The sequence below is a fragment of the Archangium violaceum genome (genome assembly GCF_016859125.1).
GTDB lineage: Bacteria > Myxococcota > Myxococcia > Myxococcales > Myxococcaceae > Archangium > Archangium violaceum_A.
Genome location: NZ_CP069338.1, coordinates 737,723 through 794,239, shown reverse-complemented (window position 1 = coordinate 794,239; position 56,517 = coordinate 737,723). Strand labels below are relative to the sequence as shown.

47 protein-coding genes (2 of these 47 only partly in view) are annotated in these 56,517 nt (G+C 68.9%); 27 read left to right on the top strand and 20 right to left on the bottom strand.

Going from position 1 to position 56,517, the window contains the following annotated elements; all coding sequences use genetic code 11:
* Both JQX13_RS03390 and JQX13_RS03385 read left to right on the top strand, forming a co-directional pair.
* A protein-coding gene (locus JQX13_RS03390; RefSeq protein WP_203407647.1) for a BamA/TamA family outer membrane protein crosses the window boundary here: on the top strand, positions 1-1,600 show its 3' portion. The gene continues 134 nt to the left of window position 1, outside the view; 1,600 of the gene's 1,734 nt are visible here — the last part of the coding sequence; its start codon lies beyond the left edge, outside the window; its stop codon occupies positions 1,598-1,600.
* Between the two features lie 7 nt (positions 1,601-1,607).
* A complete protein-coding gene (locus JQX13_RS03385) occupies positions 1,608-2,981 on the top strand; it encodes a glycosyltransferase family 39 protein (protein WP_203407646.1) in 1,374 nt (457 codons plus the stop codon).
* Here JQX13_RS03385 and JQX13_RS03380 read toward each other — a convergent pair.
* On the bottom strand, positions 2,965-4,788 hold the full coding sequence (locus JQX13_RS03380; RefSeq protein WP_203407645.1) for a methyl-accepting chemotaxis protein: 1,824 nt from the start codon (positions 4,786-4,788) through the stop codon (positions 2,965-2,967). The genes JQX13_RS03385 and JQX13_RS03380 overlap by 17 nt on opposite strands.
* Before the next feature lie 152 nt (positions 4,789-4,940).
* Positions 4,941-5,711, bottom strand: a complete 771-nt coding sequence (locus tag JQX13_RS03375; RefSeq protein ID WP_430384150.1) for a hypothetical protein — start codon at positions 5,709-5,711, stop codon at positions 4,941-4,943.
* Between the two features lie 115 nt (positions 5,712-5,826).
* Between JQX13_RS03375 and JQX13_RS03370 the strand changes: the two genes are divergently transcribed.
* On the top strand, positions 5,827-8,043 hold the full coding sequence (locus JQX13_RS03370; RefSeq protein ID WP_203407644.1) for a S9 family peptidase: 2,217 nt from the start codon (positions 5,827-5,829) through the stop codon (positions 8,041-8,043).
* A 106-nt stretch (positions 8,044-8,149) separates the two neighbouring features.
* Here JQX13_RS03370 and JQX13_RS03365 read toward each other — a convergent pair whose 3' ends face one another.
* The 3 genes from JQX13_RS03365 to JQX13_RS03355 form a co-directional block, all read right to left on the bottom strand.
* Positions 8,150-8,353 carry a cold-shock protein gene (locus JQX13_RS03365; protein ID WP_108066901.1) on the bottom strand — a complete coding sequence of 68 codons (204 nt, stop codon included), beginning with the start codon at positions 8,351-8,353 and terminating at the stop codon, positions 8,150-8,152.
* A gap of 146 nt (positions 8,354-8,499) precedes the next feature.
* The gene (gene odhB / locus JQX13_RS03360) at positions 8,500-9,726 is read right to left on the bottom strand and encodes a 2-oxoglutarate dehydrogenase complex dihydrolipoyllysine-residue succinyltransferase (RefSeq protein WP_203407643.1); all 1,227 of its coding nucleotides are present in this window, start codon (positions 9,724-9,726) and stop codon (positions 8,500-8,502) included.
* Positions 9,716-12,592 carry a 2-oxoglutarate dehydrogenase E1 component gene (locus tag JQX13_RS03355; protein ID WP_203407642.1) on the bottom strand — a complete coding sequence of 959 codons (2,877 nt, stop codon included), beginning with the start codon at positions 12,590-12,592 and terminating at the stop codon, positions 9,716-9,718. Before JQX13_RS03355 ends, odhB begins: the two co-directional genes overlap by 11 nt.
* A gap of 248 nt (positions 12,593-12,840) precedes the next feature.
* On the opposite strand from JQX13_RS03355, the gene fabI reads away from it, so the two are divergent.
* From fabI to JQX13_RS03315, 8 genes are all read left to right on the top strand, one after another.
* Complete coding sequence (gene fabI, locus JQX13_RS03350) at positions 12,841-13,674, top strand: enoyl-ACP reductase FabI (protein ID WP_203407641.1); 834 nt, start codon at positions 12,841-12,843, stop codon at positions 13,672-13,674.
* 147 nt (positions 13,675-13,821) lie between these two features.
* Positions 13,822-14,199, top strand: coding sequence for a response regulator (locus JQX13_RS03345; RefSeq protein WP_203407640.1), 378 nt, complete (start codon positions 13,822-13,824; stop codon positions 14,197-14,199).
* 10 nt (positions 14,200-14,209) lie between these two features.
* Positions 14,210-15,076 (top strand): response regulator, encoded by an 867-nt coding sequence (locus tag JQX13_RS03340; protein ID WP_203407639.1) that lies wholly within the window; start codon positions 14,210-14,212, stop codon positions 15,074-15,076.
* On the top strand, positions 15,073-16,287 hold the full coding sequence (locus JQX13_RS03335; protein ID WP_203407638.1) for a CheR family methyltransferase: 1,215 nt from the start codon (positions 15,073-15,075) through the stop codon (positions 16,285-16,287). Before JQX13_RS03340 ends, JQX13_RS03335 begins: the two co-directional genes overlap by 4 nt.
* Positions 16,284-16,829, top strand: a complete 546-nt coding sequence (locus JQX13_RS03330; protein ID WP_203407637.1) for a chemotaxis protein CheW — start codon at positions 16,284-16,286, stop codon at positions 16,827-16,829. Before JQX13_RS03335 ends, JQX13_RS03330 begins: the two co-directional genes overlap by 4 nt.
* Positions 16,819-18,990, top strand: coding sequence for a hybrid sensor histidine kinase/response regulator (locus tag JQX13_RS03325; protein ID WP_203407636.1), 2,172 nt, complete (start codon positions 16,819-16,821; stop codon positions 18,988-18,990). Before JQX13_RS03330 ends, JQX13_RS03325 begins: the two co-directional genes overlap by 11 nt.
* Entirely contained in the window at positions 18,987-20,057 is a 1,071-nt protein-coding gene (locus tag JQX13_RS03320) for a chemotaxis protein CheB (RefSeq protein ID WP_203407635.1), read from the top strand. Before JQX13_RS03325 ends, JQX13_RS03320 begins: the two co-directional genes overlap by 4 nt.
* Positions 20,058-20,115: 58 nt before the next feature.
* On the top strand, positions 20,116-21,714 hold the full coding sequence (locus JQX13_RS03315) for a methyl-accepting chemotaxis protein (protein WP_203407634.1): 1,599 nt from the start codon (positions 20,116-20,118) through the stop codon (positions 21,712-21,714).
* Positions 21,715-21,794: 80 nt separating this feature from the next.
* On the opposite strand, the gene clpA is transcribed toward JQX13_RS03315, so the two are convergent.
* The 5 genes from clpA to JQX13_RS03290 all read right to left on the bottom strand — a co-directional run bounded on the left by clpA (position 21,795) and on the right by JQX13_RS03290 (position 26,736).
* Positions 21,795-24,113, bottom strand: a complete 2,319-nt coding sequence (gene clpA, locus JQX13_RS03310; protein WP_203407633.1) for an ATP-dependent Clp protease ATP-binding subunit ClpA — start codon at positions 24,111-24,113, stop codon at positions 21,795-21,797.
* 4 nt (positions 24,114-24,117) lie between these two features.
* Positions 24,118-24,444 (bottom strand): ATP-dependent Clp protease adaptor ClpS, encoded by a 327-nt coding sequence (locus JQX13_RS03305; RefSeq protein WP_108066889.1) that lies wholly within the window; start codon positions 24,442-24,444, stop codon positions 24,118-24,120.
* 9 nt (positions 24,445-24,453) lie between these two features.
* Positions 24,454-25,632 (bottom strand): GNAT family N-acetyltransferase, encoded by a 1,179-nt coding sequence (locus JQX13_RS03300; RefSeq protein ID WP_203407632.1) that lies wholly within the window; start codon positions 25,630-25,632, stop codon positions 24,454-24,456.
* Between the two features lie 74 nt (positions 25,633-25,706).
* The gene (locus JQX13_RS03295; protein ID WP_203407631.1) at positions 25,707-26,147 is read right to left on the bottom strand and encodes a hypothetical protein; all 441 of its coding nucleotides are present in this window, start codon (positions 26,145-26,147) and stop codon (positions 25,707-25,709) included.
* 16 nt (positions 26,148-26,163) lie between these two features.
* Positions 26,164-26,736, bottom strand: coding sequence for a DUF2378 family protein (locus JQX13_RS03290; protein WP_203407630.1), 573 nt, complete (start codon positions 26,734-26,736; stop codon positions 26,164-26,166).
* Between the two features lie 189 nt (positions 26,737-26,925).
* Between JQX13_RS03290 and JQX13_RS03285 the strand changes: the two genes are divergently transcribed.
* Entirely contained in the window at positions 26,926-27,486 is a 561-nt protein-coding gene (locus tag JQX13_RS03285; protein ID WP_203407629.1) for a NifU family protein, read from the top strand.
* A 143-nt stretch (positions 27,487-27,629) separates the two neighbouring features.
* Positions 27,630-28,337, top strand: a complete 708-nt coding sequence (locus JQX13_RS03280; protein ID WP_239014509.1) for a class I SAM-dependent methyltransferase — start codon at positions 27,630-27,632, stop codon at positions 28,335-28,337.
* Here JQX13_RS03280 and JQX13_RS03275 read toward each other — a convergent pair.
* The gene (locus JQX13_RS03275) at positions 28,315-29,199 is read right to left on the bottom strand and encodes an oxidoreductase (protein WP_203407628.1); all 885 of its coding nucleotides are present in this window, start codon (positions 29,197-29,199) and stop codon (positions 28,315-28,317) included. The genes JQX13_RS03280 and JQX13_RS03275 overlap by 23 nt on opposite strands.
* Positions 29,200-29,269: 70 nt before the next feature.
* Between JQX13_RS03275 and JQX13_RS03270 the strand changes: the two genes are divergently transcribed.
* Positions 29,270-30,430 (top strand): THUMP domain-containing class I SAM-dependent RNA methyltransferase, encoded by a 1,161-nt coding sequence (locus JQX13_RS03270; protein WP_203407627.1) that lies wholly within the window; start codon positions 29,270-29,272, stop codon positions 30,428-30,430.
* Here the strand turns inward: JQX13_RS03270 and JQX13_RS03265 are convergent.
* On the bottom strand, positions 30,418-32,034 hold the full coding sequence (locus tag JQX13_RS03265; RefSeq protein ID WP_203407626.1) for a sensor histidine kinase: 1,617 nt from the start codon (positions 32,032-32,034) through the stop codon (positions 30,418-30,420). The two genes, JQX13_RS03270 and JQX13_RS03265, sit on opposite strands and share 13 nt — an antisense overlap.
* A 75-nt stretch (positions 32,035-32,109) precedes the next feature.
* Between JQX13_RS03265 and JQX13_RS55240 the strand changes: the two genes are divergently transcribed.
* Entirely contained in the window at positions 32,110-32,238 is a 129-nt protein-coding gene (locus JQX13_RS55240) for a hypothetical protein (RefSeq protein WP_275424979.1), read from the top strand.
* Here the strand turns inward: JQX13_RS55240 and JQX13_RS03260 are convergent.
* Entirely contained in the window at positions 32,222-33,100 is an 879-nt protein-coding gene (locus JQX13_RS03260) for a TIGR02266 family protein (RefSeq protein WP_239014508.1), read from the bottom strand. The genes JQX13_RS55240 and JQX13_RS03260 overlap by 17 nt on opposite strands.
* Before the next feature lie 19 nt (positions 33,101-33,119).
* Entirely contained in the window at positions 33,120-33,491 is a 372-nt protein-coding gene (locus JQX13_RS03255; protein WP_203407624.1) for a response regulator, read from the bottom strand.
* Between the two features lie 144 nt (positions 33,492-33,635).
* Here JQX13_RS03255 and JQX13_RS03250 point away from each other — a divergent pair, with 144 nt between their 5' ends.
* Complete coding sequence (locus JQX13_RS03250) at positions 33,636-35,021, top strand: M20/M25/M40 family metallo-hydrolase (RefSeq protein ID WP_203407623.1); 1,386 nt, start codon at positions 33,636-33,638, stop codon at positions 35,019-35,021.
* Positions 35,022-35,054: 33 nt separating this feature from the next.
* Here the strand turns inward: JQX13_RS03250 and JQX13_RS03245 are convergent, their stop codons facing one another.
* Positions 35,055-35,933 carry an aldo/keto reductase gene (locus tag JQX13_RS03245; protein ID WP_203407622.1) on the bottom strand — a complete coding sequence of 293 codons (879 nt, stop codon included), beginning with the start codon at positions 35,931-35,933 and terminating at the stop codon, positions 35,055-35,057.
* Entirely contained in the window at positions 35,930-36,085 is a 156-nt protein-coding gene (locus JQX13_RS03240; RefSeq protein ID WP_239014507.1) for an SDR family NAD(P)-dependent oxidoreductase, read from the bottom strand. Before JQX13_RS03240 ends, JQX13_RS03245 begins: the two co-directional genes overlap by 4 nt.
* 217 nt (positions 36,086-36,302) lie before the next feature.
* Here JQX13_RS03240 and JQX13_RS03235 point away from each other — a divergent pair, with 217 nt between their 5' ends.
* The 7 genes from JQX13_RS03235 (at position 36,303) to JQX13_RS03205 (ending at position 44,478) form a co-directional block, all read left to right on the top strand.
* Complete coding sequence (locus tag JQX13_RS03235; protein ID WP_203407621.1) at positions 36,303-37,739, top strand: aminotransferase class V-fold PLP-dependent enzyme; 1,437 nt, start codon at positions 36,303-36,305, stop codon at positions 37,737-37,739.
* 86 nt (positions 37,740-37,825) lie between these two features.
* A complete protein-coding gene (locus tag JQX13_RS03230) occupies positions 37,826-38,773 on the top strand; it encodes a glycoside hydrolase family 43 protein (RefSeq protein WP_203407620.1) in 948 nt (315 codons plus the stop codon).
* Positions 38,774-38,824: 51 nt separating this feature from the next.
* A complete protein-coding gene (locus JQX13_RS03225; RefSeq protein WP_203407619.1) occupies positions 38,825-39,334 on the top strand; it encodes a DUF1801 domain-containing protein in 510 nt (169 codons plus the stop codon).
* A 223-nt stretch (positions 39,335-39,557) separates the two neighbouring features.
* Positions 39,558-40,568 (top strand): ATP-binding cassette domain-containing protein, encoded by a 1,011-nt coding sequence (locus JQX13_RS03220; protein ID WP_203407618.1) that lies wholly within the window; start codon positions 39,558-39,560, stop codon positions 40,566-40,568.
* Positions 40,569-40,604: 36 nt separating this feature from the next.
* Positions 40,605-41,324, top strand: a complete 720-nt coding sequence (locus JQX13_RS03215; protein WP_203407617.1) for an ABC transporter permease subunit — start codon at positions 40,605-40,607, stop codon at positions 41,322-41,324.
* A gap of 8 nt (positions 41,325-41,332) precedes the next feature.
* Positions 41,333-42,967, top strand: a complete 1,635-nt coding sequence (locus JQX13_RS03210; RefSeq protein WP_203407616.1) for a GldG family protein — start codon at positions 41,333-41,335, stop codon at positions 42,965-42,967.
* A gap of 20 nt (positions 42,968-42,987) precedes the next feature.
* Positions 42,988-44,478 carry a DUF4340 domain-containing protein gene (locus tag JQX13_RS03205; RefSeq protein WP_203407615.1) on the top strand — a complete coding sequence of 497 codons (1,491 nt, stop codon included), beginning with the start codon at positions 42,988-42,990 and terminating at the stop codon, positions 44,476-44,478.
* Positions 44,479-44,491: 13 nt separating this feature from the next.
* On the opposite strand, the gene JQX13_RS03200 is transcribed toward JQX13_RS03205, so the two are convergent.
* Positions 44,492-45,433: a hypothetical protein gene (locus tag JQX13_RS03200; RefSeq protein ID WP_203407614.1), complete on the bottom strand. Its 942-nt coding sequence runs from the start codon at positions 45,431-45,433 to the stop codon at positions 44,492-44,494.
* 187 nt (positions 45,434-45,620) lie between these two features.
* On the opposite strand from JQX13_RS03200, the gene JQX13_RS03195 reads away from it, so the two are divergent.
* Positions 45,621-46,391: an alpha/beta fold hydrolase gene (locus JQX13_RS03195; protein WP_203407613.1), complete on the top strand. Its 771-nt coding sequence runs from the start codon at positions 45,621-45,623 to the stop codon at positions 46,389-46,391.
* Positions 46,392-46,400: 9 nt separating this feature from the next.
* Here JQX13_RS03195 and JQX13_RS03190 read toward each other — a convergent pair whose 3' ends face one another.
* Positions 46,401-47,354 carry an SDR family oxidoreductase gene (locus JQX13_RS03190; RefSeq protein WP_203407612.1) on the bottom strand — a complete coding sequence of 318 codons (954 nt, stop codon included), beginning with the start codon at positions 47,352-47,354 and terminating at the stop codon, positions 46,401-46,403.
* A gap of 101 nt (positions 47,355-47,455) precedes the next feature.
* On the opposite strand from JQX13_RS03190, the gene JQX13_RS03185 reads away from it, so the two are divergent.
* Positions 47,456-48,424, top strand: a complete 969-nt coding sequence (locus JQX13_RS03185; RefSeq protein ID WP_203407611.1) for a helix-turn-helix transcriptional regulator — start codon at positions 47,456-47,458, stop codon at positions 48,422-48,424.
* A gap of 106 nt (positions 48,425-48,530) precedes the next feature.
* Here JQX13_RS03185 and JQX13_RS03180 read toward each other — a convergent pair whose 3' ends face one another.
* Entirely contained in the window at positions 48,531-48,893 is a 363-nt protein-coding gene (locus JQX13_RS03180) for a GFA family protein (RefSeq protein ID WP_203407610.1), read from the bottom strand.
* A 465-nt stretch (positions 48,894-49,358) separates the two neighbouring features.
* On the opposite strand from JQX13_RS03180, the gene JQX13_RS03175 reads away from it, so the two are divergent.
* Complete coding sequence (locus JQX13_RS03175) at positions 49,359-54,641, top strand: trifunctional serine/threonine-protein kinase/ATP-binding protein/sensor histidine kinase (protein ID WP_203407609.1); 5,283 nt, start codon at positions 49,359-49,361, stop codon at positions 54,639-54,641.
* Positions 54,642-54,671: 30 nt separating this feature from the next.
* Here JQX13_RS03175 and JQX13_RS03170 read toward each other — a convergent pair whose 3' ends face one another.
* A complete protein-coding gene (locus JQX13_RS03170) occupies positions 54,672-55,835 on the bottom strand; it encodes a small ribosomal subunit Rsm22 family protein (protein ID WP_203407608.1) in 1,164 nt (387 codons plus the stop codon).
* 61 nt (positions 55,836-55,896) lie between these two features.
* Here JQX13_RS03170 and JQX13_RS03165 point away from each other — a divergent pair, with 61 nt between their 5' ends.
* Positions 55,897-56,517, top strand: partial view of an ABC transporter ATP-binding protein gene (locus JQX13_RS03165; protein WP_203407607.1) — the 5' portion only. 375 nt of this gene lie beyond the right edge of the window; only the first 621 of its 996 coding nucleotides appear in the window; its start codon is at positions 55,897-55,899; the stop codon falls past the right edge of the window.

Here is a 56,517-nt window from a genome sequence, read left to right as displayed (position 1 = left end):
CGAGGGCAAGCGTCTGGAGTCGGTGCGGGTGGTCTCCGAGGACGTCGTCGCCCCGACGGATCCCTACCCCCTGTTCCTCAACGTGTTCCATGTACGGACCCGCGAGCAGGTCATCCGGCGCGAGGTGCTGCTGGAGCCCGGGAAACCCTACTCGGTGGCGCTCGCCCAGGAGACGGCGCGCAACCTGCGCAAGCTGGGCATCTTCGCGGTGGTGCGCGTGGTGGCGGTGCGGGGCTCCTCGCCGGACGCGGTGTCGCTGCTGATCATCACCAAGGATTTGTGGTCGCTGCGGCTCAACCAGGACTTCCAGGTGGTGGGCTCGCTGGTGCAGTCGCTGCGCCTGCAGGGCACCGAGCAGAACTTCCTCGGGTTGAACAAGAAGGTGGCGCTGGACTTCCTCCTTCGCCGGGACTCGCTGAGCTTCGGACAGACGTATGTGGATCCACGCCTCGCGGGAAGCCGCTGGTCCCTCAACGAGAACGCCTACCTCATCTACGGGCGCGAGGACGGCCAGCTCGAGGGCTCCAAGGGAAGCGTGCTGCTGTCGCGGCCCTTCTTCTCGCTGGACACGCCGTGGAGCTTCCAGGCGCAGGTGGCGTGGCGCGTGCAGCCCGTCCGCGTCTTCCGCGGCGCGGATATCTGGGAGCTGCCGTACCCCGAAGGCGGGACGGTGCCCTATGTCTACGATGCGCGCGAATTCAGTGGGAGCACGCTGTACCTGCGCTCCTGGGGCTCGCGCTACAAGGTGGACGCGGGCGGGGGGCTCGGTGCGTACCACCGGCGCTATGGGGCTCCCGCGGACTCCGGGCTGGACGAGGCCCGGCGCGCGTGGCTGCGGGACACGCTTCTGCCTCGCAGCGAGGACGCCACCTATGTGCTCGGCTACATCCGCCTCTGGGAGACCCGTTACGAGGTGATGCGCGACGTGGACTCCTACGCGCTCTCCGAGGACTTCCAGGTGGGGCACTACGTCACCGCCACGGCGCGCTATGCGCCCGCGCTGTTCGCCTCCGCCGGGAATTTCGCGGAGGTGGGCCTCACCGCCCGTTACCGGGTGCGCCTGGGCGATGCGCTCTCCTCGGTGGCCGCCGCCGCGTCCGTGCGCCGGTTGCTCGGAGACGAGGGGCGATGGAGCAACCGCCGCTGGGCCGCGGAGGTGCAGCAGGTGTCGCCGAAGGTGCTCGGCGGGCGCTTCGTGGTGCGGGGACTGCTGGACGTGAACATCGACGACCTGAACGAGCGCGTGCTGTTGCTCGGGGGCGGCAACGGGCTGCGGGGCGCGCAGCCGGAGGCCTATTCGGGCAAGCGCATGGCCCTGGTCAACGTGGAGTACCGGACCGCCCCGCTCGTCCTCTACACGGTGCACCTGGGAGGCGTGCTCTTCTATGACGCGGGTTCCGCGTTCGACGAGAGCCCCGGCTTCGTGCACTCGGTGGGCGTGGGCGTGCGGTTGCTCTTCCCCCAGTTCAACACCTTCCCGTTCCGCATCGATTTCGGGTACGTCCTCAACGATGACCGACCTCCCGTCGGCGGCCGCTTCTCCTTCAGCGGTGGCCAGGTGACGGAGTTCCGGCCCGGGTTCCTGGATGCGCCTCTCTAGGTCGTTGTTGGCTTCACCTTCCCGACTCGCCGCGGTGGGAGCGTTCCTCGCGGTGCTGGTGGCGGCGCTCGCTCGCGGACGGGTCCATCCGGACGAGGTCTTCCAGTACCTGGAGCCGGCGCACGGGCTCGTCTTCGGCTACCGCGCGGTCGCCTGGGAGTGGGTGGATGGGCTTCGCAATTGGGCGGTGCCCGGAGTGCTCGCGGGACTGCTCGCGCTGTGCCGGGCGCTCGGGCTCGAGCACCCGTGGGTGATGGTGGGCGTCGTGTGGTGTGCGTGCGCGAGCGTGCAGGCGGTGGGAACGCTGCTGTTGTTCCGGCTGGTGGAGGAGCGGGACGGCCGCGAGGCGGCGCTCCTGGCGGCGGGCGTCCACGCCACCTGGGGCGGATTCCTCATCTACGCCGCGAGGCCGCTCGGGGACGTGCTGAGCGTGGTTCCCCTGCTGGGCGCGCTCCTGTGGGCCTGTCGCGCTCGTGACCGGGACGGGGCTCTCGCGGGGCTCTGGTGCGGCGTGCTGCTGGGCGTGGCGTTCGTCATCCGCTACCCCTCGGCGGTGTTCGGGGTGCCCATCGCCGTGAGCCTCATGGGGGCCCGGCGCTGGCGCTCGTTCGCGGGCTTCGCGGTGGGCTCGGGCGCGGTGCTGTTGGGGCTCGGCGTGCTCGATTGGCTCACCTGGGGCACGCCCTGGGCGTCCGCCTGGAACTACTTCCATTTCAACATCTCCAGCGGTTCCTCGGCGTCGCGATTCGGCCGGCAGCCGGTGTGGTGGTACGCGCCCATCCTGGCCGGCATGGCGCCCCTGCTGCTCGTCTGGCACTTCGCGCGAGGGCTGGCCCGGAGGGAGCTGCTCGTGGGGGCCTTCGTGTTCTACCTCGGGGTGCTGTGCGCGCTGGGGCACAAGGAGGCGCGCTTCCTGGTGCCGCTGCTCCCCCTCTTCGTGGCGCTCGCGGCCGGACCCGCCGCGAGGGACCTCGCCCGACTCGCGAGCAGGCGCGCGGTGATGGGGGTGCTCCTGGGGCTGTACGTGCTCTCCTCGGTGCTCGCGGCCACCGTGACGTTCCCATCCGGGCTGCGCGCGGGAGTCATCGACGGCACCGTGGTCGCGGGCAGGGACGCGGCACTCACCGGGCTCGTCATCGCCGGCCCGCCCGAGTGGAACACGGGAGGACGCTTCTACCTGCACCGCGACGTGCCGGTGTTCGTGGGGGCCGGGCACTCGGAGGACGAGGTACGCGAGCGGCTCTCGGACGCCCGGTTCTCCCACGCGCTCGTGGATGGCAGGGCGGTGGGGGAGGACACCTTGCGTGCCACCGGCTTCTGTCTGGAGCGGCGGGGGAGGGGAGCGGCGCTCTGGAAGCGCTGTCCTACTCCTTCCGGTTGAGCTGGTAGCGGCGGGCGATCTCCGTCACCTCGCGCGTGACGGCCTGGAGCGTCTCGGTGGCCTGCAGCGTGGTGTCCAGGCGCTTCATCGTCTCGTCCATGCCGGCGGAGATGTGGGCGATGGCGTTGAAGATGTGCGAGATGCCCGTGTTCTGCTGGTTCACCGCGACGGCGATCTGCCGCACGGACGCGGCGCTCTCCTGGATGATGAGCGACATCTCGCGCAGGTTGTTTCCCGAGGACTTCACCATCTCCAGGCCGCCCTCGACCTGCCGGGCGCCCTGCTCGCTCATGGAGACCACGTCCCGGATGGCGGTGCCGATGTCCAGCAGGCTCTTGCGGATGAGGGCGTTCTCCCGGATGGTCTGATCGGCCAGCTTGCGAATCTCACTGGCGACCACGGCGAAGCCCGCGCCCTGGTCTCCCGCGCGCGCGGCCTCGATGGAGGCGTTGAGCGCCAGCAGGTGGGACTGGTCGGCCAGATCCTTCACCGTGACGGCGATGCTGGCGATCTTCGTGGCGCTCTCCTGCAACCGCAGCACCTTGCCGCGGATGCCGTCCACGAAGTCGCCGATGGTGTTCAGCCCCGTCAGGGTCCGCTCCAGGGCCTCCTCGCCGTACTGTCCGAGCTGCTCGGCATGGCCCGCCACGCTGAGCACGCTCTCGGCCTTGTGGGACGCCAGGTCGGAGGTGGTGCGGATCTCCTCCGAGGTGAGCTGGGCCTCCTGGAGCATGGCGGCCTGCTCGGTGATGCGCTGGCGCTGCTGGTGGCTGGCGGAGCCGAGCGCCGTGCTCGCGGAGAGCAGCAGGCTGGCCGAGGCCTGGAGGCGGGTGGGAATCTCCTGGAGGTGCTCCAGGGCCGTGAGCATTCCCGACGAGACGTCACCCAGCTCGTCGGTGGAGACCCAGGGCGGTGCGATGGGCGTGCCGTTGGCCAGTCCCGCGATGGCCTCCTGGAGCGCCGCCGTGGCCCGTACCTGCCGGCGTGCCAGCATCCAGGCGGTGAGCGAGGTCACCAGCAGGGTGACGACGCCCAGGGTCAGCAGTGGCGGGCCCAGTGACGAGAACAGGGAGTCGCTGAAGGTCCGCAGCGTCTTCACGGCCAGCTCGGCCTGGGCCCGGGGGAGGGTGGGGTCCTCGAGCAGGGCCCGCGTCTGGGCGTCGCGCAGCTCGAGCGTCTGGAGGACGAACACCAGTCCGCAGATGACCAGGGTGCTCGCCACGGTGGTGATGATCGCATACGGCAGGTACCAGCGCTGCCGCGGCCAGAAGGGGCCCTTGCCGCTGGCGGGGACCCGCAGGCGGTTGCGCTCCTCGAGCACGAAGGGCATCAACATCTGCTCGAGCTTGATGCCCACGGGCAGCGACAGCACCTGGCCCAGGGTGGAGGCGACGAGCAGCCCGAGTCCCACCATCAGGGCGTGCTTGTGGAAGCGCAGGACGAGGGGGACGGTGAAGGCGAGTCCGCCCACCAGACTGGTGACCTGGATGCCCAGGAACGAGAGCTTCCAGGGCAGCATCTGCAGGCGGACGAGGCGCTCCTGTGGAGGCTCCTCGGGGTGTACGCGGAAATGGCTGTGCAGCAGCGCGGAGACACCCACCCCTGGCATCACGACACCGACCACCAGCAGGATGGGCGGAAGCAGGTAGAGCACGCTCCAGACGATGTCCTGGGCCGACACCCCGAGCGACAACCCGATGAGGTACGCGGCGAGGGGCGTGGAGGGGATGAGCCACGCCATCACGACGAGGAGGACTCGTCGGAGGAGCTGTGGAGGAATGACCGTCTGCGGGGGCGAGCCGTTCATGAGGCGTGGCCATTCTCCCAGAGGGAGGGGGGCGGAAGGAGGGACGCCGGGAGAAGTCGCGGTGCCTGCCTGGATGCTTCCCTGTCGGGCCTGATGCTAACGCGGTGCGCCCGGCGCGTCTTCAAATAGAGGAAAACCCGGGAAAAGGAAATCTAGGGGAGCTGTGTCCGCAGCAGCTCCCGGAAGAGGACCTCGGCCACATCCCGGAAGAGCTCCCCCGCGGCCAGGAGTCCGCCACAGTGGTGCGGCTCCCTCGCCAGTGTCAGCGCGACACACCGTTCCAGCACCGCCTCCCAGAAGGACTCCGAGTCCGGTGGCAGCAGGTACTCCCGGATGACACTCCGGGGCCAGGGCAGCACCGTTGTCGGGTCCGCGTCGCTCAGGCTGGTGAAGCAGTCCAGGTCCACGTCCAGCAGCACGCGCTCGGCGGACGCCAGCACTTCACGCACCGCATCACCGGGGGCGGGCGCGTTGTAGGCCTCCGCGGCCCGGTCCACCGTGGGGACCACCACCAGCCGGTGCGAGCGCCCCCGCGTGTCCACATACACGTCCCCGGTGAACGTTCCCCGGGGTCGTCCGCGTGCGATCACCAGCGCGTCGCCCACCAGCCCCGCCTCCATCGCCGCCAGCACGTGGTCGTAGTTGCGCACGTCCAGGGCCCAGCGCGCGTGCTCGTCCAGGGCCCTCAGGCCCGCCGAGCGATCCGGTACCGCGCCCGGCGCCGCTGGCACCACCAGGTCCAGGTGCCGGTCCAGTGTCACCAGCAGTGCCGCCGGACCGTCCCCCAGTGCGCACGCCCACGAGGGCAGCGCCAGCCGGTGCGGATCGAACACGTACGCGTCCGTGGGCCCCCGCCCGCCACCGAGCGCCAGCCGGATGACTCCCGCCAGTCGGAGGTGCCTCTGCGAATCATCGTCCATCATGGGGAATAACCGTCATCCCGCGGCTCTTTGCGGGCCGCGCGCCGCCAGGAGTGTAGGCTGCGCGCGCTTTCTACCTCAAAGGAGGGAGTGCCCGTTCCTCGGGCGCCAGCCTCGCATGCGCATCCTGCTCGCAGCCGCGCTCCTTCTCACGAGCGCCCCCGTCCTCGCCCAGCAGCCTCCCGCCAAGCCCATGTCCTCCACCTCGCAAGATGCCTTCCTGCGGGACTACGCGGAGACGCGCCGCTTCATGAGCGGACGTCCCGTCAACCCCCGCATCACTCCCGACGAGAAGACCGTCCTCTTCCTGCGCGGTCAGCCCCGCGCGCCCATCCAGACCCTCTTCGCCTTCGACGTGGCCACCGGTGAGGCGAAGGAGGTGCTCACGCCCGAGGCCATCCTCAAGGGCGCCGAGGAGACGCTCTCCCCCGAGGAGAAGGCCCGCCGCGAGCGCATGCGCGTGAGCGCCCGGGGCTTCACCTCCTACCAGCTCTCCGAGGACGGTGCGCGCATCCTGGTGCCGCTCTCCGGCAAGCTCTACCTCGTCGAGCGCGCCACCGGGAAGTCGACCGAGCTGAAGACGGGCGAGGGCGTCATCGATCCGCGCTTCTCCCCCGACGGCAAGCAGGTGGGCTACGTCCGGGACAACGACGTCTTCCGCATCGACCTGGCCACCAACAAGGAGCGCCGCGTCACCAGCGGAGGCACTCCGGCGAAGACCCACGGCCTGGCCGAGTTCGTCGCCCAGGAGGAGATGAGCCGCTTCTCCGGCTGGTGGTGGAGCCCGGACGCGAAGTCCATCGCCTACACCGAGTCGGACACCTCGGGCGTGGAGAAGCTCTCCATCATCGACGTGATGCACCCCGAGCGTGGCTCCGAGGACTACGCCTACCCGCGTCCGGGCAAGGCCAACGCGAAGGTGCGCCTGGGCATCACCCCGGTGACGGGTGGCAAGACGGTCTGGGTGCGGTGGGACGCGGAGAAGTACCCGTACCTGGCCACCGTGGTGTGGCCGAAGAAGGGCCCCCTCACCCTCCTGGTGCAGAACCGCACGCAGACGGAGGAGAAGCTGCTCGCGGTGGACGTGGCCAGCGGCAGGACGCGCGAGCTCCTCACCGAGAAGGATGAGGCCTGGCTCGAACTGGAGCAGTCCTTCCCGCTGTGGCTCGAGGATGGCAGCGGCTTCCTCTGGTACACCGAGCGCAACGGTGGCCCCGAGGTGGAGCTGCGCAACCCGGACGGAAGCCTGGCGCGCTCGCTGGTGAAGCCGGAGGCGGGCTTCCGGGGCCTGGCCCGCTACGTCGAGGCGGACCGCACCCTCTACTTCACCGGTGGCCCCAACCCCACGGAGAGCTACCTGTGGCGCGTGAAGGACGGCGGCGCCCCGGAGCAGGTGCGCCCGGGCACCACCGGCGAGGCCGTCGAGATGGGGAGCGTGTCCAAGTCGGGCAACCTGCTCGTCATCAACCACTCGAGCCCCAAGTCCATGCCGCGCACCTACGTGGCGCGCGCGGACGGCTCGCGCGTGGGGGAGCTGCCCTCCGTGGCGGTGGAGCCCGGCTTCACCCCCATCGTCGAGTTCCGCGAGGTGGGTCCGCTGAAGTTCCACTCCTCGCTGGTTCGCCCGCGCAACGCGAAGCCCGGCCAGAAGCTGCCCACCATCGTCGAGGTGTACGCCGGCCCCACCGTCACCGTCGTGCACAAGTCCATGGCGGCGCACCTGTTGTCGCAGTGGATGGCGGACCAGGGCTTCCTCATCGCCCGTTTCGACGGACGCGGCACTCCGCTGCGCGGCGCGAAGTGGCAGCGCGAGGTGCGCGGGGACTTCTCCGGTGTGACGCTGGAGGACCAGGCCACCGCCGTCCAGGCGCTCGCCGCGGTGGTGCCCGAGGTGGACGTGCAGCGCGTGGGCATCGAGGGTTGGAGCTTCGGTGGCTACATGGCCGCGCTCGCCGCTCTCAAGCGTCCGGAGGTCTTCAAGGCGGCCGTGGCGGGTGCTCCGGTGGTGGACTGGCTCGACTACGACACCCACTACACCGAGCGCTACCTGGGCCTGCCCCAGCAGAACCCCGAGGCGTACGAGAAGAGCTCGCTGCTCACCTACGCGCGCGACACCCGCAGGCCCATCTCCCCGCTGCTGCTCATCCACGGCACCGCGGACGACAACGTCTACTTCTTCCACACGCTCAAGCTCTCCGACGCGCTCTTCCGCGCCGGCAAGCGCCATGAGCTGCTGCCCCTGAGCGGCCTCACGCACATGGTGCCGGATCCGCTCGTCACCCAGCGTCAGTACGAGTGGGTGATGGGCCACTTCAAGCGGCACCTCACGAAGTAGCGGCCCGCTGCCCGGGCGCGGTCACCCGCGAATGAAAAGGCCCGGCTCCTCTCGAGGTGCCGGGCCTTTTCTTCAGGCCACTACGGGTACGGAGTGGCTCGGGACATCAGACGGCGCGTACGTTCTGCGCCTGCAGGCCCTTGGGACCACGAGCCAGCTCGAACTCCACCTTCTGCCCCTCGGCGAGGGTCCGGAACCCGTCCATGTTGATGGCGGTGTGGTGGCAGAACACGTCCTCGCCACCGCCGTCCTGCACGATGAATCCGAAGCCCTTCGCGTCGTTGAACCACTTCACGGTACCAGTTGCCATTGTGCTTCCTTGTCAGGAGCCGGCCGTGGGCCGACTCGTTCTCCCGTCCCCCGTCCGTCGGGTGACAAGTGAAGTTGTAGGCGGCCAGCCGACCGCCTGTCTAGTCGGCTGGCCCGTTTTCCCGTTTGCTACTGTCTGTCTGGATTTCAAATTTCCAGCAGCAGCCGAGTCGGATCCTCGATGCAGTCCTTCACGCGCACGAGGAACTGCACGGCCTCGCGGCCGTCGATGAGCCGGTGATCGTAGGAGAGGGCCAGGTACATGATGGGCCGGATGACGACCTGGCCGTTGCGGGCCACCGGGCGCTCCACGATGTTGTGCATCCCCAGGATGCCCGTCTGGGGCGGGTTGATGATGGGGGTGGAGAGCATCGAGCCGAAGATGCCGCCGTTGGTGATGGTGAAGGTGCCGCCCTGCAGCTCGGCGAGCGTGAGCTTGTCGCTGCGCGCCCGGACGCCGTAGTCGCCGACCTTCTTCTCCAGCTCGGCCATGGACAGGGTGTCGGCGTCGCGCACGACGGGGACCACCAGGCCGCGGCTGCCGCTCACCGCCACGCCGATGTCGTAGTAGTGCTTGAAGACGACGTCGTCGCCGTCGATCTCCGCGTTGACCTGGGGGAAGGCCTTGAGGGCCTCGACGGCGGCGCGGATGAAGAAGCTCATGAAGCCGAGCTTCACGCCGTGACGGGCCAGGAACTTCTCCTGGTGCTGCTTGCGCAGGTCCATCACCGCGCCCATGTCCACCTCGTTGAAGGTGGTGAGGATGGCGGCGGTGGACTGGGCCTGGACGAGGCGCTCGGCGACGCGGCGGCGCAGCGGCGTCATCTTCACGCGCTCCTCGCGGTCGGCGCGCGGGCGCGGGCCGGAGGGAGCGGGGGCCGGAGCCGGAGCACGCTGGGCGGGGGCCTCGGCCGGGCGGTTGAGCTGACCGAGCGCGTCCTCCTTGGTGATGCGGCCGCCGGTGCCGGAGCCCTTGAGCTGGGCCACGTCCAGCTTGTTCTCCTCGACGATCTTCCGGGCGGTGGGCGTCATGCGGACGTCGGCCGCGGCGGAAGAGGCCGCGGCGGGAGCGGCGGCCACGGGGGCGGGAGCGGGAGCGGGAGCGGGGGTCTGCGGCGCGGTGGCGGTGGCGCCAGCGCCGGCCTCGATGGTGCCCAGCACGTCACCCACGCGCACCTTGTCGCCCTCGTTGAAGGCGATGGTGGCGATGGCGCCGGCGGCGGGAGCGGGCACGTCGATGGTGACCTTGTCGGTCTCCAGGACGACGAGGGGCTCGTCGGCGGACACCGCGTCACCCTTCTTCTTGTTCCACTTCCCGACGACGGCTTCAGTGATGGACTCGCCCAGGGGCGGGACTTTCAGTTCAACGGCCATTCTTGGTTCCTCGGAGGATGGCTTCCTCGACGATGAGCTGCTGCTCCAGGTTGTGCGTCTGCGGGAAGCCGGTGGCGGGGCTGGCGGCTTCCGCGCGTCCGATGTAGCCCAGCTTCAGCGGACCGCCCTGGTTCCGCGCGGCGGCCAGGTCGTGCAGGCGGGGGAACATGAAGTGCCAGGCGCCCGAGTTCCGGGGCTCCTCTTGCACCCAGAAGAGCTCGGTGAGCTTCGGCATCTTCGCGACGAGGCCTGCCAGCTCGTCGAAGGGGAACGGGTAGAGCTGCTCCACGCGCACGATGGCGATGGAGTCGTCCTTGCGCTCGTCCCGGGCCTTGACCAGGTCGTAGTAGACCTTGCCCGAGCACAGGAGCAGCCGCGTCACGCCGGCCGGGTCCACCTTGTCCAGGATGACCTCCTGGAAGGTGCCGGTGGCCAGCTCGTCCAGCTTGCTCGTCGCCTCGGGGCGGCGCAGCAGGCTCTTGGGCGACATGATCACGAGCGGCTTGCGCAGCGGGCGCAGCACCTGGCGCCGCAGCAGGTGGAAGATCTGCGCGGGCGTGGTGGGGTAGACGACCTGGATGTTGTCCTCGGCGGACAGGTTGAGGAAGCGCTCCAGACGCGCGCTGGAGTGCTCCGGGCCCTGGCCCTCGTAGCCGTGCGGCAGGAGCAGGGTGATGCCGCTGAGCCGCCGCCACTTGGTCTCCGCCGCGGCGATGAACTGGTCGATGATGATCTGCGCGCCGTTGGCGAAGTCACCGAACTGGGCCTCCCAGAGGATGAGGCCGTCCGGCACGTCGAGGCTGTAGCCGTACTCGAAGCCCAGCACGCCCATCTCCGACAGCGGGCTGTTGAAGACGTCGAAGCGGGCCCTGCCGGTGGGGAACTGCCGCAGGGGGACGAACTCGTCGCCCGTCTTCACGTCGTGCAGCACGGCGTGGCGGTGGCTGAAGGTGCCGCGCTCGCAGTCCTGGCCGCTCAGGCGGATGGTGTAGCCCTCGGAGAGCAGCGTGGCGTAGGCCAGCGACTCGCCCTCGCTCCACTGCAGCTCCTCCGACTGGAGCATGCCCTGGCGCTTCTTGAGCACCGTGCGCTCCACGTCGCGGTGGACGTTGAAGCCCTCGGGCACCTCGGCCAGCTTCTTCAGGGCCGCGCGCAGCGTCTCCTTGTCCACCGCCGTGGTCACCTGCGGGGCGCTCTTGTGGAGCCCGCCCTTGTAGGGCTTCCACAGGCCCTCGAGCGCGCTCGGCTCCTTGAACTCGCTGTGCGCGCGGGCGCGGGTGAGCGCCGCGTCGAACTCCTGCATGCAGCGCTGCTTGATCGCCTCGGACTCCTCCGCGGGGAGGCGGCCCTTCTCCGCCAGCTGCTGCGCGTAGATCGTCCGCACGGTCGGGTGCTTGCGGATGATCTCGTACATCTCCGGCTGCGTGAACGAGGGGTCATCGCCCTCGTTGTGGCCGTAGCGGCGGTAGCACACCAGGTCGATGACGACGTCGCTCTTGAAGGTCTGCCGGTACTCGGCGACCAGGCGCGCCACGTGGACGCACGCCTCGGGGTCATCCCCGTTCACGTGGAAGACGGGCACGTCCAGCATCTGGGCGAGCGCCGTGGAGTAGATGGAGCTGCGCGACTCCTGCGGGTCGGTGGTGAAGCCCACCTGGTTGTTGATGACGACGTGCAGGGTGCCGCCCGTCTTGTAGCCCTCGAGCCCGGCGAGGTTGAGCGTCTCGGCCACCACGCCCTGGCCGATGAAGGCCGCGTCACCGTGGATGAGCAGCGGCATCACCTTGGTGCGCTCGGTGTCCCCGCTGCGATCCTGCTTGGCGCGCACGCGCCCCTCCACCACCGGGTCCACCGCCTCGAGGTGGCTGGGGTTGAAGGCCAGCGACAGGTGGATGCTCTGCCCGGTGCGCGTGGCATGGTCCGAGCTGAAACCCATGTGGTACTTCACGTCGCCGCGGCCCATGTGCTGCTTGGGATCCTGCGGGCCCTCGAACTCGCTGAAGATCTGCGCGGGCTGCTTGCCCAGGATGTTCGTCAGCACGTTGAGGCGGCCGCGGTGGGCCATGCCGATGACGACCTCCTTGAGCCCCATGCCGCCGCCCACCTCGAGCACGGCATCCAACATGGGCACCAGCGCCTCGCCGCCGTCGAGCGCGAAGCGCTTGGCGCCGATGAACTTGGTGTGCAGGAAGTTCTCGAAGCCCTCGGCGTAGGACAGCCGGGTGAGGATGTGGCGCTGGTCCTCCACGGAGAACTCCGTGCGGTTCTCCGCGTGCTCCATGCGCCGCATCAGCCAGCGCCGCCGCTCGCTGTCGAGCATCTGCATGTACTCGACGCCGATGGAGGCGGTGTACGTGCGGCGCAGCCGGCCGAGCAGGTCCTTGAGCTTGACGCGCGCCTCGGGGAAGACGTTGGAGCTCTCCACCAGCTGCTCCAGCTCGGCGGCGGAGAAGTGCTTCTCGTCCACCATGCCCACGTCGGCCACGTGGTCCAGCGTCGGGCGGGGACGTCCGAGCGGATCCAGGCGGGCGCGCAGGTGTCCGCGCAGCCGGAAGGCCGAGATGGTCTGGTCCACCCGGGCCTGCAGCTTCATGTCCTGCTCGAAGGCGACCGTGGCGGCCGTCTGCGGGGCCAGTGCGACCGCGGCGGCGGGCTTGTTGCCCCTGCCGTCCTTGCCCGGAACCACGGGCGCGGGTGGCTCGAGCAGGGTGGAGTTGAAGATGGGTCGGCCGGCGCCGTCGTTGCGCTGGAACAGCTCGCGCCAGCTCGGGTCCACGCTGGACGGATCCTCGAGGTAGCGCGCGTAGAGCCCCTCGATGAAGTCGATGTTTCCGCCGGAGAGGTACGAGTCCTGGAAATTCGCCATGGCGTGTCGTCTTTTACTGGAAGGCCGCCCCGTTGGGGGGTTTTCGGCACGATTTGTTGATAAGGCGCGCCCCCCTTCCAGCCTTTCCTGGCTAGGGGGAGCAGCAGGATTCATGCGCTGCGTGAGCGCAACTTCATCCGTTGGGCTCCCCGGGCGGGGCGCGGGACCCGGGTGACTTCCTGGCCTACCCGGGCTTCCGGGTGATAAACCCCCCGGACTTCTCTCTCTTTAGCCAGAAAGGCCTATGCATGCTGCTGCAGGGCAAGAAGCTCCTCATCACCGGAGTGCTCACCCCCCAGTCGCTCGCCTACGGTGTGGCCGAGCACGCGCTGGAGCAGGGGGCTGACATCCTCCTCACCGGATTCGGCCGGGCGCGCTCGCTCACGGAGCGGAGCGCGAAGCGTCTCAAGGCGGGCACCGAGGTGCTGGAGCTGGACGTCACCAACCCCGCCCATTTCTCCGCCCTCACCGAGTCGCTGCGCCAGCGCTGGGGCCGGGTGGATGGCGTGCTGCACTCCATCGCCTACGCCCCCGAGGACGCGCTCGGCGGCAACTTCCTCAACACTCCCTGGGAGAGCGTCCAGACCGCGTTCCGCATCTCGGCCTTCTCCCTCAAGGAGCTGTCCGTGGCGGTGATGCCGCTGATGCCGCAGGGCGGCTCCATCGTCACGCTGGACTTCGACAACCGCGTGGCCTGGCCCATCTACGACTGGATGGGGGTGTGCAAGGCGGCCCTGGAGGCCACCGTGCGCTACCTGGCGAGGGACCTCGGCCCCAAGGGCATCCGGGTCAACGCCCTGGCCGCCGGCCCGCTGGCCACCGTGGCCGCCAAGGGCATCCCCGGCTTCAAGTCCCTGGAGAAGGGCTGGGGCACCCAGGCACCCCTGGGGTGGGACGCCCGCAAGAGCCACGACATGGTGGCTCGCACTGCGTGTGCGCTCCTTTCGGACTGGCTACCTTCCACCACGGGCGAAATGGTGCACGTGGACGGTGGCTACCACGCCATTGGCGCACCGCCAGTGGACCCGAACGAGGACAAGGAGGGGGGAGGGGATGCCGGCGCTCCTACCTCGGCCGGCTGATCGCTGTACGGGGGGAGGAGCTCGCTTTTCCCTCTGGTGTTCAGGATTCGATCGCCCCGGCTTTTGCTGGAAGGCGAGGTCACGCTACAGTCTCACCGTTTCCTTCACCCGGGTCCCGAATCCTTCGAGCCCGGGAGGAGCCTGGGTTTGAGCGCCAACATCCTCCTCGTGGATGACAGCCCGACCGTACGTAACATCCTCAAGATCTACCTCATGAACCTGAAGATGGGGTTCGTCGAGGCAGAGGATGCGACGCGCGCGTTGCAATTGCTCCGGCTTGTGCCGGTCAAGCTCGTCATCGCCGATATCAACATGCCTGGTATGGACGGCATCACCTTCGTGAAGCAGGTTCGCGCGAGCCCCCTGGCTCAAGTGCGCGACGTCCCGGTCATCCTTCTCACGGGTGAACGGGGCGGGGACCTGCGTCAGCGCGGGGTCGACGCCGGTGCCAATGCGTTCATCAACAAGCCGGTCTCGCATCACGACCTGACAGAGACCGTGCGCAAGTTCCTGGCGCAGAACTGAGAGCCGAGCCGTGAGCCTCCCGTCCCTGCTCCTCGTCGATGACAGTGATGCCATCCTCGCGCTCGAGCGCGCGATCCTCTCCGGCCATTACGCGCTGAACACCGCGAGCAATGGCAAGGAGGCGCTCGAGAAGGTGAACCGCGTGCAGCCCGCGGCCATCCTTCTGGACCTCTCCATGCCCGAGATGGATGGTGACGAGGTCCTCAAGCGACTCAAGGCGGACCCCACCACCTCTTCCATCCCCGTCATCATCATCTCCTCGGAGGTGGGTCGGGCGGAGGCGTGTCTGGGACTTGGCGCGGAGCTCTTCCTGGCCAAGCCCTTCCGGGCCGATGAGTTGTTGAGCGCGGTGGAGAACGCACTGGCCAACGCGCGGCGCCGTGCGCGGCAGGGCTCCATGGCCCTGCTGCGGCTCACGGTGGGGGGGTTGGAGTTCGCCATCCCCCTGGACGCCGTGCGCCAGGTCATCCTCCAGCCCGCCACGCGTCCGCTGCCGTTGGGGCCGGGGTACATCTCCGAGTTCTTCGAGCTGCGGGGCCAGCCGGTGTGCGTGCTGGACCTGGCGCGCCGGCTGGACGTGGCGCACCAGGAGACCGTCGAGGAGCGCAAGCTCGTCATCCTGGAGATCGACGGTCTGCAGCTGGCGCTGAGCGTGGACGCGGTGCAGGACCCGGAGGAGTATCAGTCCTCGGAGATCGAGCGGCGCGAGCGCGTGGGTGGCGCCGAGCACGGTCAGCTCCGGGACACCCTCATGGGCATGCTACGGGCGGGTGATCGCTCGGTGCCCATTTTCGATCCCAGGGCTTTCGCCACCCAGGAGCTGCTGCGCGAGGCGGTACATGTGCTGCGGCCGGCGGGGGTGGAGCGCAGCGCATGAGTTCGGGGGTGGAGCCTCAGCAGGTGCTCGCGCGGGCGCGTGAAGTCGTCTCGTCGTGCACGGGCTTCCGTGACACGGCCATCTCACCCTCGGCGGTGGATCGCGTCGTGCGCGCGGAGCTGGCCCGGGGCCGTTCCGCCTCGGATCTGCTGGCGGAACTGCAGCGTCCCGGCGCTCCGCTGGCGCGAGCCCTGCTGGACGCCGTGCTGGTGGGGGAGACGTACTTCTTCCGTCACCCGGAGCAGTTCCGGTTCCTCGCCTCGGAGGCGGTGCCCGCGGCGCTGCGCCGGGGCAACTCCGTCCTGCGCGGCTGGAGTGCCGGGTGCGCCTCGGGGGAGGAGACCTATTCCATCGCCGCGTGCCTGCTGGGGACTGTGCCCCAGGGCGTGCGCGTGGAGGTGCTCGGCACCGACCTGCACGAGGGGCGCCTGGAGGCCGCTCGCCGGGGGGTGTACGGCAACTGGTCCCGCCGCGAGGCCGGGCCCCTGCTCCATCCCCTCTATGTGGAGGTCGCCGAGGGGAGGGTGAGCATCCTCGACCCGGTGCGCGCCGTCACGCGCTTCGCCCAGGCCAACCTGCTGGAGCCGCTGCCGGACTCCCACGGCCGTTTCGACGTCATCTTCTGCCGCAACGTGCTGACGTATTTCTCCCCGGACGCGGTGCAGACGGCGCTGGGGCATCTGGCGCGCGCGCTCGTGCCGGGCGGCCACCTGCTGCTGGGGACGGTGGAGGTGGACCATCCGCCCGCGGGGCTGGTTCGCGTGGGGCCTCCGGAGCTGCAGGCCTTCCGCCGCCCGACGCCCAAGGAGCTGGCGCCGCCTCCCAAGGCCGTCGTGCGCGAGCCCGAGCCCGTCAAGGTGTCCGCTCGCGCGACCCCGCCTCCCGCGCCGCGGCCTCCTCCTCCTCCCTCTCCCGTGCTCCTCCACACGGAAGCGCTCCATCGCATCGAGGGAGGGGACGAGGCCGGTGCGTCCACCATTCTGGAAAAGCTGTTGCAACAGTTCCGGGACTATCTCCCCGGCATGCTGGAGCTCGCCCTGCTGCGTGAGCGCGCAGGGGCGCGCGAGGCTGCCTTCGCTCTCATGCACACCGTGCGCGACAATGCCGCCCGGCTTCCGCCGGATCAGATCATCGAGGGGCCCGAGCCGTTGCCGGCCCGCTTCTACAGGGCGTCAGCTGACGCCTTCCTCACCCTGGGAGCCATCGAATGACATCCACCCTCCGAGGCCCTGAGGAGGTTCAGGATCAAGAGGTCCGCATGCTCCTGGACGAGCGTGCGGCGCGCCTGCGTGGGCGAGCCGACGGCTCCGCCGACGAGACCGTGCTCATGGTGGCCGAGTTCCCCCTGGGCGAGGAGCGGTACGCGATTCCGCTCGACTCGCTGCGCGCGGCGCTGCCGCTGCGTCTGGTGACGCCGGTGCCCCTGTCCGAGCCGCACGTCATCGGCGTGCTGCGCTACCAGGGCCAGGTGCTTGCCGAGCTCAGCCTCGCCGCGCTGATGGGCGGCCACGGCTGGCGGCAGGACCCCGCCGTGCTGCTCGTGGTGGATCGCGGTGACGGGGAGCTGTGCGCCCTGGACTGCGAGGCCATTCCCCGCCCGCTCAGCCTGCCCGCCGCGGCGGTGGAGGCGGCGCGCACCCATGCCGAGGGTCCGGTGACGGAGGTCCTCCTGTCCACCACCCGCCAAGTCATCCACCTCATCGATCTGCCGCGCCTCTTCGCGCGCGGTGCCGGGGCGCGCAATGCCGGTTGACCCCATGCTGCAGAGCCTCGTGGCGGGTTTCTCGTCCGAGGCGCAGGAAGTCTGTCAGAAGGTCACCCTGGACCTGCTCGAGCTGGAGCGGGAAGGGCTCGACAACGAGGCGCTGGGCAAGGTGTACACCCGCCTGGCGCGCCACCTGCACACCCTCAAGGGCAGTGCGGCCAGCCTCGGGTTGCAGGACCTGAGCTCCATCGCGCACAAGCTGGAAGATGCCCTCGCGCCGCTGCGCAAGGACATCAAGCCCATGCCGCGCTCCATCGTGGACATGCTGCTGCACGGGCTGGATCTGTTCCTGCTGCGTGCGCAGGCCCACGCGGAGGGCCGCGGGGAGGCGCTGCCGGATCCAACGGCCGCCCTGGCCCAGCTCGTGGCGGACGCGCCGCCCCCCGAGGAGGCCGCCAACGCGCCGGCCGCCGCCGTGGCCCATGGGCCCGCGTCGGGCGCGACCTCCGCCGCCGGGGCCCCGGCCGCCGCGCCGCAGCTGTCCGTCTCGTCCCTGGTGGATGATGACGCGGTGGACGCTGGCTGGCGCGTGGGTGCGCACCAGGTGACGGCGCTGCTGCGAGAGGTGGAGCGCCTGCGCGAGTTCCGCATGCGCCTGGAGGACCGGCTTCGTGACATCTCCAAGGCCGTGGAGCTGTTGACGGCGCGCGAGCTGCTGGCGCCCACGGCCCGCGCCCGCGCGATGCTGGCGTCCGTGTCCGCTGGCGTGCGCTCCGACGGCCACGAGGCCTCGGACATCGTCGACAGCCTGGAGGAGGGCCTCAAGTCCATCACCACGCGCCCGGTGCGCACCATCCTCGAGCCGCTGCAGCGCATGGTGCGCGACCTGTCGCGCCAGCTGGGCAAGCAGGCCCGGCTCTCCGTGGTGGGCGCCGAGGTGTCGCTGGACCGCCGGCTGCTGGAGAAGCTCAAGGGCGCCATGGTGCACCTGCTGCGCAACGCGGTGGACCACGGCATCGAGATGCCGGACGAGCGCGAGCGCGCGGGCAAGCACCACGAGGGTGCCCTCACCCTGCGCGTGGAGCAGCAGGGCAACATCCTCTTCATCGAGCTGAGCGATGACGGGCGTGGCATCGACGTGGCCTCGGTGCGCGCCTCCGCCGAGCGCAAGGGACTCATCACCGCCGAAGAGGGCGCGCGGATGCACGAGACGCAGATCCGCGACCTCATCTTCCGCCCCGGCTTCAGCACCCGCTCGGACGTCACCGACACCTCGGGCCGAGGCGTGGGCCTGGACGCGGTGCGCGCCGCGGCGGAGTCCATGCAGGGCCGCATCGAGGTGATGAGCACCAAGGGCTCCGGCACGCGCTTCATCCTCACCGTGCCGATGGAGCTGGGCAGCTCCCCGGTGCTCACGGTGCGGGCCGTCGACGCATCGGTGGGCCTGCCCATGCTGGCCGTGGAGTCCACCCAGCTGGCCAGCAAGGACAACCTGCGCATCGGCCGCCTGAAGACGCAGCTGGACTACAACGGCCAGCTGGTGCCGGTGGCGGACCTGGGCTCGCGCCTGGGCCTGCGCGCCGCGGCGCCTCCTTCCGAGGGCCAGCCGCTCATCATCGTCCAGAGTGGCGGCAAGCGCCTGGCGCTCGCGGTGGACGCGGTGGTGGGAGACCGCGATCTCGTCATCCGCCCGCTGCCCGCCGAGGTGCGCGACGTGCCCGCCTATCAGGGCGCGGCCATCCTCAGCCGCGGCGAGCTGCTGCTCATCCTCCGCCCTGGCTGGGTGGTGACGGAGGCCGCTCCGCAGACCCTGGCCATGCCCCAGAGCCGCCGGGCCCTCGTGGTGGACGACTCGCTCACCGCGCGCGCCCTGCACCGCGCCATGCTGGAGGCCGGTGGCTTCACCGTGCACCTGGCGGCCAGTGGCGCCCGTGCCCTGGAGCGGTTGCAGACGGAGGTTTACGACGTGATCATCTGCGACCTCGAGATGGAGGAGATGAACGGTACGGAGCTCATCGCGAAGGTGCGCTCTCAGCCGGATACCAAGGACGTTCCGTGCATCCTCGTGTCCGCCAACGACACCTCGGGCGCTCGGGCGCGCGGCCTGTCGGCGGGTGCGGACGGCTACCTCAGCAAGCGTGAGTGCGCCGCCGGCCGTCTGCTGACCGAGGTGCTCGACGTGATGAGCCGTAGGGGGGCTCGCGCATGAGCAGCGGGAAGGCCCCCATCCGCGTGTTGGTGGTGGATGACTCGCCCACCATGGCGGACGCTGTCAGCGCCCTGCTGACGGATGATCCGCGCATCGAAGTGGTTGGCCGCGCCAATACCGGCAGTCGTGCGGTGACGCTGGCGCGGCTGCTGCGTCCGGACGTCATCACCATGGACCTGTTGATGCCGGACCTGGACGGACCGGCGGCCATCGCGGCCATCATGGCCGAGGCTCCGGCGCGCATCCTCGTGGTGAGCGCCGTGGCGGACCAGCGCAACCTGGAGGTGTGCTTCCAGGCGATGAGCGCGGGCGCGCTGGAGCTCATCGGCAAGCCCGCCGTCAGCAGTGGCGAGGAGCTGCGCCGTTGGGGCCGGCAGCTGGCCGAGTCGGTGTGCCTGATGGCGGAGGTGCCGGTCATCTCCCGCCGCATGCGCATCGCCTCCCCGCCGCCGCCCGTCACCGGCGCCCGGGTGGACATCTTCGGCCTGGCGGCCTCCACGGGAGGTCCGCCCGCGCTCTCCGATGTGCTCTCCCGCCTGCCGGCGGACCTGCCCGTGCCCATCGTCATCGCCCAGCACATCACCGAGGGCTTCACCCCCGGCATGGTGCGCTGGCTCTCCCAGGTGACGTCCCTGAAGGTCGTCATCGGGCGGGAGGGCGAGAAGCTGGAGCCCGGCCGGGTGTACTTCCCGCTGGACGGGCACGACCTGACGGTGGAGGGCAACGGGGTGGTTCGGCTGACGCGCACGCGCGGCGGTCCGTGTCCCTCGGGAGACCTGCTGCTGTCATCCCTGGCTCGCACCTACGGGAGCCGCGCGGGCGGTGGTGTGCTCACCGGCATGGGCGAGGACGGGGCGCGCGGCCTGCTGGACATCCGCAAGGCCGGCGGCGTCACCTTCGCCCAGGACGAGGCCTCCTCGGTCGTCTTTGGCATGCCTCGGGTGGCCATCGAACTGAAGGCCGCGGACCGCGGGGTTCCCTTGTCCGCCATTCCCGACATCATCCGCATGAGCTGCCGCCGCGGCCCCATGCCGAACCGCCCTCCGGGTCCGGAAGGTGTTGCTTGAGCTCGTCTGTGCGCCGGCCCGTCTCGCCGGTTTCGATCTTCTTCGCTGAGGTGCTTCCATGAGCCCCAACGCCACCTCGAATCAATCGATGGGCATTGGTCCCAAATTCGTTACCGTGACCGCGATCGTCAGTGTCGCCATCGCGCTCCTGCTCACCGGCGTCGCGGCCCAGAGGCTGCGCAGCAACCTCATGGAGAGCACCGTGAGCGAGGGCAAGGCCATCGCCATCGGTTTCGCGGCGGCCGCCGAGCGGGCCTCCGCCGACGGTGCCACCTCGCTCCAGCCCCTGCTGGACACGTTCCGTGACGCCGACGGCGTGGGCTACCTCTACGTGGTGGACAGCGCCAACAACGTGCTCGCCCACACCTTCACGGGGAATGTCCCCGAGCCGCTGCTCAGCGCCAACAGCCTGCAGCCCGGCGAGCTCACCGACGGCCGGCGCGTGAAGGTGCAGGAGGAGGTGGAGACGGAGATCGACGGCAGGACGGTGGACGTCGCCGACGTGGCCGCCCCCCTGGCCGGTGGCGTGCGCGGTGTGCTGCACGTGGGCATGAAGCACGAGAACGTCGGCGCCCAGGTTCGCCGGCTGTGGCTCAACATGATGCTGCTGGGCCTGCTCGTCGTCGCCGTGGGAGTCGCTGGCGTGGTCATGCTCAGCCGCTCCATCGCGCGTCCGCTGCGCGAGCTCACCGAGGCGGCCGCCCACATCGTCGAGTCGGGTGACCTCACCCGCCCCATCCAGGTGTCCGCCGCGGGCGAGGTGGGCCAGCTCGCCGAGTACTTCGGGCAGATGGTGCAGCGCCTGCGCACGGTGACGCAGAACCTCCAGCAGGCCGCCGAGGCCCTCAACGCCTCCACCGAGCAGCTCAACAGCTCCGCCGCGGAGCAGTCGCAGACGGTCTCCCGTCAGGCCTCCGCGCTCCAGGAGACGCAGGTCACCGCCCAGGAAATCCGCCAGACGAGTCTCCTGGCCGCCCAGAAGGCCGACTCGGTGCTCTCCGTGGCCGAGCGGGCCGACGAGCTCAGCCGCTCGGGCGAGGCCGCCCTGGAGCAGACGCTCACCGGCCTCAACGACATCCGCACCCAGGTGCAGGAGATCGCCCAGAAGATCCTCGAGCTCGGCGAGCGCACCCAGCAGATCGGCAGCATCACCCAGACGGTGAAGGACCTGGCCGACCAGTCCAACATGCTGGCGCTCAACGCCGCCATCGAGGCTGTGCGCTCGGGCGAGCACGGCAAGGGCTTCGGCGTGGTGGCGCGTGAAATCCGCGCCCTGGCCGACCAGTCCATCGAGTCCACGGACCGCGTGCGCGAGCTGCTGGACGATATCGGCAACTCGGTGGCCATGGCCGTGCGCATCACCGAGCGTGGCTCGCAGCGCATGGAGGCGGGCCTGGAGCAGGTGCGCACCTACGGCAAGAACCTGCGCGAGCTGTCCGTCATCATCCAGGACAACGCCGCCGCCGTGCGGCAGATCGCCGCCGCCGTGGGCCAGCAGAACGTGGGCATCAACCAGATCACCACCGCCGTGAGCGACCTGTCCAAGATGATGGACGAGACCGTCGCCCGTATCGGCGCCACCGGCGAGGCCGCCACCACGCTGCAGATCATCGCCGACCAGCTCAGCAGCGCGGTGAAGGTCTACCGGGTGCAGTAGTCCACCGACGGTAGGAAGGACGAAGGGCCAGGGGAGGGAAACCTCCACCTGGCCCTTGTCGTTTCCGGGGTCCGCCGTGGCTACGCCGCGGGGGCGGGCTCCTGGGCGGGCACGGCCTTGAGCTTCAGGCCCTCGCCCTCCACGTCGAAGCGGGCGATGCCACCACCGTTCGCCAGCTCGCCGAAGAGCAGCGCCTCGGCCAGCGGCTTCTTGAGCGAGTTGTCCACCAGCCGCGCCATGGGCCGCGCACCGAAGGCCGGGTCGTACCCGTTCTCGGCCAGCCACGCCCGCGCCGCCGGCGTCAGCTCCAGCTTCACGTTCTTCTCCGTGAGCATCTTCTGGAGCAGGCCCACTTCCTTGTCCACCACCTTGAGGATGACCTCGGGCGGCAGGCCGGAGAAGAGCACCCACCCGTCCAGGCGGTTGCGGAACTCGGGCGTGAAGGTGTTTTCAATCGCCTTCTTCGCGCGCATGGCGTCCGCCGGGGCCTGCTTGTCACCGAAGCCGATGGACTTGGTGCTCATCTCCCGCGCACCCGCGTTGGTGGTGAGGATGAGGATGATGTTGCGGAAGTCCGCCTTGCGGCCGTTGTTGTCCGTCAACGTCGCGTGGTCCATCACCTGGAGCAGGATGTTGAAGAGGTCCGGGTGGGCCTTTTCGATTTCGTCCAGCACCAGCACCGCGTAGGGGTGCTTGCGGATGGCGTCGGTGAGCAGGCCTCCCTGGTCGAAGCCCACGTAGCCCGGAGGCGCGCCGATGAGCCGGCTCACCGTGTGCTTCTCCGAGTACTCGCTCATGTCGAAGCGCAGGAACTCCACGCCCAGCACCGCGGCGAGCTGCTTGGCCAGCTCCGTCTTGCCCACGCCCGTGGGGCCCGAGAAGAGGAAGCTGCCAATCGGCTTCTCCGGCGCGCGCAGGCCGCTGCGCGCCAGCTTGATGGCGTCCACCACCGACTTGATGGCCGAGTCCTGGCCGAAGATGACCTTGTTGAGCTCGGGCTCCAGGTTCTTGAGCTGCACGCCCTCGCTGGCGGACACGCTCTTGGCGGGAATCCGCGCCATCTTCGAGATGACGGCCTCCACGTCCGCCACCGTCACCTGGCCGGTGCGCTGACCCTCGGGCTTGAGTCGCTCGGCCGCGCCCGTCTCGTCGATGACGTCGATGGCCTTGTCCGGCAGGAAGCGGTCGTTGATGTGCTTGGCGCTCAGCTCGGCCGCCGCCCGCAGGGCCTCCGTGGCGTACTTCACCCCGTGGTGGTCCTCGTAGCGGCTCTTCAACCCCTCGAGGATGAGGATGGTGTCCTCCACGCTCGGCTCGCCCACCTCGATCTTCTGGAAGCGCCGCGACAGCGCCCGGTCCCGCTCGAAGGACGCCTTGAACTCCTGGTACGTCGTCGAGCCGATGCAGCGCAGCCGGCCGCTGGCCAGCGCGGGCTTGAGCAGGTTGGATGCGTCCATGGAGCCGCCACTGGTGGCCCCCGCACCGACGATGGTGTGGATCTCGTCGATGAAGAGGATGGCGTCCGGGTGCTCCTGCAGCGCCTTGAGCACGCCCTTGAGGCGCTCCTCGAACTGGCCGCGGAACTTGGTGCCCGCCAGCAGCGCGCCCATGTCCAGCGAGAAGATGACCGCGTTCTTCAGCGCCTCGGGCACCCGGCCCTCGTGGATGTGGAGCGCCAGGCCCTCGGCGATGGCCGTCTTGCCCACGCCCGTCTCGCCCACGTAGAGCGGGTTGTTCTTCCGGCGCCGGCAGAGCACCTGGATGGTGCGCTCCAGCTCCTTCTGGCGCCCGATGAGCGGATCGATGCGGCCCAGCTTCGCCTCCGCGTTGAGGTTGGTGGTGTAGGCCTCCAGGGGGCTCTTGCGCGGACCCCCCTCACCCTCCTCGTCCTCTCCACCGGCCGGCGTGCCACTGGCGCGCGGAGCGCTCCCGGAGCCGCCGCTCTCGGACGACTCGTCCTTGGAGATGCCGTGGGAGATGAAGTTGAGGAGATCCAACCGGGTGACCCCCTCCTGCTGCAGCAGGTAGAGGGCATGGCTCTCCTCCTCGCGGAAGAGCGCCACGAGGATGTCCCCACCGTCGATGTACTTCTGCTCGGCGGACAGGGCGTGCATGGCCGCGCGGTGCAGCACGCGCTCCACGCCGATGGTCTGCTGCGGTTCGGCCTCTACCCCCTCGGGCAGACGCTCGACCGTCTCCTCCAGGAAGCCCTCCAGGCGCTCCTGGAGGCGCTTGACGTTGGCCCCGCAGCCCTTGAGCACTTCCCGGGTACGGGCGTCCTTGGTGAGCGCGAGCAACAGGTGCTCGAGCGTCAGGTATTCGTGCCGCATCCGGCTCGCCTCTTCCAGCGCGTTCCGGAAGCTGTCCTGCAATGCCTTGGCAATCAGCGGTCCCGCCACGGTCTCAACCTTCCTCTGGTTCCATCGAGAGGCGCAGCGGGAAGCCATTCTCCCGCGCCGCCGCCTCCACGGTCCTGATCTTCGTCTCGGCGACCTCGAACGTATAAACGCCAGCTACGCCGATACCGTTGTAATGAACGTGCAGCATGATCTGCACGGCGTCCGTCTCGGATTTGTGGAAGACCTCCTTGAGGACGGCCACCACGAACTCCCGAGTCGTGTAGTTGTCGTTGTGCAGGAGCACCTTGTAGAGGGTGGGCCGCTTGAGCTTCTTCTGCGGTACCGTCTCGGTGACGACGTTGGAATCCGGATCGTACTTCTCTCGGGACATGGTCTCCCTCTAACGAGTAGGGGGCACCAACGGCCCCCGCTTGAATCCTGTTTCGGCTTGCCACCGGGGCAGGCCAGCCAGCACGGCCGCTCGTTCGTGCTCCAGGAAGGAGCGTACCGCCCGATCGACCCCCGGGTGGAACAGCAAGTGAGCGCTCCAGGTGAGGCTCGGCTCGAAACCCCGGGTGAGCTTGTGCTCCCCGCCCGCCCCCGGTTCGATGCGCTCCAGCCCCCGGGCGATGGCCTCCGCCACCGGGTGGTAGAGGCACACGTTGAAGTGCAGGAAGGGGTGCTCCTCGAAGCAGCCCCAATAACGGCCGTAGAGCACCCGGTGTCCCACCAGGTTGAAGGCCCCGGCCACCAGCCGGCCGTCCTGGCGGGCCTCCACCACCTCGCAGGACGAGCGGAAGGTGGAGAGCATCCGCGCGAAGAAGTCCGGGGTGAGGAAGCGCCGGCCCCACGGGTACTTGTCCACCGTGGAGGCATAGAGGCGATAGAGATCGTCCGGCTCCACCCCGGCCAGCTCCTCGCCCCGAAGGGTGCGCAGGGTCAGGCCCTGGGCGGCCGGCGCGCGCAGCTCCCGGCGAATCTGGTGGCGCCGCCGCGCGTGGAAGCGGCCGAGGAAGTCCTCGAAGGAGCCATAACCCTTGTTGCGCCATTGATACTGGACGCCCAGCCGCACCGCGTAACCGGCGGCCTCCAGGGTGGTGGCCTCGGCCTCGGTGGCGAAGTGGACATGGACGCTGGAGAAGCCCTCGGCGCGGGCGTACTCCTGGGCGGCGCGGGCGAGCTCCTCCTCCCGGGCTCGACGGTCCTCGTCCGCGGCCACCAACATGCGGCGGCCCGTCACGGGGGTGAAGGGCACCGTCAGCAGCAGCTTCGGGTAGTAGCGCACCCCCTGGCGCTCGGTGGCGGTGGCCCAGGACCAGTCGGCGACGAACTCGCCGTGACTGTCGTCCTTGAGGTAGGCGGGGGCCGCCGCCACCAACCGCGCGCCCCTCCACAGGGTGAGGTGGCGCGGATGCCAGCCGACATGGGGACCCACGCTGCCACTCTCCTCCAACGCCGCGAGGAAGGCCCACTCCAGGAAGGGCCGGGCCGCGTCGTCGAGCAGCGCGTCCCAGGTTCCCCGAGGGACCTCGGTGATGGCGCGATGGATGCGCAGGGTGGGCGGCAGCGGGTCGGACATCGTCGAGCGGCCGGAGCCTATAACGGCCAGGCCCGGGGCCCGCCAGCTCGCCGGAAACGGAGTGGCCTGGCGGTCTATCGGCCCCGGGTGAGCTCGGCGGCGAGGAATCCTCCCACCTCGGCCAGGCCGTCCTGGGCGCGCTGGCGGCCCTCGGGCGACTCCATCACCCGGCGCGCGGCCTCGCTCGCGGTGCCGGCCTCCAGGTCCGCCAGCACGAGGAAGGCACTCCACGCGGGCGTCAGCTCCGCCACCCGGCCGGGGCGCATGGGACGATCCTTCAACGTGGTGGCCACCTTCTCCAGGAGGCCCTCGTCATCGAGCCGCTTGGACTTGCCCCGCATCACCCGCCATGCCTCCTCCAACAGGGAGGGCAGCAACCGGCCCTGGAGGGCGGTGGCGAGGCGTTGCGCGGCCTCGTTCTCGTCGATGTGGTGGGCGCGCGCGTAGGTGGGCGTCAGCTTCGCCGCCACCACCGAGCGCGTGGCCAGGTGTGCGAGCCGGGGAGGGTAGGCCATGGTGGCTCTTCTACCACTACCACCGGACGAGGAGGCGGAAGCCCAGGTGCGAGCGCTCCTCCACGCTGATGATGGGCTGTACGTGGGCCCGCTCCAGCCCGGCTTCGATGGCTCCGGCGATGAGCTCCGGGCGGTTGTGCGTGTCCGGGATGCTGACGCGCCGGGCCCGCTCGCCCACGGTCACCAGGTGCACCGTCAGGTCCGGCCGTCCCATCATCGCCATGTAGCGCGGCAGCCGCTCCATCACGCGCGCCGCTCCAATCATCGGCAGCGCCACGGCCGCCACCCGGCCCACCAGCGTGTCCGCGAAGCCCTCGATCAGCTTGCGGCCGAGGATGCGGTAGGCATCCGCGTCGCTCAGCTCGCCGTAGACCTGATCCCTCGCCAGCGCGACACACCGCTTCCACACCTGCACCGGGTAGTCGAGCTCGGGGCACCTGGGGTCATACCCCTCCGCCACCAGGGCCCGGGCCAGTTCGTCATGCGGCTCGAGTCCCCGGACGAAGAGCCCCTCGAACACGCTCGACGGAATGCGCGGTTGGGCCATCGTCGGACTGGGGTTTCGCACCAGCAGGCCTGGACTTTCCATGGGTGTATCCCCCGGCTGGGGCATCAGCCGTTTTCTCAGCTTATCATGCCTGGACGGCCTATCCCTGAAGTCGGGTAAAAATCTGATTGTCAGATAAAGCAACCCTGGTGGGAGGCCCGCATCGGAAGCTCGGGGTTGCCAGGGCAGGTCCGCCGGCTTAGAGGAAGGGGGCACGGGAGAAATTTCGACATGTCGGTGAACATCCAGCTTGAGTGGACGCCCAACCCCAGCACGCTGAAGTACGTGGTGGATCGGCGGCTCGTATCGTCCGGAGCGGTGAACGTCACGAGCAAGCAGGCCGCGGAGGAGAAGTCTCCGCTGGCGCTCAAGCTCATGAACATCAAGGGCGTGACGGCGGTGATGGTGGGCAGCAACTTCGTCACCGTCACCAAGGGTGACGAGGGCGAGTGGGACGAGCTGAACGACGCGGTGATGGCCACGCTGGACGAGCACCTGGGCGCGGGGCTGCCGGCGGTGAACGAGGAGGCCCTCGCGGCTGCGCGAGCGGCGGTGGGCGCGAGCGGCTCGGTGGAGACGCGCATCCAGGAGATCCTGGACGCGGAGATCCGGCCGGCGGTGGCGCAGGACGGCGGGGACATCACCCTGGACCGCTTCGAGGAGGGCATCGTCTACCTGCACATGCGCGGCGCGTGCTCGGGCTGCCCCTCGTCCACGGCGACCTTGAAGATGGGCATCGAGTCACGTCTGCGTGAGCTCATCCCCGAGGTCTCCGAGGTGGTGTCCGTCTGAGGCGGCAGGTCAAAGGTCAGCAGGTCCGGCGCGAGCTGCTGCCGGACCAGTCCAAGGAGCTCCTGCGTGAGCTGCATCTGCTCACGCGCGAGGGGCACCTCAACGCGGATGCCCTGCGCAAGCTCAAGCAGGTCAACCACCTGGTGGGTCTGTTGCGGCCGGCGATGGAGGACATCCAGACGCGCCACCCGTCTCCCGTGGTGGTGGACGCGGGCAGTGGCAACGCGTACCTGGGCTTCATCCTGTACGAGCTGTTCCTCAAGGACGCGGAGGCGGGCACGCTGCTCAACGTCGAGGGGCGGCCGGAGCTGACGCAGCGGGCGAAGGAGCGGGCCGGGCGGCTGGGCTTCGGGCGGATGGAGTTCCAGACGGCGCACCTGGAGACGGCGCAGTGGCCCGAGCGCGTGCACCTGCTCACCGCGCTGCACGCGTGCGACACGGCGACGGATGACGCGCTGGCGGTGGCCATCCAGAAGGGCGCGGACCACGTCGCGGTGGTGCCGTGCTGCCAGGCGGAGGTGGCCACTCAGCTCAAGGAGAGCAAGCAGGCGGTGGAGCCGACGCTGGCGCTGCTCTACCAGCACGCGTGGCACCGGCGCGAGTTCGGCAGCCACCTCACGAATGTCCTCCGCGCGCTGACGCTGGAGGCCTTCGGCTACCAGGTGACGGTGACGGAGCTGACGGGCTGGGAGCACTCGCTGAAAAACGAGCTGATCCTCGGCCGGCGGGTGCACCGGGAGAACCGGCAGGCGCGCGCGAAGCTGGAGTCGCTGCTGGGCGCCTTCGGGGTGCGGCCCAAGCTGGCGCGGGTGCTGGGCGTGGAGCCCGCTACCCGTACGACTCCCGTTTGATGCGCTTGTCGTCGATGCCCATGGTGTGGAGATGGCCGAGCACCGTCTCCATGAAGCGTGGCGTGGCCGGCGTGCGCGTCTCCAGCGCCTTGCGCCGGTCCCACGGGGTGATGGCCGGGCCGCACACGTAGACGAGGCACGTGGCCCGGTCCGGGATGAGCTCCTCCAACAGGGCCTCGTTGATGCGGCCCTTGCGCACGGTGGGGCCGAAGCGCGACTCGTCCGTCTCGCGCGTGAGGTTGTGCACCACCCGCAGCTTGTCCGGGTGCGCGCGCTCGAGCGCCTCGAAGGTCTCGCGGTAGAGGATGTCCCCCCACGTCTTGTTGGTGGCGATGACGGTGTGGCGTGGCCCGAGCCCCCGGTGCAGGGCGTCCTTGATGATGGAGAAGTTGGGCACCGCTCCGGAGCCGGCGATGACGTGGACGATGTGGTCCGTGCGCTCCTCCACGTCGTCCGGCAGCACGTAGGGCCCCATGAAGCCCAGCACGCGCATCTTCGTTCCGGTGAGGTGCCCGTGGACGAGGTAGGGCGAGAGCAGGGGAGGGTAGCGGGTGAAGCCGGGGATGAACTCCTCGTCCTTCACGGTGATGGCGACCAGGGGCTCGTGCGGCGCGGAGGCGAGCGAGTACGAGCGCGCGGGCTCCTTGCGCCCCTTCTGCTCCTGGAGGTAGGTGGCGAAGTGGCCGAGCACGCGGAACTGGTGCGGGTCGATGTTGATGAACTGGCCGGCGCGGTACTCGGGGCGCTCCTGGCCGAAGTCCAGAAAGAGGGTGGCGGTGTCGTGCGTCTCCATGCGCACATCGGTCACCGTCACCTCGTACTCCCGGGGGCGATTCCGGGCGGTCGTCACGGCTGCGCTCATGGTTCCTCCCTACCAGCCCGGTGGACGTTGCCTCGAGGAAAGCATTGCGGCCGGGCGTCGGTCGCGGACAATGCCGCTTCAGGTGACGAACGTCCAACAGAGGGAGCACGTCTTCATCTCGGCGCTGCCGGGACTGGAGCCCGCCGTGGAGGCCGAGGCCCAGGCCCTGGGCTTCTCGCCCCGGAGGGTGGAGGGCGGGGTGGAGCTCACGGGGGAGCCGGGGCTGCACCGGGAGGCCAACCTGCGCCTGCGCACCGCGAGCCGGGTGCTCCTGCGGCTGGGGCGCTTCTCGGCGCCGGACGCCGGGGCGCTCGAGAAGGGACTGGCGGGGCTGCCCCTGGGCCGCGTATGGGACGGACGGACGGCGCCGAGGCTCTCGGTGGCGCTGCACCGCGCGCGCTTCAAGGGGCCGGACGCGGTGGTGACCGCCGCGGCGCGGGCGTGGAGGCTCGCCTCGGTGGAGCGCGCGGGCGCGCTGGACGAGGAGTCCTCCGAGGGCCTCACCCTGCTGGTCCGGGTGGAGGGGGACACGTGCACGGTGAGCGCGGACACCAGCGGCGAGCCCCTGCATCGACGTGGGTACCGGCAGGAGGTGAGCCGGGCTCCCCTGCGCGAGACGCTCGCCGCGGGCATCCTGGTGCTGGCCGGGTATGACGGGGTGGAGCCGCTCGTGGACCCCATGTGTGGCTCGGGCACCTTCCTCATCGAGGGCGCGTGGATGTCCCAGCGGCGGGCACCGGGGCTCCAGCGCTCCTTCGCCTTCGAGCGCTTCCCCGGCTTCGATGCGGCGGATTGGAGCGCACGCCAGGCGAGGGCGGGGACGGAGACGCTGCCCGCGCCGCGCTCGGCCTCGAGGGGCTACGACATCAACGCGGGGTCGCTGGGCACGGCGCGGCGCAACGCGCGGCGGGCCGGGGTGACGCTCACGCTGGAGCGCCAGGACGTGCGCACGTTGGTGCCGCCAGCGGGGCTCGGGCCGGGGCTGGTGGTGGTGAATCCTCCCTATGGCAAGCGGGTCGGCGAGGCGGAGGATCTCCCGGGGCTCTACCGGGCCCTGGGTGCCACCTTCCGGCGGGCCTTCGCGGGCTGGCGCGCCGCGGTGCTCGTCCCGGAGGACACGGGGCTCATCCGCGCCCTGGGGTTGCCCGAGGGGCGCAACCTTCCGGTGCGCAATGGAGGACTGCGCTGCCGCCTCCTGCTGTGCTCGCTGCCTCCTGCTCAGGGCGCGTGAGGCAGGGGCCGCGGCTCCACCTGGAGCGGCAGACGCAACTCGAAGCGCGCGCCGCCTCCAGGCCGCTGGCCCACCGACACCGTTCCGCCATGGGCGACCACCACCCTGCGCACCACCGCGAGCCCCAGGCCAGTGCCCGTGGTGCGCGTGGTGAAGAAGGGCTCGAAGATGCGCTGGGCATCCGCCGGGGAGACGCCCGGGCCCGCGTCCTCCACGGTGAGGTGGATGCCCTCCGGCACGCGAGCCACCGCCACGCGCACCTCTCCTCCGGGCGGCGAGGCCTGCACCGCGTTGCGCAGCAGGTTCTCCAGCGCGAGCTGCAACAGGGTCTCGTCGGCCTGGAGCATGGGCAGCTCCGGCGCCTCGTCCACGGTCACCCGCACGTTGCCGAGCTGGCGCCGCTCTCGGAAGAGCTCCAATGTGCGCCGGGCCAGCTCGCCCGGGTGCAGCGGACGTGGCCGGGGCTCCAGCGGACGCACCACGTCCAGCAGATCCCTCACCATCGCGTCCAGCCGCGTGGCCTCCTCCTCCAGCATCTCCACCGCGCTCTTGCCGATGGGGCCCAGCTTGTCGCGCTTGAGGACCGCCGCCGCGTTGAGGATGGCGCCCAGGGGGTTGCGCACCTCATGGGCCACCACACCCGCGGCCTCGCCCAGCACCGTCAGCCGCTCCTGCGCCACCAGCTCCGACTGCAGCCGTGACAGCTCGGCCAGACGCGCGGCGGCGCGCCGGTGGTGGCGCACGTTCTCCAGTGCTCCTCCCACCTGCCGCGCGAACAGCTCCAGCGTGGCCGCGCTCGTCGGCGTCAGCGTCTCGCCGTGGATGGCCAGGATTCCATAGGGCTCCCCCTCCACGAAGATGGGTGCATCCAGGCCTCGCACTGCGGGGTAGGCACGCCGCATCTGTGCCAGCAGCTCCGTGGTATGGAAGGTCTCGAGCATCTTGAAGAGATCCTCGTGGAAGGCCGCCTTGCGGCGGGTGATGACCTCCTCGAGGTGGGGCATGCTGGAGCGGGGGAAGCGTATCTCGTGGATGGGCTGCCCGTAGAGCCGCTCACTGGCGGCCACCTGCACGGGATCCTGCCGCATCGGTCCATGGACGAGCGCATCCCCCTCGATCATCATCACCGTCACGAAGAAGCCCTGCCGGTGGATGGCCTCGACCGCCATCTCCAGCACGGCCTGCTCGTCGCGGCAGCGCACCAGCTCGCCGGCGGCCTCCACGAGCGCCTCGGTGAGCCGCCGCATGCTGGCCTCGCTCTCGACGTCGAGCAGCAGCAGCAGCCTGTCCCCACTCCTCGGCCCGCTGCCCCGGCGCACGCTGTAGGCCCTCTCCTGGCCCCCCGCCACGCGCACGCGCAGCCAGGCGATGTCCGGGAGCCGCTCCCCGTGCGCGTGCGCCTGGCGCATGGGCTCCAACCACGCGCGATCCGTGGGCGTGAAGCGGGCCAGCAACTCCGGGAGCCGGGTATCGCGCACCTCCTCCAGGCCGATGCCCAGCAGCGTCAGCATCGCCGGATTGGTGTAGATGACCAGCTCTCCACGGATCACCACGACGGGGGCCGGAAGGCCCTCGAGCGCCTGGTACTCCGCCAAGTCCGACACGTCGTCCTCCTGCCTTCACCCGAAATGGCACGGTGCAATCACCCGCCCCGTGCTTCGTAGTCAGAAGCGTAGGGCATGAACGGGGGACTGCACATGTACTTCGGAAGCGTGGTGAAGAAGGACGGCGTGGAATTGAAGGCGGTGGTGCTGGTGGCGACCACCTACCTCTTGCTGGCCGCGGTATTCCTCAGCGGGATGATGTAGGCGCCGCGACCCGGTTGGTGCGGAGGAACTCGTCGATGAAGGCTCGCTCCTCCTGGCGTAGATCCGCCAGGCCCAGACCATAGCCGCGCGGCTGCTTGCCATCATCCAGCGAGTACTCCCAGATGACGGAGCTCCGCAGCTTGATCTGCCGCTCCTCGAAGCTCAGCACCAACTCCACGCGCGTCCCCAACTGCAGGGGCTTCTCCGTGGGGATGAAGAGACCTCCCGCCTGGAGGTTGATGATGCGGTGGTCGGTGAAGATGCCCACGTTGCGCGCGCTCACCTTGACCTCGACCTGGAGCCGGTCGTTGCGCATCTGCAGGCCGACGAACTCCTCGGCCGAGTAGGTGTAGGCAGGGGCCTGGGCGGCACGGCCCACCTGGGGAGCCGCCGTCCGGGCGGCGGGCGCCGCGCGAGCGCTTCCCTGGGCCTCCGCCTCGCGCATGCGACGCGCGAGCAGCTCGAAGACCTCGGCGTTCACCTTGCGCAGCTCGGGGTGGGTGTTCGGTCCCTGGTGCTCCGGCGAGAAGCGCCTGGCCAGCCGGAAGAAGGCGCCGCGCAACTCCTCCAGCGGCGCGTCCGCCTTCACACCGAAGAGCTGGTGGGCCGGCACGTTCTGCATCTGGCTCAGCTGTTGGCGCAGGCGCTGGGCTTGTTGCTGCTCGGTGCTCGGGGTGGGCCGGGCCGCGCTCAGCAGATCCTTCACCTCGTTGAAGTGCTCGATGGGCTCCCACGAGGAGCCGTCGCGCGAGGCGCGGGTCACGGCCTTGAGTCGCCCCGAGCCGATGAGCTCGCGCAGCGACTGGAGCGTCAGGGGCCCCAGCACGCGACCGATGGAATCTCCAATCCAATAGTTCGACACGCGCTCACCTCGTGTTGAATCAGTGGGCCAGGGCCTGCCGGATGGCCAGGGCGATCTCCAACGGATGGAAGGGCTTACCCACGAAGCCCACCGCCCCGGCGGACATCGCCTGCTCCACCACCGGCTCGGCATCCATGCTGCTGATGATGAGCACCCTCGTATCCGGAGAGGAGTCCTTCATCGCCGCCAACACCTCCAGCCCGCTGCGGCGGGGCATGAAGAGGTCCAGCAACATCACCGCGGGACGCTCGCGCGTGGCGACCTCCAGTCCTTCCTGCCCATCCGCGGCCTCGAGGAGTCTCACCTCGAGACCACTCTCTTGGATGGCGTCCTTGAGGAGGGTACGCACGAAGCGATCGTCATCGACCAGCAGAAGCGTCGGAGTGGACATGCTCACGAATGATAGACCAGATGGCTCTCGAATGCCCGTGTAGTCAGGAAGTTCGTGTGTCGATGAACGCTGGGTGAAAGGTGATGGACGGGTAGTTGATAGACGCGACACGGTGCTGCTTGTTTTTGAAGTAAGTGGGGATTCATGTCCACCGACAAAGCCCTGGCCCATTTCGATTCACAGAAGAACAGTTACCTCGAAGATTTGAAGCAGTTGGTGCGGATTCCCAGTGTCTCATTCGATGGGTTTGATCCGTCTCACGTACGCGCGAGCGCGGAAGCGACCGCGAAGCTGTTGAGGTCGCGTGGGTTCGAAAACGTGCAGTTGCTGGAGATCGAAGGCGCACATCCGTACGTCTACGGCGAGATCTTGAAGGCGCCCGGCAAGCCCACGTTGTTGCTGTATGCGCACCATGACGTACAGCCAGCGGGAGACGAGTCGGCGTGGAAGAGCCCGCCGTTCGAGCCGCAGGTGCGGGACGGCCGCCTGTATGGCCGCGGCTCGGCGGACGACAAGGCGGGCATCGTGGTGCACACCTCCGCGGTGGACGCCTGGCTGAAGGGCGGAGGCGGTCTTCCACTGAACGTGAAGGTCGTCATCGAGGGCGAGGAAGAGGTGGGAAGTGAGCACCTCGAGACCTTCCTCCAGAAGCACAAGGCGCTGCTGAAGGCGGACGCCATCGTGCTGACGGACACGACGAACTTCGACACGGGGCTGCCGTCCATCACCACCGCGCTGCGTGGGCTCGTCACCGTGGACGTGGAGGTGCGCGCGCTCCGGCAGGCGGTGCACTCGGGCATGTGGGGCGGGCCAGTGCCGGATCCCGTGATGGCGCTGTGCCGGATGCTGGCGACGCTGACGAATCCCGACGGGAGCATCGCCATCGAGGGCATCTACGAGAAGGTGCGCCCGCTCACCGAGGCCGAGCGCAAGAGCATCCAATCGCTGCCGGGTGACACGGAGTACTTCAAGAAGCAGGTGGGGATGGTGCCGGGGGCGCAGCTGCTGGGCGGGCGCCATCCGTGGGAGATGAACTGGCGGCAGCCCGCGTTGGCCATCAACGCCATCCAGGCCAGCAGCCGCAAGGACGCGCGCAACATCATCTGCGACACGGCCTGGGCCCGCGTGGGCATCCGCGTCGTCCCGGACATGGATGCGCAGGACGTACAGAAGCGGTTGGTGGACCACCTGAAGAAGGTGGTGCCCTGGGGGTTGGAGCTCCACATCAAGGCAGACCCGCCCGCGGGCCCGTGGTTCACGGATATTTCGCATCCGGCCTTCCAGGCGGCGTTTCGCGCACTGCGCAAGGGCTACGCGACGGAGCCGGTGGCCATTGGATGCGGTGCGTCGATCCCCTTCGTGGAGCCGTTCGCCAAGGAGCTGGGCGGAGTGCCAGCGCTGCTCATCGGCGTGGAGGATCCGTATACGAATGCACACTCGGAGAACGAGAGCCTGCACCTGGGTGACTACGAGAAGGCGGTGCGCAGCGCCATCCACCTGTACGAGGAGCTGGCGAAGGAGCTGAAGTAACGGGCTCCTCGCCAGGGCCCCGTGGCGATCGGCTCAGCCGGTCGCCACCTGTTCGTTGAGCGCGGACAGCTCGTCCTGGGAGAGCCGCAGCTCCGCGGCCGCCAGGTTCTCCTCGAGGTGCGCGACCGACGAGGTGCCGGGGATGGGCAACATCACCGGCGAGCGCGCGAGCAGCCAGGCCAGGGCGATCTGCGCGGGTCTGGCGTCGTTCCTGCGCGCGACCTCGTCGAGCGCGCTCCCGGGCCTGGCCAGACCACCGGTCGCCAGGGGGAACCAGGGGATGAAGCCGAGGCCCTCCTGCTCGCAGTAGGTGAGCACCGCCTCGTGGGCCCGGTCGGCGAGGTTGTAGCGGTTCTGGACGGTCACCACGTCGACCACGCGGCGGGCACGCTTGATCTCCTCCACTCCGACCTCGGACAGCCCGATGTGACGGATCTTCCCCTCCTGCTGGAGCGCCTTGAGCTCACCCAGGGAGGCCTCGAGTGGGACCTCGGGGTCGATCCGGTGCAACTGGTAGAGGTCGATGCGCTCGAGCTTGAGCCGCCGCAGCGACATCTCGACCTGCTGGCGCAGGTACTTGGGCCGCCCGATCGGATGCCACTGGTTGGGGCCGGTGCGGACGAGCCCGCCCTTGGTGGCGATGAGCAATCCCTTCGGGTAGGGGTGCAGGGCCTCGGCGATGAGCTCCTCGCTGACGTACGGGCCGTAGGAATCGGCGGTGTCGATGAGGTCCACGCCCAGGTCGAGCGCGCGGCGCAGCACACGCAATGCCTCGGCGTGGTCGCGGGGCGGTCCCCAGATGCCGGGTCCGGTCAGCTGCATGGCGCCGTAGCCGAGCCGGTGGACGACGAGGTCTCCTCCGATGGTGAAGGTTCCGCTCCGTTCCACGGGGCGGGAAGTGCCGCGGTTCATGTGCTTCTCCTTGCTCTGAGGCTTCGCAACCGGTCCTCTCGCCGAGCGACGAGAACGAGGTCGTATCCCCGCTCGGCCAGCCGGCGTGCGTACACCGCGCCGATGCCCGCCGAGGTTCCCGTGATCAGCGCCGTTCCCTGCGTGCTCGCCATGCGATCTCCCGTGTCCACGAGACCCGTGTCCCCAAGGTGTGTATCCCGTGGAGCCCGGCGGGTACGCTCGGTTGGCCTGCGTGCGCGGGGGCTCCCCTGATTCCTCCTCACATCCCGGCCCGCGGCGTTCTGGATCGTATTGAGACGTGCGGTGGGCGGCCCTATTGAGATGTCCGCGGCACTGGACTGCGATGGACCGACACGGGGGAGGGCCTTCATGATTCTTGGAGACTGGGAACGTCACTTCGAGAGTTTTCGGTCCGGGATCATCGGGATCGACCTGCGCTACGAAGGCCCCAGGGGGACGCGTCCGCTCTTGTATGCGGACTGGATGGCCACCGGCCGCCTCTACGGTCCGATTGAACAGACACTGTTGTCGGTGGCCGCGCCGTTCTACGGCAACGTCCACTCGAAGAGCAGCTGCGTGGCGGAAGTCTCCGAGGCCTTGTACGAAGAATCCCGCAGGCAGATCCGGTCGGCACTGCGGGCCGATGAGCGTTATGCGCTGCTCTTGTGCGGCTCGGGGATGACCGCCGCCGTCAACAAGCTGGTGAGACTCCTGCAATGGCCCGCGGGTGATGTGCACGAGCGGCCGGTCGTCTTCACCAGCCACCTGGAACACCATTCGAACCTGTTGCCCTGGCTCGAGTGTGGCGCGGAGGTGGTGGTCGTGCCGCCGGACCGCCACGGCGATCCGGATCTGTCGGCGCTGGAAGACCTCCTCCACGCGACCCGCCATCGCCATCCGCGAGCAGGCGCCTTCAGCGCATGTTCCAACGTGAGTGGCAGGAAGGTGGATGTCGGGCGGATCGCCCAGCTGCTTCATGCCCATGGCTGCCTGTGCTTCGTGGATCACTCCGCCCATGCCAGTCACGCCTCGGTGAGCGTGCGGGCCGACCTCGGGAGCGGGTTCGACGCCGTGTACTTCTCGGGTCACAAGCTCCTGGGCGGGCCGGGCAGCCCCGGGGTGCTGTGCGTGAAGAAGGAGTTGATCGTGAGCCGCATCCCGGATGAGCCCGGCGGTGGTTCGGTCAAGTGGACCAACCCCTGGGGCGGGCGCTCCTATGTCGACGACGTGGAGCTCCGTGAGTCCGCCGGCACGCCCGGCGTGATGCAGACCCTTCGGCTGGCGATGGCCTTGCGGCTGAAGGAGAAGATGGGGGAGGCGCCCATGGCGGCGAGGAATGGTCGACTCCGCTCGCGGCTGCTCGAAGGGCTGTCTTCCGTGAAGGGCCTTCAATTCCTCGACGCGGAGCACGGAGGTGTCGCGCCCGTGGTGTCGTTCTGGTCCGAAAGGGTCCATCACCACCGGTTCGCCCGCCTGTTGAGTGATCTGCACGGTGTGCAGGTGCGCAGCGGATGCTCGTGCGCGGGCACGTACGGTCACGTGTTGCTCGGCATCGATCGGCCCCAGTCGCGGGAGATCTGCGATGCGATCGAGCGCAACGACCTATCGACCAAGCCGGGCTGGGTCCGCGTATCGCTGCACCCGACCAGCTCCGATGCCGAGGTCGATGCCCTCGTCGCGGCCATTGGCGAGGTCCAGGACGATTCGCACCGCGGTGCGAGCGATGGCTACGACGCCGTGTTGGATCGGCATGCCATCCCGGCGTGTCGTGATATCGAGACGCTGATCAGTCGCTGCTTCGAGTGAGGGAGTCTCCTTGCCACGAAGCCGAGGCTCGCCCGCTTGCCTCTCCACGTCGCGGAGGAAGCCACGCACGTTGAGGTCATCTCGTCATGTCCATCCGCTACAGCAATCCGGTTCACGACGCCTACTTCGCGGACCCCTTCGTCCTGCGGGTCGGGGAGGGCTATGTCGCCTACGGCACCGGCCGGGTGATCGACGGGCGCGCCTTCGAAGTGCTTACCTCTCCAGATCTCGTCACCTGGCGCAGCGAGGGGGGCGCCCTCGAACTGCTGCCCAAGGAGGCCGGAAGTGACTACTGGGCGCCGGAGGTCGCCGAGGCGGACGGAAGATGGTGGATGTACTACTCCGTGGGGCATGGAGACGCCGGCCACCACCTGCGGGTCGCTGTCGCCGACCATCCGACCGGCCCGTTCGTGGATCAGGGCGTCAACCTCACCCCGGATGAGCGCTTCGCCATCGACGCGAGCCCCTTCCGGGACGAGGACGGCACCTGGTACCTCTTCCATGCTCGGGACGTGCTCGAGGGGGACCGGGTTGGTACCATGCTCGCCGTCGACGTGCTGGAGGGCATGACCCGGCTGCGCGGACAGTCCCGGACCATCCTGTGGCCCAGTGGTGACTGGCAGGTGTTCCTGCGCGAGCGGAAGATGTACGGGCAGGTCTACGACTGGCACACGCTGGAGGGGCCGTTCGTCCGCAAATACGAGGGCCGCTACTACTGCTTCTACTCCGGTGGGAACTGGCTGGAGCCCACGTACGGTGTCGCCTACGCCGTGGCCGATCACCCGCTCGGCCCCTGGGTCGAGCCGGCGGGAGTCCCTCCGCTGCTGCGGACCGTGCCGGACAGGGTGATTGGTCCCGGGCACAACTGCGTGGTCGCCGGCCCCGACGGGCTGGACGTCGTCGTCTATCACGCGTGGGACCCGGGGCGGACGGCTCGCCGGATGTGCATCGACCCCCTCATGTGGGGCGAGGGCGGTCCCCGCGTGCTCGGGCCCTCCTTCACGCCGACACAGATTCCCCGCGCGGCCGAATGACCCGGGCGGCCGTGCTGTGCCCCTGTTCTTCAACCGCTAGACTCGCGGTCCATGCAGAGCAAGGCCACCACCGTCGAACAGTACCTCGCCGCGCTTCCCGAGGATCGCCGCGCGGCGATCTCCGCCGTGCGCAAGGTCATCCTCGAGAACCTCGATGAGTCCTACGAGGAGGGCATGCAGTACGGGATGATCGGCTACTACGTCCCGCACAAGGTGTTTCCGGCGGGCTACCACTGCGATCCGAAGCAGCCGCTGCCGTTCGCGTCACTGGCCTCGCAGAAGAGCCACATGGCCGTCTACCTGATGTGCGTCTACGGCCAGCCCGAGCAGGAGAAATGGTTCCGCGAGGCGTGGGCGAAGACGGGCAAGAAGCTCGACATGGGCAAGTCGTGCGTGCGCTTCAAGAAGCTCGAGGACGTCGCGCTCGATGTGATTGGCGAAGCCATCCGCCGTGTGCCGGCGAAGGCATACATCGAGCACTACGAGTCGGTGATTCGACCACCGGAGAAGAAGAAGGCGCCGTTGGCGAAGCGGAAGCCCGCGGTGAAGAAGCGCGCGTAGTCGGCTGAGTGCTGGCCAACGAGTCGAATCAAGCTCCCCGTTCTGGATCCTCGTGGGTTCCGGACGGGGCGTTCGGATTTCAGCATGGATGAAATCCATGGCCGAACGGGCTCGGGAATAAATCCGCACCTGGGCACATTGACAGTGCCGATCGCCGTTTTAAGTGCTGTCGGCGTTCGGAAGAAAACCGTTCGTTTCATGGGGTGAGGTCGTGTCTCAACCAATGATCCGGATCGAAGGACTGACCAAGAGCTACGGGGCCACGCAGGCACTACGCGGGGTCAGCTTCGAAGTTCCTCGAGGACAGGTGGTGGGATTCCTGGGGCCCAATGGGGCCGGCAAGTCCACCACGATGAAGATTCTCGCCGGCTTCGTGACGCCTACCTCCGGCACGGCGAGGATCAATGGCATCGACGTCACCGTTGACCCCGTCGCGTCCCGGCGGTTGATCGGGTACCTGCCCGAGAACAACCCCCTGTACGAGGAGATGATGGTCCGGGACTACCTGGACTTCGTCGCCGAGGTGAGAGGGATTCCCAAGGCCCGGCGGGCCGAGCGGATCCGCAGCGCGGTGGAGCGCTGCGGCCTTCGCGCGGTGTTGGGCAAGGACATCCACCAGCTCTCGAAGGGTTACCGGCAGCGCGTGGGTCTGGCACAGGCCATCGTGCACGATCCGGATCTGCTCATCCTGGACGAGCCGACGACGGGCCTGGACCCCAACCAGATCGTCGAGATCCGGAGCCTCATCAAGGAGCTGGGGAAGGAGAAGACGGTCATCCTCAGCACGCACATCCTGAGCGAGGTGCAGAGCACCTGCGGCCGGGTGCTCATCATCAGCGATGGGCGACTGGTCGCGGACGACGCGCCAGAGCGGCTGGGAGAGGGCGAGGGCGGGACGGTCACCGTCGTGCTCGCGTCGAGGACGGGCGCCACGCTGCGGACGGAGGAGGTCCGCTCGGTGCTCGAGCGCGTGCCTGGCGTCACGGGCGTGGAACCGGCGGAAGGGGAGGGGAGCGGGACGCTGGGCTTCCGGTTGAGGTACGGCGCCGAGGACATCCGCCGCGCCCTGTTCGATGCCGCCGTGCGCAGCGAGCTCTGCCTGCTCGAGGTGAAGCGGCAGCACGTCAGCCTGGAAGAGACGTTCCGCAAGCTCACCGGGGGCGAGAAGAAGCCCGCCGGAGGCGAGGCGCCTCGCCCGCCGCGGGACGATCAGGGGCCGCCGCTGGCGGCCTGAGCTGATTCCCAGACATTCGACACAACGAGGTAGAGAATGGGAACGACACTGGCGGTCGCCAGGCGTGAGTTCAGGAGTTTCTTCAACTCTCCCGTCGCGTACATCGTCATCGGCGTGTTCCTGGTCGTGGCGGGGTGGTTGTATTTCAGCACCGTCTTCGTCGCCGGGCAGGCCTCGCTCCGGGCGTTCTTCAGCATCGCCCCCGTGCTGTTCGTCGTCTTCGCGCCCGCTGTGACGATGCGGCTGGTGGCCGAGGAGCGCAAGAGCGGGACGCTGGAGTTGCTGCTCAGCATGCCCCTGCGGGACTGGGAGGTGGTGGCGGGCAAGTTCCTCGCGGCGCTGGGGATGGTCGGGGTGGGTCTGCTGTGGACGCTGCCCTATCCGCTCACCGTGGCGAGCCTCACCGCCGAGGGAGCCCGGTTCGACTGGGGCCCCGTGGTGATGGGCTACCTGGGCCTGCTGCTGATGGCGTCCAGCTTCCTGGCGCTGGGGTTGTGGGCGAGCGCCCTGAGCCGCAACCAGATCGTCGGCTTCATCATCGGGCTGTTGCTGTGCTTCGCCTTCTACTTCATCGACAAGTTCGCGATGGTGTTGCCGGAGTCGCTCGGTGAGCTGCTCCAATACCTCTCGGTCGACTACCACTTCGCGAACATCGCGCGTGGCGTGCTGGATACGCGAGATCTCCTCTTCTACCTGTCGCTCACGGCCGTGGGGCTGGCGCTGACCACGCGCACCCTGGGCAACGTCCGTCAGTGAGGTTGACGATGAAACCCGGTTCCTCCAACGCGAACATCTTCCTGGCGGCGATCGTCGGCTGCCTGGTGCTGCTCAACATCCTGGGGTTGCGCGCGTTCGGCCGCTTCGACGCGACCCGTGACAAGGCCTACACGCTGGCGAAGGCCTCGCGGGACACCATGGCGGGGCTCGAGGATCCCGTCACGATCACCGCGTACTTCACGGATGAGCTGCCACCCCCGTACTCGAGCAACGCGCGCTACGTGCGCGACCTGCTCGAGGAGTTCCGCGCCGCCTCCAAGGGCCGGCTCTCCTTCGAGTTCCTGGACCCGATGAGCCAGGAGACGGCCGAGGACAGGGAGACCAAGAAGGAGACGAAGCGCGACATCTTCGGCCGGGTCTTCCGTGAGCCGACCTCGGTGGAGCGCGAGCTGGCCCAGGAGGGCATCCAGCCCGTGGAGATCCGGGTCATCGAGGACGACCAGATGCAGACGAAGCGCGCCTACATGGGCATCGTCATCAAGCATCAGGAGAAGAAGGAGGTCATCCCCGTCGTCCAGGACACCCGGACGCTCGAGTACGATCTCACCACGCTGATCCGCAAGCTGACGCGCCCGAAGACGCCCGTCATTGGCGTGGTCCAGGGGCACGACGCGCCCGCGCTCCACGAGAAGCTCTCGGGCCTGCGGTCCCTGCTCGGCCAGATGTATGAGGTCCGCCCGGTGGACCTGTCCGGCAAGGAGCGCGTGGACGCGGACATCGACGCGCTGCTCGTCGTCGGTCCGAAGACGCAATTCCAGACGAATGAGCTGAAGGCCATCGACCAGTTCGTGATGGAGGGCAAGAGCGTGGCGTTCTTCCTCGACTCCGTCCAGGTCGACCTGAAGACCTTCATGCCGAGCGATGCCACGCATGGGCTCGGGCCCCTGCTGGAGACCTACGGCATCAAGGTCGGGGACCAGCTGGTGGCGGATGTCGAGTCGGCGCAGCTGAGCGTCCAGGAGCGTCGTGGCTTCATGGTCGTCTCCATGCCGGTGCCGTACCCGTTCATCCCGCTGCTCGAGCGGCTCGAGGGGGACAGCCCCATCACCGAGGGGCTCTCCGGCGTCTCCCTCCCGTTCAGCACGGTCGTCACCGCCACCCCGCCCGAGGGCGCTCAGGCCACGGTGCTCGCGAAGTCCTCGCGCAAGAGCTGGCTGGAGAACAAGCCCTACAACATCGATCCGCGTCGGGACTGGCGCACGGAGACCATCACGCCGAATGGTCCGCACCCGCTCATGGTGCAGGTGAGCGGCAAGCTCAAGAGCCACTTCGCCGCGGAGGCGCAGACCAGCACCGCCAGCGGTACGCCCCTGCTCGCGGAGAGCAAGGGAGAGCCGCGGATCATCGTGGCGGGCGGCTCGGCGGCGCTGTGGGACGACTTCATGGGTCGGCCGAACCAGGCGCTGCTCCTGAATGTCGCGGACTGGCTGCTGCTGGATCCCGCGCTCCTGGCGATGCGCACCCGTGGCATGGCCGAGGCTCCGCTCCAGTCCGAGCTGAGCGCCACGACGCGCAACGCCGTCAAGTTTGGCAATGCGTTCGGGATTCCCTTCGTGCTCGCCGCCCTCGGGCTCGTCCGCTGGCGGATGCGGGAAGCGCGTCGGGCCACTGTCACCGTCTGATTCAGAGCTGAGGAAGAGCCATGAAGAAAGGAACGCTCATCGCCCTTGGCGCGTTCGCCGTGCTGCTCGTGCTCGTGCTCGCCACTCGCGAGCGGCAGGTCAGCGTGGGGGTCCACAAGCTGGAGCTGCCGAAGCTGGACAAGGCCCAGGTCACGGCGCTCGAGCTCTCGGGGGCTCGCAATGCCACCCTTCGCAAGGAGGGGGACGGCTGGATCGTCCTGGACCCGAGCAAGCCGGACACGAAGTACGCGGCGGACGAGAACCTGGTGAACAGCGCGCTCGACGCGCTCGGGGAGGTGAAGAACCCGGACTTCCTCACTGACCGGGCCGAGCGATTGGCGGAGTACGAGCTGGATGACGCGAAGGGGCTGAAGCTCGAGGTCCTCCAGGGCGGCAGTCCGGTCGTGGAGCTGGTGCTCGGGAAGGCCGCCAGGAATGGCGGGGTGTACCTGCGCAGGGCGGGCAGCAATGACGTCTTCGTGCACCGGGGCCGGCTGGACTGGACCGTGCGCAAGGAGCTCAAGGACTGGCGCAAGCGTCAGATTATGGCGCTCAAGGTGGAGGACATCTCCCAGCTCGCCCTCCGTTCCAAGGAGGGGGAGAGCGTGACCTTGAAGGCGGGAGCCAACCCGGGAGAGTGGAGCCTCGCCGAGGGGACGCAGACGCCCGCGGGCTTCCGGTTCAGCTCGCAGGCGGCCCAGCAGCTCGCTCAGCAGCTGGCGAGTCTGTATGCGCAGGACTTCCTCGAGGGTGATGCCGCGGCGGACTCGGCGACGGGGCTTGCCGACGCGCACGACACACTGGAGGCGCAGCTCAAGGACGGCAAGAAGGTGGTGGTGCACCTGGGCCGCCAGCCCGATGCGAAGGATGGCTCGGCCACGGTCGCGGCCCGGGTCGAGGGCGACGCGCAGGTGTATCAGCTCTCGCAGTACGTCGCCTCGCAGCTCCGCAAGCGCCTCGTGGACTTCCGGGACTTGAGCCTCCTGCGCTTCGAGCCGCAGAAGGTCACGAAGCTGAAGCTCCAGGCAGGTGGCAAGACCGTCGTTGTGGCGAAGGAGGGCGAGGGCTGGAAGGTCGTCGAACCCCAGAAGCTCCCGGACGGCTTCGAGCTCGAGCCGTCGCAGGTGGACATGCAGCTCGGCTGGCTGCGGGGCCTTCTCGCGACCCGACTCGTCGAAGGCCAGGTCACGGACGCGCAGGCGGGGCTCGCCTCGCCGACCGCGCTCGTGGAGGTAACGGTGGAGGGCGAGCCTGTCCAGACGCTGCGCTTGGGCAAGGAGGCGCCCGGTGCGGCGAACGGCGCGAAGGAGCTGTACGCCCGGAGCACGATCGACGCGCTCACCTACGCCGTGGGCGAGGGCGTGAAGACCCGGCTGGCTCAGGGTCTCGAGCTCTTCAAGCGTCGCCCGCCGCCGCCGAGCTTCGCGGGGGGGGGGCAGATGCAGGGCCTCGAGTCGCTCCCTCCCGACGTGAGGAGGCAGCTCGAGGCCCAGCTTCGCGGCGCTCAGTGAGCGGACGCCGGGGTCACTGGAGATCGTTGATGTTCAGCGGGTTGTTGAGGTCGATGGGGCGCATCCACTGCCCCCCTCCGGCGAGGTCCTGGGGGCGCTGCAGCTCGGGACGTCCCCCCGCGCCCGCGCCGCTCTTGTATTCGTTCAGCTGGCCTACCAGCTGCCACTGCTGCGTGGGCCTGTCATAGTGGGCGAACGCCGTGGCGCCCGTCGGCAGCCCGTGGGGCCCCGAGGGATGCGAGTAGTCATGGGGCGTGATGCTCTGCACCAGCTGGAGGTTGTGCTGGTTCATGAAGTTGTTGAGATGCTGCCTGCCAGTCGCGGCGCCATGATGCTCGAAGTCGGCTTGATGGACGAAGGACAGGGAGTTGGGATTATTCGGATTGTGCAGCGCATGGACGGCGCAGCCGTTGAGAGGCCCCGTCGTGACCATCGACGGCTGCCCCGGTCCGGGGTGGAGGGGCACGCCTGAAATCCCCGCGAACGAGCCCTGATTCGGCCCGGCCGCCTGGCCCCCCGAGAGGTAGTGCAGGTAGTGGACCTGCGGTCCGTGCCCTCCAGGGGATGAGAGCGAGAGGTTCGCGTTCCCATTCTGCTGGTGGACGTTCATGGTCGCGATCGACTGGTTCGCTGGCACGAAGGGACGGTTGGGTGTCGGGAGATCCACCCCCTGCGGAGGAGTACCGTTCGGGAACAGCTTGTACCCGTTCAGGACGTTCTGCCCCGAGTACTGCATGGGGTTGTTGTTGAACTGCTCGGCGTGCGACGGCCCGAACAGCCCTCGTGAGAGGGTGGTGGACCGCGTGGGGGCCGTGTCGAATCCATCCCGGGGCGGGGTCGGCCTGGAGGAGGGAGGTGTGGACGGGGACGTCGGCCTGTTGATCCGTGGAGTATCGTTATTCAGTCCGCGGAAGGGATTGAAGTTGCCAAGACCACCGATGCCGAATTTCTTCATGGGATTGGCTCGCGTTTGGATGGGAGAGAAAGTCGTCGCCTCCCTGATACACCTCCCATGCCAGCCGTGCGTCGCCGTGATTCCAAGGGTTTGGCGACCCTCCCCCAGCGCTCCTGAGTGACTGCCTCCTGGTGACTGCTGTCATCACTGGTGACTGTTGTCACCAGGTGCTCGTATGCGGCCCGTCATGCCTCACCCTCCTTCGTCCCTGTCTCACGGGTCTCCCCGGCTGGCGATGGGCCGCTCGCCGGGGACTGGCCCGCTCCTCGTCTATGTCCACGGGCTCGGGTGCTCCGGAAACCAGGATTGGCCGCCCGTCGCGCGGAGTGCGGCGCTCCAGGGGCGTGCGAGCCTCTGGGTGGACCTCCTGGGTTTTGGTCGGAGCGAGCGGCCGGCGGACTTCAGCTATGACCTGCTCGAGCAGGCGGAGCTCCTGGCGGCGCTGCTCGGCGCGGAGCCGGGGCCCCTCGTGCTGGTGGGCCACAGCATGGGCGGCACACTGGCCGTGCTGCTCGCCGAGTGCCTCCTGCGAGACGGACGCCCGCTTCACGCGCTCGTGCTCGCCGAGCCGAACCTCCGGCCCGAGGACGCCACCGGCAGTGCCCGGGCCGCCGCCACTCCAGTGGAGGTGTTCCTGCGCGACTGGGACGAGTGGATCCGCCAGATGCCCTCGGAGGGGTACCGGAAAAGCCTCCGGCAGGCGGAGCCGCTCGCGTTCCACCGGAGCGCCGTGTCGCTCGTGCACCACGGGGCGAACATGCTGGCGCGCTTCGTCGCCTTGCCGCTCGAGCGCAAGGGCTACATCCTCGGCGCGCGCAGCGACGCGGACACCCACGAGACGGCACGCCGGGTGGCGGCCTCCGGGATTCCCGTCGCCACGGTGAAGGACTCCGGGCACGGGTTCAGCGAGGACGACCCCGAGGGGTTCGCCCGCGCCATCCTTCAGCTCATCTCGTGAGGCTCCGGCTCATTCCTTGGGCCAATCGGGATACGCGATCTCCATCAGGCCATTCGACCAGGTGGCGTACGCGGCCTCGTCCGCCAGGGTGTAGGACCGCCCGAAGGTCTTCCGGAAGTATTCGCCCCAATCCGGCTGCCGTCCGTCCACGTCCTTGACGCCGTACTCCTTCGCGAGCTGCCAGGAACTGAAGACGCGTCCGGCCTTCTTCGCGACGTTCGGGTCGGCCGCCAGCGCCGCGACGGCCCGGCCCACATAGAACGGTGTCTCCGACGCGATGAAGTGGGGGTCCTTGGCCGTTGCGTCCCGCCAGTTCGCCTCCGTGACGCCAAAGCCTTCCAGCATGGCCTCGGAGCGGAGGAAGCCCGGCGTCACGGCGAGTGAGGTGATGGGATGGCGCCGGAGCTCCCAGGCCATGCTGAACGCCAGGCGGATGACCGAGAGCTTGACCAGGTCATAGAAGAGATTGCCGCGATAGCCGAAGGAGTCTCCATCGGTGATCTCGACGATCAACCCACGGTCCCGCTCGAGCATGAGGGGCACCGCGTAGCGGCTCGTGAGGATGTGCGAGTAGATGCCTCGGTCGAGCATGAGCCGACCCTTCTCGGGTGAGAGCTTCCAGAAGGGCTGGCTGAACTCCGTGAGCTCATCTCCGCCCCAGACGTCGTTCACGAGCACGTCGAGCCTTCCCTGCTCACGCTTCAGGCGCTTGAGCAGCTCCGCGACCTCGGACTCGACGGTATGGTCGACCCGCACCGCGATGCCGCGGCCACCTCGTGCGCTCACGAGCTCCGCCGTCTCCTCGATCGTCTCCGGGCGGGTGCCGGTGGCGGGACGTCCCCGCACGCTGCGCCCGGTGCAGTACACCGTGGCGCCCGCTTCTCCGAGCATCATCGCGATCCCTCGCCCGGCCCCACGCGTGGCGCCGGCGACGAGGGCAATACGTCCTTCCAGTGGCTTCATGGCCCTTCCTCCTCCAATCGTTCGAGCACCGTCGTAGCTGACGATTCCTGACACCCTCTGTCATGATTGTGCGCCTACGCTCCGTGCGGAGGTCATGACACATGCGTGCGGATCGACTCGTCAGCCTGCTCATGCTCCTGCAGACCCGTCAGCGATGGACGGCGGGCGAGCTCGCGCGGCGCCTGGAGGTTTCGGAGCGCACCATCTACCGGGACCTGGATGCGCTCTCGGCTTCCGGTGCTCCCGTGTTCGCGACACGTGGTCCAAATGGCGGAGTGGCGCTCGTGGAGGGGTGGCGCACGCAGCTCACCGGGCTCACGCGGGGGGAAGTCCACGCGCTCGCCGCGGTCGGCGCACCCCTGGCGCTCGAGGATCTTGGCTTGTCCGCTCCCTTGCGCAGCGGGCTCGTGAAGCTCGCGGCCGCACTCCCGGCCGTGCAGCAATCCCTCATCGAGTACGCACGCCAGCGGCTCCACGTGGACCCGTCCTCCTGGTTCTCGGAGCGCGAGCCGGTCCCTCACCTCGCCGTGTTGCGAGATGCCGCCTGGCAGGATCGCCGCGTCCGGCTCTCGTATCGGGACTTCGACGGACACCGTACCCGGCGTGTCGTGGAGCCGTACGGACTCGTCATCAAGGCCGATCGCTGGTACCTCGTCGCGGGCTCCGAGAAGGGTCCGGCTGTCTTTCGAGGGTCACGCGTCGAAGGGGTGCGTCTCCTCCCCACGACGTTCGAGCGGCCCGCGCGCTTCGACCTGGAGTCATTCTGGAAGGAGTGGTGCAAGCGTTTCGCCGAGCGCCGCGCCCGGTACGAGGTCACGCTCCGGGTCACGGCGGAAGGGGAGGACGTGCTCCGGCACGTGAGGCCTCCAGCCGACCATGCGCGACTCGCCGAGAGCCGCCGTGCGCGCGATGGGACGAAGACGGTCACCCTCGACTTCGAGCGGGAATCCATCGCGCTCTCCCAGCTCTGCGTGCTCGGTCGTGCCGTCGAAGTGCTCGCACCCGAACCACTCCGCGCCCGGCTGCGCGCGATCTCCGCCGAGCTCCGAACGCTCTACGGCCCGGCGTGAGTCCAGAATCTCAGGGCCTTCACCGAGGGGCTCTTCCTGCCGCCCTGCGCCTGAGCTCCGGAGCTCCGGAGCTCCACGAGCCTCCGGAGTCACCACCCTCCTGGGGCTACTTGCTCCTGCCGTCGAAGGGGGTCCGCTTGAGGGAGGCGAGGTCCACGCCGTCCAGGCATCGGACGTTGATGGCATACATCTTCTGTCCATCCGGTGTCTGGCCCGTGCCGAACGACTCGACTCCGCAGTCCGGGCAGAAGAGGTGGTGAACGACCTTCTTGTTGAACTGATAGTCTTTCAGAGCGGCCTCATTCCCCGCCACGAAGGTGAGTTGTTCGGGGGGGACGAAGGTCAACAGCAGCCCGCGCTTCGTGCAGATCGAGCAGTTGCAGTCGATCACCATGCTCAAATCCGTCGTCACTTCGAAGCGCACCTTCCCGCAGTGACAGCCACCCGTGTACTTCTTCTGCTCCGCCATGTTCCTGCTCCTGGGACCTCTTATCGGGTCCTCCCAAGGGGACGAGAGCAGGTACCACCGCCGCGCACCGGGGGCGAGCGCGGGCGTACGGACAAAATAATCGGGGAGGAACCGCCCCCCAGCGGCCCCTCCCCGACATGATTCCCCAGGTCCTACCCCCGACTGCTCCCCACCCGGCTGCCCGAGCCCCTACGACCCCCCGACCCGCCGCTCCCCCACCGTCCTGCACCATCACCTTCTCGAGGGCTCATAAAGCATCCTGCGTGCCAGCACGGCGCCGGGGAGACGTGAATGATTCCAGGAGGTTATCCCGTCGAGGCGGATTGCTCGGGCTGGAGGCGTGTAGGACTTACGGCAAGGGCTCGACGGGGCAGGCGAGCGTGGAAGAGCGCTCGATGTACTCGTTGCAGGCGTTCTTCAAGTCGTGTCCACTTTTCGACTTTCGACTCCGAGACCATGCACAACATGATGGACATCCCGGGCCATACGCTGCGCGGTTCGCTGCGCGCGACGGGCGCCAACCTTCTCTTCCTCGCGGTCTGTGGCGCGGACAACCGGGCTGTCATCGTCAAGACGCCCAAGCTCACCGTGCCCGGCCCGCGCGAGTGGGAGCGGTACCGCCGGGAGCACGGCATCCTGCAGCGGCTCCAGGACGTGGCAGGTGTGCCTCGCGCCCATGCCTGTGAGCTCGTCCACGATCGCCCCCTCCTCGTCCTGGAAGAGGTCGAGGGCGAGCCGCTGTCGAAGCTCGTCGGTCAGCGGCTCGACGTCACCCGCTTCCTCTCGCTGGCCATCTCCCTGGCCTCGACCCTTGGGGAGATCCACCGGCGCGGCGTCATCCACAAGGATCTCAAGCCCTCCAACATCATCCTCACGCCCACGGGGGAGGGGCGGATCATCGACTTCGGCTCCGCCTCCCTGCACCGGGTGGAGCACGTGGACTCGGTGGCCACCCCCTTCATCGAGGGGACGCTCGCCTACATGTCCCCCGAGCAGACGGGGCGGATGAACCGGGCGGTGGATTACCGCACGGACCTGTATTCGCTGGGGGTGACGTTCTACGAGCTTCTGACGGGCCGCCTGCCCTTTCACGCGAAGGATGCGCTCGGGTGGTTCCACGCGCACATGGCCTTCCGTCCGAGGCCCCCGCACGAGCTCGTCGCGTCCCTTCCGCCCCCCTTGTCCGCCATCGTGATGAAGCTCCTGGCCAAGGTCGCCGAGGAGCGCTACCAGGGCGCCGATGGGCTGAAGGCGGACCTCGAGCGGTGCCGGGACGGTCTGCTCCGGGGAGAGCCCGAGGCATTCCCGCCAGGCGAGCACGACTTCCCCAGTCGTTTCCAGATGCCGCAGCGGCTCTATGGACGGGAGGCTCCCGTGGCCACCCTTTTCGAGAGCTTCGCGCGGACCGCGAGGGGAGGGCGGCCGGAGCTCGTCCTGGTCCGCGGCTACTCCGGCATCGGGAAGTCGGCCGTCGTCCACGAGCTGCACCGGCCAGTGGTGGAGCGGCGCGGGTTCTTCCTGCGCGGCAAGTTCGACCAGTTCCAGCGGGACATTCCCTACGCCACGCTGGCTCAAGCCATCCGTGGGCTGGTGCAGCAGTTGCTCGCGGGCACCGACGAGGAGCTCGCGACGTGGCGCGAGCGGCTGCACGAGGCGTGGGGGGACAAGGGGCAGGTGCTCGTGGACCTGGTTCCCCAGTTGGAGCTCGTCGTGGGCAGACAGCCCGCCGTCCAGGAGCTGCCGCCCGCCGAGGCGCAGAACCGCTTCAACCAGGTCTTCCAGAAGTTCCTCGGCGCCTTCTCCACCTGCGAGCACCCGCTCGTCGTGTTCCTCGACGACCTGCAGTGGGCGGACCTGGCCAGTCTGCGGCTCATCCAGCAGCTGCTCTGCGGCGAGGAGCTGCCGCCCGTGCTGTGGGTGGGGGCCTATCGCGACAACGAGGTCAGCCCGTCACACCCGCTGATGCTGACGTTGGACGAGGTGCGCAAGGCGGGCGCGCCGGTCACCGACATCCGGCTCGAGCCGCTGAGCCTCGCGCAGCTCCAGCAACTGGTGACCGAGGCGCTCCCGGGGGCGGGGGAGGACATCGTCGTGCCGCTTTCGGCCCTGGTGCTCGAGAAGACCGGGGGCAATCCGTTCTTCCTCATCCAGCTGATGCTGACGCTGAACCAGGACGGGCTGTTGACGCGCACGCCGGATGGGCGGTGGCGATGGGATGCCGATGGCGTCCGGGAGAAGGGCTACTCCGACAATGTCGTCGACTTCATGGTGGGCAGGTTGCGCCTGCTCCCGGATGGAGCCCAGCACCTGCTGCGCCTCTCGGCGTGTGTGGGCAATACCTTCCCGCTCCAGATGCTGGCCATCATCTCCGGCATGGAGCCACACGAGGTGGAGCGGAACCTCGAGCCGGCAATCCAGGAGGGCATGTTGGCGCGCGGGGGGCCGGAGCAGTTCCGGTTCCTCCATGATCGCATCCAGCAGGCGGCGCAGGCCCTCATTCCCGAGGAGGATCGCAAGGCCGTGCACCTGCGCATCGGCCGGCTGCTGCTGGAGAGCCTGTCCCCGGAGGAGGTGCGCGAGAAGCTCTTCGACATCGTGGGGCAGCTCAACGCCGGGGCGGAGTTGATCGTCACGCCCGAGGAGCGCCTGCGCGTGGCGCGGCTGAATGCCGAGGCGGGTTGTAAGGCCAAGCGCTCGACCGCGCACCGCTCGGCCATCGCGTACTTCTCGACGGCCTTCGACCTCATTCCGGGAAACCCCTGGACGACGGACCACGCATTCGCCTTCAAGCTGCGCCTGGACCAGGCGACCAGCGAGTTCATGAGCGGCAAAGCCGCCGCTGCGCGCGCCCTGGTCGAGGTCCTCCTCTCCCAGGTACGGACTCCCACGGACACCGCCGCCGTCTATCGCCTGAGGAGCGATCTCCACCTGGCCGCCGGGGAGATCCAGGCCTCCGTCTCCTGTCTGCTGGAGTGTCTGGGGCTGATGGGCATGCACATGCCGCCGCATCCGTCCTGGGAGGAGGTGGTGGCCGCCAACGACGAGGTCTGGGCCCTCCTGGGTGAGCGCTCCATCGCGAGCCTCGTCGAGCTGCCGCTCGTGACGGACCCGGACATGAAGGCGGTGCTCAGTGTCCTGGGCGCTCTCTTCACGCCGGCGTACTTCACCGACTACAACCTGCTCATCCTCCACCTCGCCCGGCTGGTGTCCCTGAGCCTGCGGCATGGTAACAGTGAAGCGGCCGTGAACGGGTACGCTTGGTACGGCGCGGTGGTGGGACCGGCCTTCAAGAAGTACCGGGAGGGCTATGCCTTCGCCGAGCTCGCCTGCGAGCTCGTGGAGCGTCACGACTTCTCCGCGTTCCGGGGCATGGCGCTCTACAGCATGGAGATCGTCAACTACTGGACCCGGCCCATCTCCCGCTCCATGGAGCTCATCCGTGGCGCCTTCCATCACGCGCTGCAGGCCGGGGATTTCCAGGTCGCCTGCTATTGCTGCAACCACATCGTCACGAACAGCATCTCCCTGGGTTACAACCTGGAGGATGCCTATGCGGAATCGGTCGCCCGCTTCGACTTCGCCTACAGGGCTGGCTACCAGGATGTGCATGAGGTCATCCGTGCGTCGCAGAGCTACATCCAGTTCCTGCGTGGGCGCACGCGCTCGTTCCATACGCTGAGCGGAGAGGGTTTCGAGGAGGAGGAGTTCGAGGCCGGGCTGACTCCCGAGCGCATGAGCACCCTGAGGTGCTGGTATTGGATCATCAAGATGCAGGCGCGCTTCATGTGCGGCGCGTACGAGGAGGCGCGTCAGGCGGGAGAGAAGGCCGCCGCGCTCGTCTGGTCCTCCACCAGCCACATCCAACTGCTGGACTTCCACCTCTACCTGGCGCTGACCCTGGCCGCGTGTGTCCCGGGGGCGTCGCCGGAGGAGCGGGAGCGGTGGCTCGGGGAGCTCCAGCGGCACCAGCAGCAGCTCGCGGAGTGGGCGGGCTATTGCCAGGAGAACTTCCTCGCGCCCGAGCGGATGGTATCCGCGGAGCTGGCCCGGGTGACGGGCCGGAGCGAGGACGCGGCGCGCGCCTATGAGGACGCGGTCCAATCGGCCCGGGAGCATGGCTTCATCCAGAACGTCGGGCTCGCGAGCGAGCTCGCGGCGAACTTCTGGCGCGAGCGGCGTTTCCCGACCATCGCCGATGCCTATGCGCGCTCGGCCCGGGAGGCGTACCTGCGCTGGGGCGCCCTGGGCAAGGTGCGGCACCTGGAAGCCCGGTGGCCGAACCTCGTGCTCGCGGAGGACGCGCCGGAAGGCGATACGAGCTCGTCGACGCGGATCGACGCCCTCTCCCTGGTGAAGGCCCAGCAGGCCATCTCCGGGGAGATCGTGCTGGAGCGGTTGGTGACCACCCTCATGCAGGTGGCCATCGAGAACGCGGGAGCCCAGCGCGGGGCCCTGCTGCTCGCCCGGGGTGACAAGCTTCCCGTGGCGGCCATCTCCGGCGCCTCACCGGGAGAGCCCCTCCTCCTGCCGGAAGAGGACGCGCCCCAGGCGCTGCCGTGGACGCTCATCGCCTACGTCAAGCGCACGCGGGAGCACGTGCTCATCGGTGATGCCTCGCGGCCCCATCCCTTCTCGGCCGACGAATACCTCGCGCGAGGCCGGGCGCGGTCGGTGCTCTGCCTCCCGCTGCTGCGCAAGGAGCACTTCTACGGCGTGCTGTACCTGGAGAACGAGCTGGCGACCGAGGCCTTCACTCCGGAGCGCCTCTCGCTGCTCGGACACCTCGCCTCGCAGGCCGTCATCTCCATCGAGAACGCGCGCCTGTACGCCGAGGTCCAGCACGCCGAGTCGGCCCTGCGCCGCGCCAACGACGAGCTCGAGGCCCGGGTGGAGGCGCGCACCCGGGAGCTCAAGGAGGCCCAGGCCCGGTTGGTGGACACCGCGCGCGAGGTGGGCATGTCCGAGATCGCCTCCAACGTGCTGCACAACGTGGGCAATGTCCTCACCAGCGCCGTCGTCAACCTCGAGGTGATGCGCGGGACCATGGCCACCTCGCGTCTGGTCCGGCTGAAGCAGCTCTCCGCGCTGCTCGAGGAGCACCGGGGAGGCCTGGCGGACTTCTTCACGAAGGATCCGCGCGGGCTCCAGCTGCCGGACTATTTCGCCGCCCTCACCGAGGAGCTCCTCCGCGAGCAGACGAGCCTGCGGGGGGGCCTGGCGGAGATGGGCTGGCATGTCGAGCACATCCGCTCCATCGTCCAGGTGCAGCAGAATTACGCGAAGACCGCGCTCCTCATCGACGAATGCGAGCTGTCCCAGCTCGCCGAGGACGCGCTGCGCATCCAGAGGGCGGCGCTCGAGCGCCACGGTGTCACCGTCACCCGCGAGCTCTCGTCCTCCTGCAAGGTGCGGGTGGACAGGCACAAGGTGCTGCAGATCCTCATCAACCTCATCAGCAACGCCAAGTACGCCCTGGATGGGGTGCCCGTGGAACAGCGGCACATGCTCGTGCGGCTCACCCTCGGGGAGAAGGTGGCTCGCATCCAGGTGGTGGACAGCGGCATGGGCTTCTCGCCGGAGCTCCGCGAGCGGCTCTTCACGCACGGCTTCACCACGCGCAGGGATGGCCACGGCTTCGGCCTGCACTCGAGCGCGCTGGCCGCGAAGCTGCTGGGAGGCGGGCTCCTGCTGGAGAGCGACGGGGCGGGGAAGGGGGCCACGGCCACGCTGGAGCTCCCGCTCGCGTAGGTCCGTGCCACCCGCCCCTCCCACGCGGGCTCAGGTCCCCTTGGGCTCCGGGGGGATGCCCTTGCCCGCGTAGGCCACCACCCGCACCTCCGAGGTGTCATCCAGGGCGAGTCCGTCTCCCTTCGCCTCCGTGTTCGTCACCGAGATGACGTCTCCCCGGTTCAGCTTGAGGAAGCGCTCGTTCTTCTCCGTGCGGTGCTTCTCCTGCATCGCCAGGCCCATGCGGCCCTCGGGTCCGCAGCCGATGTAGCGCTGCCGCCCCTTGCCCTCGAGCGACTCGGAGACGATGCGGAACAGCCGATCCGTCCGCGGCTCCGGCCAGCCCTCGCCCTTGGGCGCCAGCACCAGGTAGCTCATCTTCAGCGATTCCTTGTGCAGCCCCGCCGCCCGGGCGATCTCCTCCACCACCCGTGGCATCGGCCACTCGCGCTCCGCATGGCACCAGTCGCTCTCCTTCACCAGCGCGGGGCAGGCCCCCCGGTACATGCACGGCGCGCGGATGGCGTAGCCCTTCTCCACCATCACGTCGCGGACCTTCAGCAGCAGCCGGGACGTCTCGCGCAGCGCGGGCTCCAGCACGAGCAGGCTCCCCCCCGGCTTCACCTGCGCCAGCACCTGCTCCAGCAGCGCCGCGCGCGGCTTCACCGCCTCGTCCCCCGCGCCGTACAGCTCGTTGAGGACATGGCCCATGGTGATGAGGTCGTACTTGCCCTCCGGCGGGGCCGCCTTGCGCGTGGGGTCCCACTCCCGGGTGGCGAGTGCCTCGCCCGCCTCCGCGGCGAGCGCCCGGGCGAGCGTCAACGCCGGCTTGCTCCGGTCCGCCGCCGTCACCTCCGAGGCTCCCGCGTCCAGCGCGGCGAAGGCCACCGGGGCCGGTCCGCTCCCGAGGTCGAGCGCGGTGCGGGGCCGGTTGGGCAGCTCCCCGAGCGCCTCGCGCGCCTGGGCGTAGGAGACGGGCCAGTAGAAGAGCAGGTAGGCACCCAGCAGCCTGGGGTCATCCATGTACCGGGCTCCGGCGAGCTTCCGGTCACGCGTGAGCCCGAGGGAGAGCTGCTTCACCCCCGCGCCCACCTCCTTCACTTCCTGGGGCGTCAGGCGCGTCTCGGGACCGTCCCCCTTCTTCCGGGCCTCCCGCCATACGGCGATGAGCCGCGGTATCCACCGCTCCAGGTCCTTGCCGTATGCGCCACTCATCCAACCCTGCCTTCCAACGAAGGGTCGCCTCTTCCAGGCAACCGCGTTAAACCCTGTCCCAATGATTTCCGTCCGAGACCTGCGCAAGCACTACCAGGTCCACAAACGCCCGCCCGGCCTCATGGCCGCCCTCCGCTCCGTCTTCCACCGTACCTACACCACCGTGAAGGCCGTGGATGGCATCTCTTTCGAGATAAAGCCCGGCGAGCGCGTGGGCTTCCTCGGCCCCAACGGGGCGGGGAAGACGACGACCCTCAAGGTGCTCTCGGGGCTGCTCCACCCGTCGAGCGGCGAGGTGCTGGTGGATGGTCATGTTCCCCGCCACCGCGAGGACCTGTTCCTCAAGAAGATCATGCTGGTGATGGGGCAGAAGCAACAGCTCATCTGGGACCTGCCACCGGCCGAGACGTTCGAGCTCAACCGCGCCATCTACGACGTCCCGCGTGCCCAGTACAAGCAGACGCTGGACGAGCTGGTGGGGCTGCTGGACCTGGGGGAGCTCATCTCCAAGCCGACGCGGCAGCTGTCGCTGGGCGAGCGGATGAAGTGCGAGCTGGCGGCGGCGCTCATCCACCGCCCCAAGGTGCTCTTCCTGGACGAGCCCACCATCGGGTTGGACGTGTCCATGCAGGCCACGATGCGGAGCTTCATCAAGTCCTATAACGAGCGGTACGGGGCCACG

Excerpts from the sequence above, each read along its gene's own strand:
- JQX13_RS03380 (WP_203407645.1), bottom strand. The coding sequence starts at position 4,788 with ATGAACGGCTCGCCCCCGCAGACGGTCATTCCTCCACAGCTCCTCCGA.
- JQX13_RS03375 (WP_430384150.1), bottom strand. The coding sequence starts at position 5,711 with ATGATGGACGATGATTCGCAGAGGCACCTCCGACTGGCGGGAGTCATC.
- JQX13_RS03370 (WP_203407644.1), top strand. The coding sequence starts at position 5,827 with ATGCGCATCCTGCTCGCAGCCGCGCTCCTTCTCACGAGCGCCCCCGTC.
- JQX13_RS03365 (WP_108066901.1), bottom strand. The coding sequence starts at position 8,353 with ATGGCAACTGGTACCGTGAAGTGGTTCAACGACGCGAAGGGCTTCGGA.
- odhB (WP_203407643.1), bottom strand. The coding sequence starts at position 9,726 with ATGGCCGTTGAACTGAAAGTCCCGCCCCTGGGCGAGTCCATCACTGAA.
- JQX13_RS03355 (WP_203407642.1), bottom strand. The coding sequence starts at position 12,592 with ATGGCGAATTTCCAGGACTCGTACCTCTCCGGCGGAAACATCGACTTC.
- fabI (WP_203407641.1), top strand. The coding sequence starts at position 12,841 with ATGCTGCTGCAGGGCAAGAAGCTCCTCATCACCGGAGTGCTCACCCCC.
- JQX13_RS03335 (WP_203407638.1), top strand. The coding sequence starts at position 15,073 with ATGAGTTCGGGGGTGGAGCCTCAGCAGGTGCTCGCGCGGGCGCGTGAA.
- JQX13_RS03330 (WP_203407637.1), top strand. The coding sequence starts at position 16,284 with ATGACATCCACCCTCCGAGGCCCTGAGGAGGTTCAGGATCAAGAGGTC.
- JQX13_RS03325 (WP_203407636.1), top strand. The coding sequence starts at position 16,819 with ATGCCGGTTGACCCCATGCTGCAGAGCCTCGTGGCGGGTTTCTCGTCC.
- JQX13_RS03320 (WP_203407635.1), top strand. The coding sequence starts at position 18,987 with ATGAGCAGCGGGAAGGCCCCCATCCGCGTGTTGGTGGTGGATGACTCG.
- JQX13_RS03315 (WP_203407634.1), top strand. The coding sequence starts at position 20,116 with ATGAGCCCCAACGCCACCTCGAATCAATCGATGGGCATTGGTCCCAAA.
- JQX13_RS03305 (WP_108066889.1), bottom strand. The coding sequence starts at position 24,444 with ATGTCCCGAGAGAAGTACGATCCGGATTCCAACGTCGTCACCGAGACG.
- JQX13_RS03300 (WP_203407632.1), bottom strand. The coding sequence starts at position 25,632 with ATGTCCGACCCGCTGCCGCCCACCCTGCGCATCCATCGCGCCATCACC.
- JQX13_RS03295 (WP_203407631.1), bottom strand. The coding sequence starts at position 26,147 with ATGGCCTACCCTCCCCGGCTCGCACACCTGGCCACGCGCTCGGTGGTG.
- JQX13_RS03290 (WP_203407630.1), bottom strand. The coding sequence starts at position 26,736 with ATGGAAAGTCCAGGCCTGCTGGTGCGAAACCCCAGTCCGACGATGGCC.
- JQX13_RS03285 (WP_203407629.1), top strand. The coding sequence starts at position 26,926 with ATGTCGGTGAACATCCAGCTTGAGTGGACGCCCAACCCCAGCACGCTG.
- JQX13_RS03275 (WP_203407628.1), bottom strand. The coding sequence starts at position 29,199 with ATGAGCGCAGCCGTGACGACCGCCCGGAATCGCCCCCGGGAGTACGAG.
- JQX13_RS03270 (WP_203407627.1), top strand. The coding sequence starts at position 29,270 with ATGCCGCTTCAGGTGACGAACGTCCAACAGAGGGAGCACGTCTTCATC.
- JQX13_RS55240 (WP_275424979.1), top strand. The coding sequence starts at position 32,110 with ATGAACGGGGGACTGCACATGTACTTCGGAAGCGTGGTGAAGAAGGAC.
- JQX13_RS03255 (WP_203407624.1), bottom strand. The coding sequence starts at position 33,491 with ATGTCCACTCCGACGCTTCTGCTGGTCGATGACGATCGCTTCGTGCGT.
- JQX13_RS03250 (WP_203407623.1), top strand. The coding sequence starts at position 33,636 with ATGTCCACCGACAAAGCCCTGGCCCATTTCGATTCACAGAAGAACAGT.
- JQX13_RS03245 (WP_203407622.1), bottom strand. The coding sequence starts at position 35,933 with ATGAACCGCGGCACTTCCCGCCCCGTGGAACGGAGCGGAACCTTCACC.
- JQX13_RS03240 (WP_239014507.1), bottom strand. The coding sequence starts at position 36,085 with ATGGCGAGCACGCAGGGAACGGCGCTGATCACGGGAACCTCGGCGGGC.
- JQX13_RS03235 (WP_203407621.1), top strand. The coding sequence starts at position 36,303 with ATGATTCTTGGAGACTGGGAACGTCACTTCGAGAGTTTTCGGTCCGGG.
- JQX13_RS03230 (WP_203407620.1), top strand. The coding sequence starts at position 37,826 with ATGTCCATCCGCTACAGCAATCCGGTTCACGACGCCTACTTCGCGGAC.
- JQX13_RS03225 (WP_203407619.1), top strand. The coding sequence starts at position 38,825 with ATGCAGAGCAAGGCCACCACCGTCGAACAGTACCTCGCCGCGCTTCCC.
- JQX13_RS03220 (WP_203407618.1), top strand. The coding sequence starts at position 39,558 with ATGATCCGGATCGAAGGACTGACCAAGAGCTACGGGGCCACGCAGGCA.
- JQX13_RS03215 (WP_203407617.1), top strand. The coding sequence starts at position 40,605 with ATGGGAACGACACTGGCGGTCGCCAGGCGTGAGTTCAGGAGTTTCTTC.
- JQX13_RS03210 (WP_203407616.1), top strand. The coding sequence starts at position 41,333 with ATGAAACCCGGTTCCTCCAACGCGAACATCTTCCTGGCGGCGATCGTC.
- JQX13_RS03205 (WP_203407615.1), top strand. The coding sequence starts at position 42,988 with ATGAAGAAAGGAACGCTCATCGCCCTTGGCGCGTTCGCCGTGCTGCTC.
- JQX13_RS03200 (WP_203407614.1), bottom strand. The coding sequence starts at position 45,433 with ATGAAGAAATTCGGCATCGGTGGTCTTGGCAACTTCAATCCCTTCCGC.
- JQX13_RS03195 (WP_203407613.1), top strand. The coding sequence starts at position 45,621 with ATGCCTCACCCTCCTTCGTCCCTGTCTCACGGGTCTCCCCGGCTGGCG.
- JQX13_RS03190 (WP_203407612.1), bottom strand. The coding sequence starts at position 47,354 with ATGAAGCCACTGGAAGGACGTATTGCCCTCGTCGCCGGCGCCACGCGT.
- JQX13_RS03185 (WP_203407611.1), top strand. The coding sequence starts at position 47,456 with ATGCGTGCGGATCGACTCGTCAGCCTGCTCATGCTCCTGCAGACCCGT.
- JQX13_RS03180 (WP_203407610.1), bottom strand. The coding sequence starts at position 48,893 with ATGGCGGAGCAGAAGAAGTACACGGGTGGCTGTCACTGCGGGAAGGTG.
- JQX13_RS03175 (WP_203407609.1), top strand. The coding sequence starts at position 49,359 with ATGATGGACATCCCGGGCCATACGCTGCGCGGTTCGCTGCGCGCGACG.
- JQX13_RS03170 (WP_203407608.1), bottom strand. The coding sequence starts at position 55,835 with ATGAGTGGCGCATACGGCAAGGACCTGGAGCGGTGGATACCGCGGCTC.